The following is a 57671-nucleotide window of genomic DNA, read 5'->3' on the forward strand; positions in this document are numbered from 1 at the left end:
GATCTTGCTAAACCTCGTGTTTTAGATGTTATGTCGGCACTTAACCGCATGAGAAAATCACAGTTTAAAGCGAGCAACTAGCTTCTATTAAACATCAAAAAAGATGGCCTTCCGCCATCTTTTTTGTTTGCATTTAATAAGTTAACCATAGAAGGTAAGCTATCTAGTGCCTAAGGATATGCCAAGCTTCACACAGCACTCTAAACTTATCAGCATTGCCATTGTCTCTATCCGGGTGCCACTTAAGTGCGAGCTTACGCCAAGTTTTTCGAATTTGAGCTGACGTTGCATCCGGTTCTAGCTTAAACAACGATAGTGCTTTCGCTCTATCCATATCTTTACCATTCGTACTACCCACAAACTCTCTATAACGTGTCCAAAACTCATTGAGTAAGCGTTTCACTTCCCCCTCGTTAGCTTCGTAATTAATCCACTGCATATAATAGTCTCGAAGTGGATCATCTAAGTCTATCGAGCAATGTGATGCTACCGTTCCAGAGAGCAAAGCAATATCCATTGCCTTTACTTGTAGCCAGCTATCGGGGTATAGGGTCTCTTGCAATTGGTACAACGCATTCATAATCAGAAAGTTCTTTTTAAATAAGTCTTTCTCTGGTTGCTCATCAAGTACTGGAACAAATCCAAGATCAGTAATATGCGACGCCAAAGTATGTACTTTCCATCCTGATGGTTTTTTTTTCAAGACTTCTAGGATCGGCCACACCAGTGGATTTTCCATGTAACTTTGAAAGCATGCAGCAATGTCATGTTGTACAGTCATATTAAAAACAGGTGTAAGGGGCTTTCTTTAATTGAAAAACACTAACGTTAATTTGTCGAGTTATTCGCCAACTTTACTTTTCATGATATGAGCCCTGCGGCAAATATTTGATTAGTACAGCAGCCACACAACTATTTGCAACTCTTCGAATCAGCCGTCCACACTATTATTGATCCACTCTAAATATGGGTTGAGTCCATCGGTAAATGGGACTTGTACAATCTGAGGCACGTCATACTCATGTAATCGCGAAATTTCATTCTCTAAGCGTGAATAACACGATTTTCGCGTTTTTATAATAAGTAGTACTTCCTCACTAGAACAAAGCTCACCATCCCAAAGGTAGTGACTCTGTATCGGCATTGTCTGAATACACGCAGCCAGTTGAGACGAAAATAGCTGCTGAATAATTGAATTTGCACTCTCTAGGTTGGGTGTTGTGGTTAACACCATACAGTTAACTATATCCATACTTACTCCACATTTTTTAACAAGTAGTAACAAATCTATGAATTGCTTCTCAAAATAAGCATGAAAGCTAGCGAAGATATTTAACAAACTGAGATGTAGGCTAAGATGTTTGCATGCACCTTGCTCAAGGTGCTGCAAAGCTGCCGAGACCACTATATGAAAAAAAATAATAATATAATAGATGACCCTACGAGCTGCCCACTATGTGCCAGCGATGACTTTCTAATCTCAGAGGATAATGACACTCTCATTTGTGCCCAATGCGGCATTCACTTGCAACACGTTTCTCACATCCAGTCTGCAATCATGTCACCCTGCTCTTCTCTAAAGAACAAACTTATACATTCTGCAAGCTGTGCTGTTCATTAAGCCAAGATTGAATAAGAGAAAGCTCTGAAAACGTTTCTATTTGGGAAGTATGATATTTAGTATCACTAAGTAGGAACGTTTTAACGCCGGCATTTATCCCAGCTTCAATTCCTTTTTTCGTATCATCGACATAGATACACTCAGAAAGGGAATACCCCATGTTCATCGCAGCATAACAAATTAAATCAGGATCAGGTTTCCAGCTATTGGCATCAAAGGCAGAAAACATCTTTCCTTTGAAATAAGGTAACAAGTCCGTTAACTCTAACGAGTATTGGATTTTTTCTCGCGGCCCATTTGATACGACACAATACTCAATACTATTATCACTCAAATAGTTAAGTAATTCTTTAGCTCCGCTCATTGGTTTTAGATCGTGCTCGAACAAAAGTTTAAGTTCAGTTCGATATAAAGGCTCTAATGCGTCAAGTGAAATAGACACACCTACGTGATTGCATGCTGCTAATAGGATGTCAGCGAGCTTTCCACCTTCGAAATGTTTCAGTGCATCTTGCAACGGAAAGTTAATATTGAATCTAGCAAAGACGTTCACCAATGCTTGGCAACACAATCGTTCACTGTCTATCAAAGTGCCATCACAATCAAAAATAACGCATTTAATATCTTGAGCCATAAGTTACCCTTATTTACCAGATTCATCTCATCATAGTAAAAGTCTTCAGGCAAACAAGGATCTATATAACACAACGGCACTGTCATTCAGGCCAATAATGTAAAAGTACGGCTCAGTCACTCTTTTCAGATAGGTTACTTTACTTTAACTCAATATATACAACTTGATTCTTAGTTTTTTGGTCGGAAACAAGGTCTATAAGCTGTGAAGTAAACTCTCGTTTCGTTTTTTCACTATCAACAACTATCTGGCAAACAATATCGGATACCAGTATTGCCTCTTCTGATTTTGTTACAATGGCTGCTGCTGCTGGCTCACCATCGAGAAAAGCAATATATAAATCACATGGGGGAGATAAAATAATTTGAGTAAAGAACTCTAACACATCAGCTTTCTGCTTTTCATCTTTCCACTGCGAAGCTTGTAATAGTGAAAACATTACCGTTAGTCGATGAAAATCAACAAGGTAAACATCCTCAGGCTTAAAAATCACCTCAATTTCTTCATCGCTGCTTTGCCAAACCTCATAAGTTGATTGGCTATTCGAATGCTCGTACAAAGCTTTGCCGGCTAAGCTCTCTTTGGTTGGGTATTTGACATCCACATGATCAAATAACCATTGGTTCTTCATTTTAACGATCGGTAAAGAGCTTATAGACATGATTGTTTTCCATACTAAGGAGTGTGTTGAGGATAACGACACTCATCATCCTCCACAAGCGTTATTATTTAAATTAACTAATGAGGTAAATGGCTAATTTTTCTAACTATTAATTTGTCCCAATATATGATTAAACAGGTTTACGTTTATAGCTTGAGTCTTATACACTAGTTTTCCGTCTAAATTATATGAGCAAACACGGATGATAAAAAAATTTGCACTCGTTACAACGTTAGCAATAGCGATGACAGGCTGCGACAGTAGCGAGGTTGGCGATGTCAGCTTAGGTATGTTTACGCTTAAAGATATCAAAATATCGAATTTGGATGATGATAAAATTTCGGGTGTGACTTGTCATATCGCTTCCATCGAAGCAAATCTAAGTTTATCTGATCCTAGTGATAGTTCTATCTCGTGTCGCCAAACTGGCGAAATTACACCAGAGATGATCGCCGCTATCGATAAATCAAAATCAGGTGAAGTTGTTTTTAAAAAATCGAAAAGCATCTTCTTTAAAACCATGAAAGTTAGACGTATCTATGATGCTGAAAACCAAACCCTACTCTACTTGTCTTATACGACCAAAGAGACCGATGGCAGCTTCAAGCACAGCCTATCAACAGTGCCATTGTGGGGAACAAAAGCTTACGTAGAAACACAACTTACACCTTAGAAATTATTTTAATGTTCAAGCAGCGAGTATGAAAAGTACCGATTGAACACAAGACCACTTAATAAAGTCCCGAACGATTAATAAAATAGTCAAATAGAGGCAGACAGTAACCATGACTGCCTCTCATATATCTTGTAATTGAATGTAACGAAACTGTCATTATGTGATATAATTCAATAAAATCCCCAACTACTCTTTTCTCATGAAATTTCCCGGACAGCGTAAATCTAAGCATTATTTCCCAACACATGCTCGTGATCCTTTGGTCAATCAAATTCAACAAACACCTAAGCTGCATCGCCCAATCATTGTCGGTGTTGGCCAAACAATTGTTGATATTGAAGCAAGAGTTGATAACGAATTTTTAGAAAAATACGAACTTAGTAAAGGACATTCATTAGTCTTAGAAGAGAGTAAAGCCGATGCACTTTACCTAGAGTTAGTCGAAAAAGGTCTGATTACTCATCAGTATCCTGGTGATACGATTGGTAATACTCTGCATAACTATTCTGTATTAGCTGATAGTAAATCTGTTCTGCTAGGTGTTATGTCGAAAAACATCGAAGTTAGATCTTATGCGTACCGCTACCTTTGTCGTACCTCTTCTCGCATGAACCTAAACCACCTGCAAATGGTTGATGGCCCAATCGGCCGTTGCTACACCTTGATCACAGAAGATGGTGAACGAACCTTCGCCATTAACGAAGGACACATGAATAAGCTACGACCAGACAGTGTTCCTGAAGATGTGTTTGATAAAGCTTCAGCATTAATTGTCTCTTCATACCTCATGCGTGGTAAACCCGAAGATCCAATGCCTCAAGCTGTTGCGCGTTCAATTGAAATAGCAAAATCAAAAAACATTCCGGTCGTGTTAACGCTTGGCACGAAGTATGTTATTGAAGGCGCAGAAAAGTGGTGGCAAGAGTACATCAAAGAGAACATCACCATCATTGCGATGAATGAAGAAGAAGGCGAAGCTCTAACTGGAGAGAAAGACCCTCTTATTGCCGCTGACAAGGCCTTAGAGTGGGTTGACCTAGTACTATGTACCGCAGGCCCTGTTGGCCTTTACATGGCAGGCTACGTGGATGATTCAGCAAAACGTTTAACTGAATTACCCCTACTACCGGGTAATATTCCTGAGTTTAACGAATTTGAATTTAGCCGTTCAATGCGTAAATCAGATTGCTCTAACCCAGTTAAAATCTATTCTCATATTGGTCCGTATTTAGGTGGCCCATTAGAGATAAAGAACACTAATGGTGCGGGTGATGGTGCGCTTTCAGCTTTGCTGCATGACATGGCTGCAAACAGTTATCACGAATCAAACGTGCCTAACTCAGCAAAACATGACCACCCTTACCTAACTTACTCTTCATTGTCTCAGATTTGTAAGTACGCAAACCGAGTGAGCTATGAAGTATTAACTCAGCATTCACCTCGCCTTTCACGTGCGCTACCAGAACGAGAAGATAGCTTAGAAGAAACATACTGGGATCGTTAATCTCGTTTCATTTCTGTTCTAACTTGCCTTTTTGTTCTATTTTCTCAACGCGTTATACTTGCGCAGCCTAGTTCTTTTACAAAGTTCTGGCCTGAGTAAGTAATTCAGATAGCGCTTTTTGCGATTGTTCAATCAACTCTTGTAACTGACTCGCTTCTTCACGATAGGCTTGAAGTGGTTGTTGATGTTTTTCTATCTCCAAACAGACTTGATACAGCCTATTCAGACCTAAACTAGCGGCTGAACCTTTCAGTTTATGCACCGTTGCTTTTACATCAGGATCACTGCTCTCAATAACCGCTTTTTCTAAACTCGTTGTGGCTTCATCACAGCCTTTTTCAAACAGCGTTGTAATATGAGTAACGGTGTCCAAGCCTAAAACCTGAATATCGCCAAGCAATACCGTATTATCGATCAAATCCAGATCATCCATAAGCACTTCCGCATCCTCCGACTTAAGATTTTGTTGTGCCATTTTTTTCTGATCAAATGGCGATTCAACAGGGAGATTAAGGCGATCCACACCATCTAGGTGTTTTGTTAACGAAGCAAGCATCGTATTCAACTCGTCTCGGTTCAGTGGTTTAGGTAGGTAACCATCAAAACCAGCAGCCAAGTATTTCTCAACTTCTTCACTAAATACATGAGCCGAGACAGCAATCATTGGAATGTCACTGTTTTGAACTTTAAACTCAGCCAAAAGATCAAGCCCTGAGCAATCTGGTAAGTTTATATCTAGTAAAACGGTATCAAAGCCTGCCGTACGCTGCCCATTACTGGTTTGTTCACGAATGCCTTCGCCATGATTTGCATAAAATTGTTCTCTTGCTTCTTTGCCAGACTGGGCAACACTGACGCGATGACCTAGGCTTGTTAAAAACCCTTCAGCGACTAGGCAGTTCACTGGATTATCTTCGACCAACAGAACATCTAATGAGAGCGAGTGAAGATCCGAAGAATGCAGCGAAGTAGCCTTTGAGGTGGTGGTGTCATATAGAGAATTCAAAGGCTCAGCGCCATCATTACTTATTTTTTCCAATGGAATCATAAACTGAAAGCAGCTTCCTCTCCCTACATCAGAATCGACATTTAAGTTCCCTCCCATAGCTTCGACAATGCGCAGACTAATAGCCAAACCCAGACCAGTTCCTCCATGAGATGAATTCAGTTTGGAAGCCTGAGTAAATGCATCAAACAGAGTACTTTGCTCTTGTTTTGAAATACCAATACCAGAATCTGATACTTCAAATACAAGCTTAGCGCTTTGTGTATCTTCTGATTCAATATGAACGTAGATATCTATATGACCTGACTGCGTGAATTTAATCGCATTACCGACTAGGTTATTCAGCACTTGGCTTATTCGTGTTTTGTCCCCTAACCAAAGCTTATCTACATTGCTTTCGATGCAATGATTAAATTCGAGGCTTTTTTCTATGCTCCGTGCAAAAAACAGTTGATAGGTATCATCCACTAAGTGATGTAAATCAAACGGTGTTGGTCGAATTTCTAAGTGCCCTGCTTCAATTTTGGAGTAGTCGAGAATATCGTTAAGAATTGCCAGTAAGGTTTTACCACTTCGATTAATCACATCGACATAGTTATTTTGCTGTTTATTAAGTTGGGTATCTTGTAAAAGCTGTACCGTACCTAGCACCCCATTCATTGGCGTTCGGATCTCGTGGCTCATGGTTGCCAAAAATGCAGACTTAGCTCGATTGGCATGCTCTGCTGACTCTCTTGCTTCGGCGTGATTTGTAACTTCAACATTTAGCTTATCATTAGCTTCTTGAAGCTGCGAAGTTCGCTCGGTAACAACTTCTTCCAAATGCTCTTTATGCTCTTGTAGGGCACGCCTTGCAAGTGACTCTCTTTCGGCTACGGTTTTCAAAGACTGTGCGGTATCACGTGCTGTGACTATCGCTCTCCCCATCTCTGCCAGTTCATCATTTCCCTTAACTGAAACATCAACATTGAGCTCCCCTTTTGCTATCGACAACAGCGCATTCGAGTATTCATCTAAGCGCCGAACAACCTGAATATAGACCACTCGCCAAACAATAATGACCACAATAACAAAACCAATAATGGCCAAGAGGGTAAGCGTCCATTGCGCGGTGTTCAATGTTGCTTTTACGTTTTCAACCGCCCGTTGTGTTGACGCATTCGAATCATCAACTAATTGGTTAACCGTGGTATTCAGTGCAGCCATTTGCAGCATGTTCTCTTGCATTAAATTCTGAAGAGATCGCTGATTTTGATAGCGCTGATGGAGCCGCTCGAAAATGCCACTTTTGTCGTCTAGCCCTTGCAGTAATATTTCCATCTGTTTCGATCGCGTTGGATCTTCGACTGCTTTGGCTCGTCTAAGCATGATGGCCACATTTTTCGAAAATTCACTGCGTATCACTTCAATGCGTGAGATATCGGTTATCGTTTGTATCTCTTCAATCTGATTGAGTACTTTGTACGCCAGTAAATGAAACTCATGGAGCCGCTCTGAAAGGTCCAGATCCACTTCGACCAGATCATCTAGCGCGTGATAGACATTTTCGACCTGATTTTTATCCAGTAAGTCATAGATGTGGGTAACATTTGCGACAGCAACGGTACTGGTATTCAGTACCTGTGTGCGAGCCAATTGTTCAAGTTCTGTCGCTAGCTTACGCATTAGAATGACTTGTTTATCAATGGCGGACGCATACTGAAGCTTTTGCTCAACCACAATGCCAAGTTTTGCTAAGGTGTCGATGATTACCTGTACATCTTGTTCAAGTGTGTCAAGTAAGCGCGGCTCGAATGTATCAGAGCCAAGCTGCGTAATATGAAACAGTAACGTCTCCAACTGATTGAAAAGAATTTGACCCGCCTGCTTATGCTCTTGTTTAGATTGAGCACTAGAAAGCATTTGAACAGAAGTGATAATCCGAGCGCTTAGCTCTGATACCTTACGAGCTTCAATCATCGATGGAATACTTCGATTCACCACGTTGCGTTCTGTTTTGGCAACAAATGAGAAGCCAAAGACACCAACCAATGCTGATAGCAAAACAATCAGAGCCATCGCAGAAAAGGCAATGAGCAACTTGCGTCCAATACTCGCTTTAGCCAACAACATGATAAACTTCGCTTCTTAAGTTTTTAATAATCAGCTATATTTTGCAGTGTTTATGATGAAGATGCCAACGAATAACTTTATGCATGCACCACAGTTTTTAACTAACAGACCTATCGCGTTCCAAAATAGTGCTATGCAATATCGCTTGTGCCTTCTGCTGCCATTTATGCTATCGATTTGGGCGGCTACGTTTTCAGTCTCAGCAAATAACATCGAAGCTAACAATATCAAAGCTAATAGTATCGAAGCTAAAAACATCGAAGAAAGCAGCTTACCGGCTCGTGCCCACAATATTTGTGCAGTATACCCTCACCTAAAAGACTCTTACTGGCTCTCGGTTAATTACGGCATGGTTGAAGAAGCGACAAAACTTGGTGTTAATTTAAAAGTTTTTGAAGCTGGTGGTTACCCAAATCAAGTAAAGCAGAAACAGCAACTCAAAGCATGTGTTGAGTGGGGTGCTGATGCAATAATTTTGGGGACCGTTGCCCCAAACATCTATTATAACGACTTAAAACAGATCACCGACAACACGCCCATTTTCGCCACTGTAAACCACCTCTCGGTCAGTAAAAACAATCAAAATGTACTCAAAGGAACTGTTGGCGTTGATTGGTATTGGATGGGCTTTTTAACCGGGGAGTATCTTGCAAACAAACACCCTAGTAACTCCGGTTCGGTGAACGTTGCCCTACTCCCTGGCCCTTCCTCTAGTGGCGGAACGAAGCCTGTTATTAAAGGTTTTTATGACGCAATAAATGATAGCGACATTAAGATAATTAAAACGTCATGGGCAGACAATGACAAAGAGTTACAGCGTAACCTAGTGCAAGAGCTCATAGAGGGATACGACGTTGAATACATCGTTGGTAGTGCTGTAGCGATTGAAGCAGCTATAAGCGAAGTAAGAACTTTAAAGCAAACAACGCCAATAAAATTGATTTCAACCTACTTAAGTCATGGTGTTTACCGTGGCATTGTACGTAACCGAGTTGAGTTTGCACCAACTGATCAAATGGTGAAACAAGGTCGACTGTCACTTTTGCAGGCTTACCACTATTTATCGGGCCATGCCTACGAGCCTATTCAAGAGCCAAAAATTCAAATCATTACAAATTTTGATACCCAACAAGATATTATCAAAGATTCGCTTTCTCCATCTGGTTACAGGCCTACTTTTTCAGTCGGCAGTATTGATTAACAACTGAATTTTCATAATGATAGAGATAATAATTAATAAGGAACTCTCCATGGAAAAAACAACTCGCACCATGCCAGCGCATAAGAACGTTGCTTTGGTTGCTCATGACCACTACAAACCTGAACTATTGCGCTGGGTTCAAGAAAACAAAGAAAAACTACAAGGTCACTTTCTGTACGCCACAGGCACAACAGGTCACATGCTTAGCAAAGAGACAGGTCTAGCAATTAAGAGTTTGATCAGTGGCCCTATGGGTGGCGATCAACAATTAGGTGCGCTTATTTCGGAAGGTAAGATTGATATGATGATCTTCTTCTGGGACCCACTCAATGCTGTTCCACATGACCCAGATGTTAAAGCACTACTGCGAATCGCTAGCGTGTGGAATATTCCTGTTGCAACTAACCGTGCTACGGCAAATTTCATCATTGAATCTCCACTGCTTGAGAAAGAGATCGATATCGAGATTCCAGACTATGCCGCTTACCTAGCAAATAGAACTTAAAATAAGCTATGTATCAAGCGCGACAGCGTGGGTCAAACCTCCATGCTGTTTGAGCATCAAGCTGTCGAAGCATCTATACAGTAACGCTTCATACTCAAACAGAGATGAAGCGTTATTCAGTTCTAGCAGCAGATAAATCGTGTTGAGATTTTCTCGGTTAGCCTTTGCCTTGGCCTATTTCTTTTTGACCACTGGATAATCAGAGCCAGCAAGTTCCTGTACAAAGCTAGAACCATTTCCTGAATGACAAATCCACACTTTCTCTTTCGCTCTCGTCATTGCAACATAGAATAAACGTCTCTCTTCTGCATATGGAAAATCATCGTCTGATTGTGTTAGCGCACTGTTTAAATGTAAGGCTTTCACTTTCGCCGGAAATTGCCCTTCGTCTACAGAGAGAATGAAAACAAAATCAGCTTCCTTACCTTTACTGGCATGACAGGTCATAAACACCAGATCGAGCGAAGTGAACTGTTTTTTCCAATCCGCTAAAAGCTCAGGTTTGTGGTAATGATTTCTCCCTAGCAGTAATACCGATTTTTTACTTTTTGCGTTGTTATTTAACTGATCAAGTGTTTTCTCTATTCGGCTCATTGATGCAAGATACACCGACTTTTGTTTAATCTCTTTATGACTATTAAGTTCTTTATTCAGCTGAGTAGGATTTTGCTGAACAAATCGATTTGCAACCGCCCCTATCTGGTTATTAAAACGATAAGTTGTATCCAAATGGTGCACAGTCGAGTGTGGGAAACGGGCTTCAAAGCCTGTCGTCAAATCAACATCAGAACCTGCAAATTGATAAATAGATTGCCAGTCATCGCCCACAGCGAACAACACGCACGGACTTTCACTCCGAGTTTGGTTACACAGTGCTTCAACCAGTGCTAAGCGATCCGGCGAGATGTCTTGATACTCATCAATCATGATGTATCGCCAACTACCTTTAAATTTGTTCTTTTCAACATATTTAGTGGCACTACGAATCATCATATTGAAATCAATTTGCTTCTGCTCTTTAAGCATCTGCTGCCAAGCTTGATAACAAGGCCACACCAAGCCAAGCTCACTATTAAGGCGTGCGTATTCTCGGTGAGATATTAACTTTTCTTGAATCTGTTTTTTGGTTAACCCAGTAGAGGACAATTGTGTTAACTGCTTCTCTAGCCACGCGATCAACTTCGGATTTTCAACGTGGCTGCCTAATTCATCATCCCCAGCTAGATAAGCAATTGGCCACTTAGAAAGGTGTTTTTGCCAACGTTTGAAATTCGTTGGTGTCATCCAGTGCTTTTTCAACCAATCAATACACCACGCTTTACGAAGGTTATCGTCGATAGCAATTGGCGATAGCTCGACTCGTTGGTCTTCTACACTATTAATGATGTGTAGACCAAGCTGGTGGAATGTGTTCACTTTGACATCATCAGCAGGTAAACCAACTTTTTGAGAGAGCCTTTCATTCATCTCAGTTGCTGCTTCTTTGCCAAAGGCGAGGAGTAATAACTCTTCAGGCTGCGCCGCATGGCTTTGTAGCAAATAGGCAACTCGTGCAGTCAATACACTGGTTTTCCCTGATCCTGCCCCCGCGAGTATCAAGTTATGATCATCATTAATTAATACGGCCTGTTGCTGTGACAAATTGAGCGGCGACGACTCTAGTTGGTTAAACAGTACTTGCCAATTTAAACGCTCAGTTTCGAGCCACTGTTTGTTTCGTAATAACAACGACTCTTCAGCGTCAATCAGCCAAGGCTCTAAAGCCTTTACACGGCTAGGCATTCGTTGCGCCGCTTCTTCTAGCGTCATTTCTATATCTGAAAAATCATTTAACACTTGATTCGACCAAGTTGCTACTTGGGAGTGAGTCAAAAAAGCGGGAAGCTTGGTTAAATGAGTAAGAGTTTGCTCCCATTTAGGTAAATAGCAGTTCAATTGTTCACATTGAGTATTATGCCAGCGTTGATAGCTCGCAATAGCAAAACGAACGAACTCTCGACAACGCTCCCACGGTAATCCCTGTACCAACCAAGAACGCTGCTCACCCGCTTCTTCGTGAGCAAAGAATTGAATACTTCCCCAAAACAACCCACGCTTCAGCGTCACCGTACCGTTCCAAACATGAAAAGGAATGTGTTCTTCCGTCGACTGCGAAGACAAGATCAGAACTGCTGATTGAAGTTCAGCTTGATGATACTCAGTTTGAATTAAATACTGGGCGGTTTTGTTAGCGGTTAACTGCATTGAAAATAGGTCCACAATTGCTGTTGAATGAGTATATTACAGCCATTTAGCTATGTGATAAAATAATGTCAAATCTTGAGGGTTTATCGCTAGTATTTTATAAGTAGCTTCATTGAACGACCAATACTTTTAGTTAGATGTCATAAGGTTAGCGCCTTGTTATGAAAACCTGATACACTACATTTTTCTTCTGTAAGCTTGTTATCGTGCCATTTAGCAATCAAATCCGCCTTTATTGGGCAAATAAAACCTTCAACTATAGCGTATTGATTTTAGTCACTCTGCTTGGTGTTGTTGTACCAGCTTGGTATTACCAACTTAACTCGCTCATCATACCGCTTATTCTTGGTGTAATTGCAGCAGCGCTTGCAGAAAATGATAACTCCTTCACTGGTCGCCTTAAGTCTTCTCTATTAACGTTATGTTGCTTTGCTTTCGCTGCAACATCCATAGAGCTATTGTTTCTCCACCCTGCTATTTTTGCCATCGGCCTCGCTTTATCCACTTTTGGTTTCATCATGCTAGGTGCCATTGGCCCTAGGTATGCAAGTATTGCGTTTGGTTCGTTGCTCATTGCTATATATGCGATGCTAGGCGCACACAATAGTACTAACATTTGGTTCCAGCCGTTGCTGCTCATTACTGGTGCGGCGTGGTATTACTTTATGTCGATGGTTTGGCACATTGTTTGGCCAATGCAACCCGTACAACAAAATCTAGCCAATGTTTTTTTACAACTGGCAAACTACTTTGAGTCTAAAAGTAATCTGTTTCACCCCGTTTCGAATCTCATTCCTCAGCCCCACCGTATTGCAGAGGCAAAATTAAACGCGATAACCGTTACAGCACTAAATCAATGTAAGAGCTCCTTATTAACGCGTTCAAAACGTGGACGAGTCGACAGTCGCAACAGCAAATTTATGAATATTTACTTTCTCGCACAAGATATTCACGAACGGGTCAGCTCTAGTCATTATCGATACCAAGAACTTGCGCAAGACTTTCAACGCTCAGACGTTATGTTTCGTTTTAAGTATGTTCTTGAAGCGCAAGCTAAAGCTTGCCGAGAAATCGCTCAATCTATTCGCTTAGGAACGCCGTATCAGCACTCGTCAGAATCAATGACGGCAATTAATGAGTTGCAAGCCTCGTTGGCATTTCTCCAGCAGAGTGAACAACCCAAATGGCGGATCTCGCTTGCTCAATTAGGTTACCTTTTTAATAATCTAACAACTGTAGAAAAGCAATTGCATCACGTGGGCTCCCCTGAAGTTAACCCATTGGAAGAGGGTGACCTGTTTGACACCGATGCCCACACACTCAAAACCATGTGGCTTCGAATTAAAAGTAACTTCAATAAAGACTCTCTACTGTTTAAACATGCTGTTCGGCTCTCTATTGCACTAACGGTGGGTTACGGCATTATCCAACTGTTTGACTTAGATCGCGGCTACTGGATATTGCTCACCACACTATTTGTGTGCCAGCCAAACTATGCTGCAACAAAACAAAAACTAACTGCACGCGTTATTGGGACAATCGCAGGGTTGTTAATTGGTGCTCCATTGTTGATGCTTTTCCCATCTCAAGAGAGTCAATTGGCCTTAATCATAGTAACGGGTGTCATGTTTTTTGCTTTCCGTATGAACAATTACAGTTTCGCCACTGGATTTATAACGTTACTCGTTCTGTTTTGTTTTAATCAGTTAGGTGAAGGTTACGCTGTCTTACTGCCTCGTTTAACCGATACTTTGGTGGGTTGTACACTTGCCGTTGCCGCTGTCATGTTTATTTTCCCTGACTGGCAGTCAAAACGATTGCACAAGGTGATCGCTCATGCGGTTGAGTCTAATAATTTGTATTTGGGACAAATCATTGCTCAATACAGAGTAGGTAAAAAAGACACGCTAAATTATCGTGTTGCTCGTCGAGACGCTCACAATAATGATGCAAATTTGACTCATGCTATTAGTGCTATGTTGGCTGAGCCTGGTAAGTATCAAACCGCCATTGATGAAAGCTTTCGTTTCCTAACATTAAATCATGCGCTGCTTAGTTATATCTCAGCGCTAGGTGCTCATAGAACACGTATTGAAGATACGACAATTCACCAGTTGATTCTTGATACACACAATGTGGTTCACAAGCACCTTAATATGATTCAACAACAAATGTTAAACCAATGCGATAGCTGTGATACCGCATTAATTGATGAGTTAGATTTAACACGTCGCTTAAATGAATGGCGTGAAGATGATGAAAAGTCCGCACGCATGGTGTTACAACAACTTTATCTCATCTATCGTATGCTGCCAGAACTCCACTCTTTGGCCACAAAACTTGCTGTTAGAGGAAAAAATCCATGATTTTTTGCGATTATATTCCTTATCAAACAAACAGTTGACCAGAATAACACCATAGGCTTACATAACATTTACGTTATTCGGACAATTCAAGTATCGCTTCGCTTATTATTTGCTCTATCTTTTTCATAATTCAGTCAGGATGATTTTGAATTGAGTTGCCAAGGTAGTGGCAAGCAGCCCGTAATTAGGGGAGCCAACATGACACAACTACAATTTGAACAGTTGAAAAGCCAAATTCAACTACTCACTCCTCAGCAATTAAAAGCCCTACAAGGTGAAATCCATACTAATCTTAGCCCAACTCAGGCAGAGCTAATCACTGACGAAGAGCTTAATCTTATTTCTAGCCTGTTTGCATAATCATCTCACTACTCGCTTGACCGATTCACTATCCTCTAGATAAAAGCAATGCCATTCGTTAGCACAACTTGCAGAAATTGCAAATGGGTCTTAAGCTTTTAATAGCAGAGGGTGCCCTATGTCAGTATCGAGTATTCAGTCTGGATATCAAATCATCGATCAGTCAGCGAGAATGGCAGAAGAAGCTGCGCAAGAAATTCAGCTACAGCCACAACCGCCGATGGCCATCCCCTCTTCTGAAACTGACCTCGAGTTTAATAAAGTGAAATTTGACCCACCGGAAGAGACGTCATATTCAGATACAGAACCTCTTATAAAACTCAGCCAAGCTCAGCAGTACAACAAGATCGGTACAAATATGTTACAACGCGATCAAGATATGATTGGTACATTGCTTGATATTCATATTTAATTACCACTTTTTATCGTTAACCGTATATCAGACGTTGAGTTTATTCACTTTCGCAGTAGAATCTCATCAAAATAATAGATTCGACTTACTATGCCTAAATTAAATTTACATCGACGCGATTACGTCTCCATTCTCAGTGGAGATGCCGACTCTATTCAGTTAGAGCAAACATTTAGGCCTAACCTTACTAAATCCTCACTTCGCCTGACACCTAGCCCATATTTGACTGATAAAAATTTGGACAAACGTTGGCAGAAACTAGGTACGATGACGGAACAAGCACAAATTCTTGACCCATCAACGCTTAGCCAAAAATCGGCATATGAAAAAAACATCGAGCACTTTATTGGGACAGTCAAAGTCCCTGTTGGTATCGCAGGTCCTCTGAGAGTTAATGGACTTTTCGCTAAAAATGATTACTTAGTCCCACTCGCTACAACAGAAGCTGCGCTCGTTGCCTCTTATAATCGTGGTTCTCAGCTCATCACTGCCGCTGGTGGCGCAAGTGCCATGCTGTTAAACGAAGGTGTAACTCGAACGCCAGGCTTTGCGTTTTACAGCTTAAAAGAAGCGGGGGAATTTGTAGGTTGGATTGTCACCCAATACGATCGATTTAAAGATATTGCTCAAGCAACTACTTCTCATGGAAAACTCACAGACATCAACGTCAACATTGAAGGCAATCACGTTTATCTGGTGTTTGAATTTTTAACTGGCGATGCGTCTGGACAAAACATGGTAACCATTGCCACCAATGCAGTATTTGAATACATACTGTCGACAACTCCAGTAGATCCTGAATATGCCTTTCTTGATGGCAATCTGTCTGGTGATAAAAAGCCAAATGCTCACTCTCTTCGCAGTGTTCGCGGTAAAAAAGTCACCGCTGAAGTTCATTTATCGAAAGAGTTGATTGCTAAGTATTTACATACAACACCAGAAAAGATGATGCAATTTGGCCAGATGACAACCGTCGGTGGGGCATTAAGTGGCACCATTGGAATTAATGCGCATTATGCGAATGCATTGGCAGCGTTATACATCGCTTGTGGACAAGATGCAGCGTGTGTTGGTGAATCGGCTGTTGGCATGACAAGAATGGAAGTAAACAAGCATGGCGGACTGTATGCGAGCGTTACACTGCCAAACATTATGGTTGGTACTGTCGGTGGTGGAACTGGCCTTCCAAGTCAAAAAGCCTGTTTAGACATTCTCGGATTACACGGCAATGGTAAATCACAAGCTTTGGCTGAAGTCGCAGCTGTGCTTTGCTTAGCTGGAGAACTATCTATTGTAGGTGCATTTTGCGCAGGACACTTTTCAAAAGCTCACCATAAACTCGCCCGGTAGATAGGCACCTAACGAAAAGCTAACGCATTTATACTCTTTATCAATAGCGATACATAAGAAATATACAATCTGTTAGCTTCTTCTCGATTCTGAATCACATTTGAACAAATTTCCTCCACCTTCGATGAGGCGGTGTATAATTTAACTATTGAATTATCACTAATATTCTCATATGACGCCAAATTCAAACCCAATTGCCGACCTTTATCCCCTACTTGTGCCTGGGCTAAAGTTCTCTGCTTCAATCGAGTTTGGACCAAATGACAGCTTTTCCTTTCCAACTCACATAATTGGCCATAAGGCTGATGGTTACATTATTATAGATCTACCAACCAAGGCAAAAGAAGCGTTGTTAATGCGGAAAACTGACAATGTTACTATTATCGTTCGTGGCATTTGCAATACGAAACTTGGGCATGTCATCGCGTTTAAAAGTCGAATAATCAGTAAAATATCTCGCCCCGTTAGTATTATGTTCCTCAGGCTACCTAAGCATTTTATTTCAAAGCCAGCACGAACACATGAACGTTTTTCTTTCGATATTCCAGCCACTATCACTGAAAAAACGAAAACCTATCACGCTCATTTAATTGATATTTCCATATCAGGTTGCGCACTATTCATAGTTGGTGAAAACGAACTCACTCTAAGTAGCGTTATTGATGTTAAATCTGAAGTGACAGAGTTAATTAAAGAAAGCATTAAGTACAACATCGCCAATATTCAGAAACAAAAGGATGGGCATAAAATCGGCATTCGATTTAATCACTCTATCGAAATGGGTGAAGAAATTAAGAATAAAGTGTTGGAATTAGCAGTTCAATCATCATCTCTATAAACACTCATCTTTTAAATACTCAAACGCTTGATATAGCTCATTTTCTTTAATCGGCTTTATAATTATGTAGTTTGCGCCCGCACTCATAAAATCTTCTTTAGTCCCCAGATGCCCATCAGCGGTACAAGCAAAAATAGGGACTTGGCTGTTAAGCTCTTGTCTTATTATTCGAGTCGCGTCTACCCCATCCACCTTTGGAAGTTGATTATCCATAAGAATAAGGTCAAACGAGTGATGTTTGACTTTATCAATCGCCTCTTGCCCATCTTTCACCCAAGTAATATTCATTCCATATTTTTCACAAAAAGCGCGCGCAATAAATGCGTTGGTATGGTTGTCTTCAACTAAAAGAACATTGAGCGGTGAATCAAAAAGAGTCTCCGGTGAAATGACGATAGGAGCAAGTTCTTCTACTGTTCCACACTCTATGCATCGAACCGGCAAATCAACAGTAAATGAAGTCCCAACGCCGAACTCGCTCTTGATCTGGTATTCTCCACCAAGTAACTCCACTAGGTTTTTAATTATGGTTAAACCTAATCCACTGCCACCATATTCTCTAGCAGTTGACTCACTAGCCTGTACAAACGGCTCAAAGATTCGATCTATATACGACTCTTCAATACCTATACCAGTATCAGAGACTGCTATATGTAATACAGACTCACCGCCTCTATTACTATGAGTAAACGAAATCTTAACGAAGCCGCTGTGTGTGAATTTAACGGCATTGCTGGTCAAGTTAAACAAGATTTGAGTGAGTCTGACTTTGTCTGTTGAAATAACAGTATCTTGAGTAAAGTCGGTTTCCATAATAAATTCGACATCTTTCTCATGACATAAAGGCGAGAAAATTTTGTCGACGGCCTGATATGTCTCGATAGGGTTAAACTGAGATAGTTGTATTGAATACTTCCCTTGCTCTAGTTTCGAGAAGTCTAAGATGTCATTAAGAACGGCAAGAAGGTGCTCGCCACTATTGCAAAGTACATTCACATTTTCGAGCATCACAGAGTCAATAGAGGAGTCTCGAAGCAGTTGTGATACCCCTAAAATTCCATTCAATGGTGTTCTTAATTCATGACTCATTTTGGCTAAGAAGTCGGCTCGGACCCTAGCAAGTTCTTCCGCTTCAATACGAGCTAATTCACTCTGTTTTTCTGCTTCAATTAAACTTGTTATATCTTGGCTTTGAGCGATAACCTGTTGAACCTCATTATCAAATATTACTGGAGATAGATTCCAGCGAAAGACTTGATTTCCGATAGGAATATTAACGCCCGTTAGCGTTGCACCTTGAGCCGCCATTTTTATTTGAGGCCGAAGATTACCCAACAGCTGTTGATAGGTATCATCTTGCTCTTTGTAAATACTAAAGTATTTTTCTGCAGCCGGGTTAACCTTACTTACTCGCCCATCAATATTCCAAAATAAAATAGGCGACAGTGAAAAGTTAAACAAATCTTCAAACTGCTTCTCTTGCTCTGTTAATCGTTTAAATGCATCTTCGAGGGTGTGTCCAATTTGATCAAACTCTTTGATAGGGCTACCAGAAAACTTATTTACATTACGCAAGGCAACCGCTTCTGAAGTATATTGCGTTAACATATCTAGCTCAACTGACACTCGCTTATTTAGCCAGTACCATGTAATTCCGCCGAGTATGAGCATAAATAGTAATAATACTCCGCCCAAAAAATTGTAGTGCTGAATAAACTCCGCTGAAGACAGGTTTTTTTGTACAGTATAAATAACTATTGAGGTTGCACTTCCACTTACCTTTAGTGGCGTTTCAATCACAATATATTTACTAGAATTTGCTAACCCATCGAAATAGGTTAATACATCCTTTTCCTTATACGACGAATTTATATTACCAATGGTTGATGCTATGACATCTTCATCAATAACCATTAGTGCGTTATCTGAATTACTGTCTGATTTTAAGGCATCCATTAACGAATAGTTCTGATTGAGAACGACGCCTATGTGGTACATCGCCAGTACTTCCCCCGTTCTTGAGTCCACTATCGGGGTACGCCTGATAAGCAAAAACTTAGCACCCAATAACGAAGAGGTTTTTACTAAATGCCAATTATTGCTTCTAGTAAGGTCTTGGCTAAACTTGATGATTGAACTTTCTTCAATACCAAAAAATGTATAGCTTTCATCACCCCAGAATATTTCGTCGTCAGAAATAATGTAGCGAAAATCAGGTGTTAACTGCGGATTCAACTCATCAACATTTGCAAAAAACTGATCGAGTAGCTCGACATAGCCCGTTTTTAATGCATGAACTAACGTATCGTTTCTGCTGTAACTATCTTGCTGACTTCTTAATGAGGTGAGCTCTAAGTTAAAAAGAACCTGTACTAAACTGTTGGTTTGAAGCCTTGTCCTTTCAATTTCATTATCAACAGCTCTAGATGTGGCTTGGAAGTTTTGAAATAAAACAAATAGCGTCACCACAACCATTACGGTGAAAACCGTTCGTGTTATTAATGTGGCTAAGTTTATTGTTTTGTTAGCCAAAAACTGTTGATAGATCATTATTGGTCTGAATACCTGAAGGCGTAGCGCTTAAGCGCTTCAATTCTTTCACCGACATCTTTCGTTGTCACAAGCTCGAACTCTCCCGAATATAATAACGGAACCTCCCTCCCCTCTAAATCCAATTTAATCGATTCAGCCATTGCAATACCGGTATCGTCATTCATTCGCATTACGGTTACGTCTAAGTCTCCTGACTCTATCGCCTCGAGTTCTGCGCTTCCGCCACCCCAGCCATTTAAGATAATATCTTTACGATCACGGTCTCTTAGTGCCTCTGATGCACCCAAAGCAACGTCTGTTGAGCAGGCATAGATAAAGGAGATATCACTCTGATTTTCAATCGCTCGTAATGCCGCTTGATAACCCGACTCCCTGTTTGCTTTAGTATAAAATGAAGACGATAACGTATAATCCCCTTGATGATTCATACCCGCAATGAAAGTATCCCCTCTTGCGTCACTAATGTAGCCTTTTGAGTAGTAGAGCATTGAATAAGCGCTACCTTTTGGAACACTCTCCTTAAAATAATGTTCCAATATTTGTGCTCCCTTTGCGTGATCAAACCCGACATACATAAACGGCTGGCGATCATCCCACGCTCTTACTGGCGTGGTAATGTTCTGTAGAATTAATTTGGTATCAGTTGAGCCTAGAACATGTTCTATGAACTTTCGGTGCCGTGCGGTGTATAAGGTAAAAATCAGGTAATCCGACTTATTTTTAAGCGCTCTCATCAAGGACTGATTCTGCTGACGAGTATCGCTATTTATTCTGGTAGTCACCTGATTTAATTCATAATCGATGCCCAGTTTATTCATTCTTACTTCAAAGGCCTTAATATTCCTGACCCAATAGTCGGAGATCTGATCGCCAGGAGAGACGATTGAGATGGTAACCGGTCGATTCTGCTCAATGCTTAGTAGTCTGGGGTCATCACGCACAATCTGTGTAAACCGGTCGGTTAGATCGGATTGGTCAGGGTGAGCTTTTAAAAACTCATTATATCCCCAGTAGTCTGATAGCTCCTGCGTAGAGTGAGCATTAAGTACTGCTGAAGGTAAACAAAAAGAGATGATAATGAGTTTTAAGAAATACTTCATACGGGTATTTGTAAACATAGTTTCCATATCTGGACGGCTACTATAGGCGCTCCCGTCACGAAAGGTAAGAGCGCCAATGTAATTTATTTCATTTATTCTTTAATTAACAAGTTTATGTAACGAAATTAGAAGGTAAACGCCAGATTAGCAGACAGACCATATTGATTATCACCAGCATAATTACCAGCAAAATCAAGACTGACTAGATCACCAGGGCTAATACCTATACCGGCCGTTACTGAGTCATCAAGCGTATCTTCAAGATCCATTTGATAACCGGCACGAAGTTGTGCCCAGCCAAATGCATTCCCTTCAACACCAAAACGCAAGAATTGAGTATCATCATTCACATCACTAAAACGAGATTGTTCAGTTAAATCCCAGTCCATCGTGGCTATAAAATAATCCATTGTGTACGCACCTGATACCGTTACTTGAGTATCAAGTTTATATTTACTAGTTCCGTAATAAGTATCAATTTCTTGTGAGAATAGATCTTTTATCGCCATACCCGCTCGGAAATTTTGGTACAACCAAACCACACCCAAATCCATATTAAAAGCAGACTTTGATATTTCTGTTTGATCGTAATCATCAATATCAAAGTCCTCTACTTTAATCTCTTGGGCGTAAGTCGTCATATCTTGAAATTTCGGAGTCACTCCGAAAGAGACATCTTGACCCATAAAATTAAACCGTTTCGCAAGAGCCACACCAAATTCACTATAACCAAAGGCAAACAAATCGACTTCGGATGCATTGTAACGATTTGTCACTTGTACTGTTCCATTGCCAGCATCAGCTGCAATATCGGTTATAGCGATTAGTTCCACATAACCGCGTAAGAACACATTAATTGAGAGCAAGTTTAAAGGAATAGCAATCGCTGCGGTAGCCCCACCACTTCCAACCATTGGCTTGTCATCAGAAAGTTGATTCAAGTAATTATTAAGCTCAGTTGCTATAGTAGCATCAGAGTTTCCTGTGTCTTCATATCGTTTAATGGTATTTTGAAGATCGTCAACCGTATCTAAAGTATTATCCGTATCTCTAACATTTGCTCCTAAGCCTGGAAAAAGCACCCCAAATCTATCACCGTCACGATGGACAGCAACAAGTGCCGGGTTATGAAATGGTGCTAAAAGGTAATCGGCTGTACTAACACCCGTATTTCCCATGCCATTACTTCGAGCATCCGCAACCGATGTCGCCGAAAGAGCCTGTGTTGTAACAATAGATAAGCCGAACACCACTGATAGTTTTATTAGTTGTTTCATTTCCTTACCAACCTTTTTTATGTTCCCATAATAAGGTTAATACATGATTACAGTTTCCACAGAGTTTTTACATTCAGGCTATTTCAATGACTTGCTCTAAGGCGACTAAACCAGAAACCAAGGACTCTTTCTTAGATTTGGGTAATCGTTTAATACGATATTCAATTTGAGAGGCTTTACTGCGATTAATACCCGCTTTTTCATACCAAACTATGGCTAACGGGGACTTTCCTTTTAAAGCTTTCGCTCCTTTACCTTCACAGTGCTGTTGAAAGCGGCGGTCGACATCTGTAGTGATACCACAGTAAAGAGAGTTATTGGGAGCTCTAACTAAGTAAACGTACCAGTTAGAACTCTCCTTTTCATTTGAGCTTAGCTCACTACCTTGAGTCATTAACTTGTTAAGCTATCAATTAACTCTTTAAGTTCAGCCAATTCTAGCTTCTGGCTCGCCAATTCATTCTTCAGCTCAGAAACTTCTGTTTCCAATTGATCTATACGCGAGTTACCTGCCACAGGTATTGTTGGTGCTGCCGCAACTAACGCTTCAATATCGACTTCACCACTAAATAGATGCTGATAACGAGATTCACGTTTTCCGGCTTCCCTAGGTAGCTTAACAACTAAAGCGCCCGCTTCACGATGGCTCATTGCATCCAAAATGGCTTCTACTTCTTTTACATCCGTGAACTGGCACAAACGATTGGTTCTCGTTCTTAGCTCACCGGGTGTTTGAGCACCACGAAGAAGCAAGCAGCAGACTATGCCGCGTTCTTGGTCGGTAAACTTTAAGTCACCAAATTCTGTGTTACAAAAACGATGAATGTATTTCTTAGTTCTGCTATTAAAGGCACTTTCATCATTAACCAGTCGTTTAGATATTAACGCTTCTAGCGTGTCTTGTACTTCTGCATCACTTATCGCTAACACAGGGTCGCGATTACTTTTTTGGTTACAGGCGGTCGTTAAACTATTTAGCGTCAGTGGGTAGTAATCAGGCGTTGTGACTTCTTTCTCAATGAGACAGCCAATAATTCGCGCTTCGATTGGGCTTAGTTCTATCGTCATTTTTATTATCCTTTTCGCTATAACTCATGCTTACTTATCTAAACGCAGATAAGAAAGTCTACACCACTAATGTTCTGACATTAGCGGTACAATTCTCATATTGCCATTTTTATCAACCATAAAAATGCGTGAGCGATTTAGCTCTACTTCCGTCATTTCAAGCTTGTCGCGTTCAGATTGATAAGCACTACGCAGTTTATACGAAAGTGCTTGTGCATCCTCAACATCAGATTCGAAACGGTCGAGTTCTAATTTTGTTGGCTCTTCACCTGTATGAACTTGCAATTCAACTGGCACTATAATTTCTGAGCTGTTCATGTCGTTAATATTCTCTTCATAATTCACGTCATAATATAGCGACTCAGACCAATAAAACAATGCACTCTAGAGTGGTTGGTGAATAAATGGACAAGATCTTGTTCGTATTGATCTAAAGACTGTTATGTCTTTAAGTGTTGTGCTTTAATCGGGGCAGTTAACGTTAATTGTTGGGAAAAGGAACCTATGAGTAGTGTATTAGAAATCGTAAACCAAGCACGTCGTAAGAACAAATTAAAGCGTGAACTTTTAGACAACGAAAAAAAGGTTCGTGATAACCGTAAACGTGTCGATCTGCTAGAGAACTTACTAGATTACGTTCATTCAGGTATGAGCCACGATGAGATTGTCTCTATCGTTAAAAACATGAAAGCAGACTACGAAGATCGTGTTGATGATCACATCATCAAAAGTGCAGAAATTTCAAAAGCACGTCGTGATATCAGTCGCCGCATTCGCGATCTTACTGAAGAAGACAAGCAAACGAATCAAGCTAAAAAATAAGCTCTGTAAGAGTTGCCCTGCTTAAATATCAGGTAGGGTTTAATCTTTATTCGTTATAAACGATAAAAATCCGAGTCACTTCTGACTCGGATTTTTTTATACGGCTCAATAGGAAATGATTACAGCATTTCTTTGGCAATCAAATGCAACAAGAACGTTTCACGCTCAATGCTCATGCCTTTCTTCTCGCTTTCAGCCATGGTTTTTTCATTATGTGTGATCGCATCATGAATATTAAGCCACACGGCTTTCATACCATTTTTGATCTCATAATCTTCGTAATTCGTATCGCCAAGATTTCGGTCAATTTTACAGGTATAGCAGTACGAGATCATATGCATGACATCGGCATCATTTTTATACCAAGGGCGAAACTCTTCAACGATACCAAACGGTTTAATACTGTGAATATTCTGTGCACCCGTCTCTTCTTCGAGCTCACGCACCATACCTGCAATAACATCCTCACCTTCATCAAGACCACCACCGGGAATGGTGTAGTCATGATACCTTTCAGTGTAAAGAAGCAGTATATCCTCACCATCTATTACAATCGCTCTTGCCGCGTTACGCTTATAGATAGTTTGTTCATCCAAGTGCTCTATGCTCGGGTGAACCATGGTTGTAAGATGTCTCATGTGGAATGGTCTTAAAGTATAATTTGGTGAATGCTACCACACTGCATGGATGACTACGATTTTGAGCTTGCATATATCTACAGCAGTACAAAATAAAACGCCTTAATCAACAATAGATCAAGGCGTTAATAATATATATTTGACTACAATTAACCAACCGTCAGTAACGGGTACCCAAATAGCCACCCTACCGAATCTGCTATGAATACCGAACCAAGAATAACGAGTAAAGTTACAATTGCAGGTTTTCCCCAACGTTTCATAACCGATGATATCGATCCAAATACTAATTCTGTCTTATTCGGTGCAATTATACGGATGAGTAGCATAGTGAAGAATACTGTTACGAATGCAATATTGTAGACAAGTAAAGCAGCCATTGAAGCGACTAAATTTAAGTCAGCTCTGAGGATTTGTTCAATACCACCGAAGTATGGGATAGCCCCGGGAACACCAACTATTGTTAAAGTGATGCCTAATGTAAAAGCACTAATAGGCGTAAAGGCAGCCTCTAATTTATTGCTAGATTCTTCAGTTACCTCTATTTTTGGTAGTTTATATTGCTTCCAAGCATAGAGCAGTACGCAAATACCAACTAAAGTCTGAAATACAAGTTCTAATGTTTTTGGTTCATCCCACCATCGTGAAAAACTCGGGCCTATAACTTCGAATACATAATCGAACCCAAACAACAATAGTATTCCAGAGAAAAAATAGACTACGAATATACCAAGAATAAAACCTAGGGCCCCAGATATGTACTGTTTCCCACCAAGAATAGCAGCCATAGGAATAAGAGCTAGTGGTATCATTGATGTACTATCGAGCAAAGCTATAGTTATAAGAATAACAAACAAGCTAATCATTTACTAAAAACCTTCTAAAAACCATGCGGATTGAAGACCGCGTATAAATACAAGACAATCAACACTAACTTATTGGGGGCCAATTACAAGTATAGACCTCACCAATAAGTGTAAAAATCTTCTACTGATTTACATAACAAAGATTATAACTAAATGACTCACAAGCTATCGACTAACTCTATATTTCTAATTTTTTGATCAAGTATAAACAGCGTCTCAGTAGCTTGCATGTACTGAGGGTAAAGCTCAAACTGCTGACGCTTCTCTTCGGTCATTTGATACAACTCTTCTAGTAGCATTAACTTCCAATATAGAGGGCTAGTATGCAGCATAGCTAACAAAGGTTTAAACACAATTTTCTCGTATGCGCAGAACAGTTCTTCCAAAATAGCATCACGCGCACCTTCGCTAGTAATTGGTTCTAATAACCCAGCTTTAGCATTGTTATAGTGGCTATTACCCTCAAGAAGCGTCATGACTGCAGTAGTTTCTTTAGCCAGATCCCTCAAACCTAAATGAATCAAACCGATCCAATGTTCTTTACTAAGGTCTTGTTCACTTACATTTTCAAAATCTGAATTAATTTTCTCTTCAACAATCTTTTGACTTGTCATTAAAACAGTCCGTACCTTTTGAAAAGGCAGTTGGTACTCTTTACTCAGTTCAATGATCAAGCCATGAAACCCACCATTAGGCAGATGTAAATTGGTTTTGAAAATCGCTTTAGCATGTTCTTGTTGTGGCGTAAGTTCGCTCATTTAAACTGTGGTCCTTGATTTGGCTATCTATGCCTGTATTGGATCCATTTTAATGGATGTTATTGTCGGAATCCATAACGTATATGACATTATGAAATGAGGGATAACTGATCATGGTTTCAGTGTGTTATGCTCTTGTTACCTGCCGTAACCTTATATTTTCATGCACCCATCACAATTATTATTAGACATATCGACTCATGCATTACTGCATCTTGAATTTAAAAAGCTAGAACGTCACTTAAACATTGCTGAAAAAAACCAAGTACTGGTTCAATTTATAAAGCCAATAGTAAAGAGTGCCCGTTTTCGCACGGTGAAAAAAACAACAAAACAATGGCTGTTAGCTGGTCGTCAATTAAAAGCCGACTTCGAAGTCTTCTTAACTAGAGAGCACTCACAGCTTCTAGAAACATGTTCAACAGACTTGTATCAGTTTATCAGCTTAGTGATGAACATTGAGTCACAGCTCAAAACCAAGGTTCAATACTCTTTAGCGAAAGATATCGATTTAGATGCACGCTTTGGGCAGGTATTGGTTTGTGTTGTCGATGAAAGTCTTGATTCAAGCTTTGATGAAGATGGCCTAATGACCCAATCAACACAACTACTGTTCGTAGGTAATGCGGATTTTAAAGAGCAGTTTTCTAACGTTGTTGAACAAGATAGCCATTTTCAGGCGATTGTCGCTTATGAAGACGATTGTCACTTACGTATTGAATTAATGAGATTCTAATAAAAAGCCATGCTATTGATGCTTGGCTACAATTGTTTGGTCATTAAACTCAGCAATTGAGGCTTAGCTCTTAATTTTAATTGTTCATTCTTTTAATTAATGTTTAATTTAGTACTAGCTATCTTCAAAACTTGGAGTATAGTGCAGCCTTGGCTCTTACCTAAGAGTTGTTAATGTTACATTTAGTCCAAGTTCCCTCATAGACAGTTCTCGATATTCTCGTACAACATCTCTGCGTCAGCTTTACCTCAATCGTTCATTCAATAGCTTTTAATCAGACCAAATAAATTGCCCTTCACAAAATAGTCATATTTATATGCTAAATCTAAGGGTACAAATTAATTATTAAAAGGTACAACACTATGTCTCGCAGAACGAGCCGCCAAATCCATTGGTACAAATTAACAAACAAGAAAAACACGATTCAATCAAAAGGAAATAAATGTTCAAAATAGAAATAAACTTATACAACGAAGACCTATCTTGGGTCGCAGAGATACACCAGCTCAACAGCGATATTTTATTTCGCCATATACTGCCAAAGCTCAAGAACATCAGCAGCCCCATAAACTTCCAATTTGATGAAGTTTCACAAACCGGTAACGTCACATCGGTTTCAGGCGCCAGATTAGGAAATTTCACAATCCTATAAATCTGAATAAGCGACTTCTGCTGTAGTAAGAAAGAACGTATTAAGTAAAACCATTATCATAAAGTAAAAAAAGCCGCACAAATGAAAAATCATCTAGTCGCATGCATTTCAAGATTAACAATCGCACACTAGATTATATTTCCGCTGTCTATTTTCAATTCCTCTCAAAATAGCAGCCTGCGGCTCAATATCTCACCACTCCAGCCTCAATCGTCACATTTCCTCTTATTTAGTTCTAGCCATACCGCAATGACAACTCCCTAATTACACATCAAAAGTTCAAAGTTACTTTTAAGACATACTTAGCTAGTAAGACTGATTAAAAAGTTGAACAATGGCTATTCGATAAGAGACGGTAGTGATACCCTACTAAGTTATTGAATCAATTGAATGTAGAGTAGGAGTAATATGCAAACTAGTTTCAATGAACCGCACCAAGAAGCAGACGGTTCGGACAAAGTTGATATAGACTGCCTGCTCTATTTAAACCAAATTAACAAGGGACGATAGATGGAGCTGCTTGGATTAATCGGTATTCTCGTATTGTATATTTTATATAAAATGCAACAAAAGAAGTTTCGCGAACGGCTTGTTGAGCCCAAATATTGGCAAGAGCTTGTTAGTGAAGGCAACTTATCTAAAGAAAAACAACAAGCTCTTTGCAAACGCTACAACCTCCCACACCTTGATAATGAAAAAAGCATGACTAAACATGTCGATGATTAGAAAAGTACAAAAGCGATAATTAGCAATTTCTTGGACTGTTCGCCTTAGAAGAAAAACGAACTCTTAGAACTTTCCCTCTCTTCTTGTGTTTGAAAGCTCCTTTCATTGGAGCTTTATTTCAAATCAAAACAACCCATACACATTGTTCTTCCCATCTTGCTCTTTCCCTTTCAACTGATGATGCTTGGGCTTTCCGCCAAACAATAGAATGTAGAGTTGATTGTCTCGGTACGTTCCTACCACGTAGTGATCGTTCTGTATTACATACTCAACGACTTCAGCGTCTGCATCGGTGCAAAGATATTTAATGTCGACGAGTTTTATCCACTTCAGGCCAATAATGTTATCTGCCTCAATGAAGCCGCCAAACGGCGCCCAAAATTGATTACCGCGCTTTAATAGTGCTGCAATTTTACCATCGCTCTTTGTGCTTTCCCCTATTGGCCCACTACCATTTAATTTAATAATGCTGTAACCAGAGCTAACTTGAATAGATTGAAACATAGAAAAACCACAACAACTGTATAAAAACACAGTATAGCGTATTTTACTCACATTTTAGAACACAGCTTTAGTACAGAACGATAAACTAGGTAATTTGACAGAGAGGCTAATATTAAGTTTGACGATGGAAATGCGTGGTATTAGAACTATACTTACTGTGTTCCAAACAAAAAAAGAGCCACTTCAAAGCGGCTCTTACTATTTGTTTTTCTTATAAAAAGTTTACTTCTTAAAGTAAAGGTTACTCTTTACCGAAAACGTTGTTCTCTTGCTCTTGTACACGGATGAACGTTGTACGCTTCGTTAGCTCTTTAAGCTTTGCTGCGCCTACGTATGTACAAGTTGAACGTACGCCACCAAGGATGTCATTGATAGTGTCGTTCACGTCACCACGGTATGGTAACAGTACGGTTTTTCCTTCAGCTGCACGGTAGTTCGCTACGCCACCAGAGTGCTTAGACATAGCTGACTGAGAAGACATGCCGTAGAACTTCATGAATTTCTTACCGTCTTGCTCAACCACTTCACCGCCAGACTGTTCGTGACCTGCTAGCATGCCGCCAAGCATTACGAAATCAGCGCCGCCACCGAACGCTTTAGCAACGTCACCAGCACAAGCACAACCGCCGTCACCGATGATCATACCGCCAAGGCCGTGCGCTGCGTCAGCACACTCGATGATTGCTGAAAGTTGTGGGTAGCCGACACCTGTTTTAACACGTGTAGTACATACAGAGCCAGGGCCGATTCCAACTTTAACAATGTCAGCACCCGCTAGGATTAGCTCTTCACACATATCACCAGTAACAACGTTACCAGCTGAGATAGTCTTTGTTGGGAATTCAGCGCGTACACGCTCAACGTACTCAACTAGATGCTCTGAGTAACCGTTTGCGATATCAATACAAATAAACTCTAGATCTTCGCTTAATGCTAAGATCTCTTTTGTTTTTTCGAATTCACGGTCAGAAGTACCTGTAGATACAAATACTTTGTTTAGAGTCTCTTTATCCGCGCCTTTTACGAAGTCAGCCCACTGCTCAACAGTGTAGTGCTTGTGCATTGCCGTCATAACACCGTGCTTTGCAAGCTCGGTTGCCATTTCGAAACTACCAACTGAATCCATGTTAGCTGCAATAACAGGAGTACCAGACCATTGACGACCACTGTGCTTAAATGTAAAATCGCGGGTTAAATTTACTTGAGAACGACTTTTTAGTGTTGAACGCTTAGGGCGAAACAGTACATCTTTAAAGCCTAACTTAAGTTCTTGTTCGATACGCATTGTGTAAATTCCTTGATTTAGTAGTACATGTTCCAGTGGGCATCTAGCTCGTATGAATAACTACATCCATCATTAAGCATAGTGCGTTGGTAACTCGTTGGCAGACGGTTTACCTTTCTTCGGACACAAAAAAACCGGAGCGTTGGCAGACGCTCCGGTTTTCAGCATTATAGGTCGTGATTTTTTTCCTGCAAGTCTGATAAATTGATTTTTTTTGTGTTACCTTACGTAGGAAAGCACCTATAGAAAGCAAACGTTTACTCCCCCTACTTTCAATCAGTTAAAATTAGAAAAATATCAATAAGTTACCTCACCTCTCCGTTGCGCTCATTCGTTATTCATAAATTCCTATTTTATCCACGTTACACTCTCTTACTCAATTTCAGCCCATATCTCGATCTAAATCACTCTTTCGCTGAGTGAATTTTCATCACTTTTTAATTAATAAACGATGGACGATCGACGTTTACGCAAAAAAGTGGCCTTTTTTCGAAGCTATTTTTACTAAATGGTAAATGAAAGTTTTTGGATTGACGCTGGTTTGCTTTTGGATCAGTTATTGCAATAGAAAAATAAGGTCAAAAAAGCGGCAGTTAAATTGTGAAATAGTCAGGGAGATGGCAATGAAAACAGTGAGTATCTTGTTTATGCCGGTACTAATTAGTAATGCATTGCTCTTTTCACATGGCGTAACTGCCAACGAAAAAACACATCAACTGTTTGCAGATACAGGCTATGCAAACATTAAAGGCGAGCTAGGTAGTGAAAACGCATGGGTTACGAACGTAGGTTACAGCTATTTTCTGTCCCCTTTTGTGGGCTTAGATGTGGGGCATACTAATATCGTTTCCGACACCCCTCAATATTCCAATGAGCATTTAGATGTTATTGATCTCTCTTATCAAGGTTACTTTGTAGGTACACATATACAGCATCCAATCCAAAGTGTCGGTTTTGTCTACGCTAAAGGAGGGATGAGTTACACAACTCTTGAAGAGACTAACCTAACCAGTAACCCTAATACGCCTATCGAGACTTCGGGAACACACCCATACTATGGAATAGGCATTAAAATCAATACCTTCTTTCAGCCACACCTAGACATCAATGTTGAGTATATCCATCAAGAGTTAGAAGATGACTACTCTAACTCGGCATTTTTGGTTGGTGCGAGCTTCAAGCTTTAATCTTTAATCCGTTATAAAAAAGCGTAACCGTTAACAACAAACCGGTTACGCCTCAATGGTCAAAAATCAAACTACCCGCGTCAATTATTTATCGTTTTTTGCTTGAATCGAAACTAATGCTTCTGCTGTCGCGTCTTGAATAGATAAAAACATCGATTTAATTTCGCCTGTTGGCGTTCTCATGGGATTAAGAGTGACGTTCTGATACATGAATTCTGCTTGTTGCGTAATAGGTCGTACGTTTCGGCAATGAAAAAGATAAGGTCTCTGCTGCCAAGTAATAAAGCTGCGACAACCCAGGTCATAAACCGGCTTTGTTTTTAGTCGAAACCAATCTTGAGGGATTTCAGGGAACAACTCAAAGAGCGACTTACCCAGAACGTCATGCCCTTGCTTACCGCTATGGTGAGTCATAAACCCATTCCATACTTGAACGTTGTATTCACGATCGATAACGATCAACCCCATATCAACGTTCTGTACCATGTCCACCATCCAGTGGAATTGTTCAAATTCAGCAGGAAGATTTAACATTAAAAGTCCTCCATCAAGTAAGCAAGTTTGTTGTCTAAAAGTGGTAGGGATTCATCAACAAACATGAACAGTAAATCACAACGAATAGATGTGCCATCTATGTTGTAGCTAACTTCAAAGGTCATTGTTTTGGTAAACGACCCACTTGTCGAGTTGATGATGGAATCTATGGAAATATGCTGCCCTAGTAGTACTGGTGAGCTTTGGAAGAAACGGACTTCTGATTGCTCACCTAAACCATTTAAAAATGAACCGACTAAAATATTCGATACATCCATCAATAGCTCTAGCTCCTCTAGCTCTTCACTATCAGCGGGGATCTTCATCAACTTCTTTAGATCACAAACACTTGAGTCACTCAATAAAACTAAAGCTTCACCTGCAATACCTTCACCACTGAACCCTTGGCACACACCAGAGACTTGATCATTTTCAGCCAAGTCACGCAATGCCATATGAAGTTCACTGAGCTCAAGAATATTCACATTGGGTAGTGGTAGGTGAACAAACACATCAAAATGACGCGCCAACGCATCAGCAGCTCGCCCGATTGATACGTTCGCGACTTCCATGTAGATATCTCTACGGCGAAGGATCGGCAAATCAAGAGGAGCAGGCGTGATTATTTGAGGTTGTACACTTGGCGCAACAAGAGTTTTTAATACATCATTAAGCAGCTTCTTATCGATCGGCTTTTGAATAAATGCTTTCGCACCTAACGTATCGACACGTTCTTTTGCTTTCGGCTGAATATCACCAGACACGACGACAACGGGAATGTCGTAATCGCGTTTTTTAATTTCTTCCAGTGTTCCGAATCCATCTAACTCAGGCATGGTGAGATCTAGGAACATTAGCTTAAATTCTTGTTGTTCTAACTTCTCTAATGCATCAAGGCCATGTACTGCGAAAGTAATATCAGCGTTAAGTGATGCAGGGAGAGAACGAGCCATCTGTTTGCGTGCTAATGCAGAGTCATCACAGATGAGAACGGGGTAAGACATGCGTTCACCTATTATTATTTAACTATCCTTTAATTAGAGTGTAACAGATAGTTACCGCATCACTCTCCGAATAGACATTTTTCTCTCTTTTTATTGATTCTATTATAAATTAAGCTCGGTAATCGGATTGTTTTTGATACCGAAAAGCTCAAGACAAAAAAATACCCTCTAGTGAGGGTATTTTTAAAATTCATCGTGATTTTACTTAGATTCGTTCAATTTTTCTTAGATTCTATTTCGCCATTTGGATAAGCGACTTTCCAATTAACCATTCAATTTCGCGAGTGCTTTCTTCACCAAATTGCGTTTCAGTCATTTTGTATAAACGTGAAACCCCCTGCGATGCAAACTCATGAGCACGGTCAGCAGTAACAATATGATGGAATAGCAGACGAAGGATAGCCAAAAACTCTTTGTTACTTAATGCGTTGATCCAACTTTCTGAAAACAGTTTTAGATCACCACTTACATTTAAATGCTCAACAAAGATCTTGAAGATTCGACCATCCAATGCCGCAGTAAAGTCTGTTTTCTTTGGGAAGTGGTGACTAATCCCAGTACGAGATACGCCAGTCTGTTGGCTCAAGGTGGTGTATGACATTTTGTCATAGCCTAACCTTAACAGCTGGTCAACGACCGCATCCATAATTGTTTGAATCGTAATTTCAGTATCTTCTTTACTACGCTTTGGCATGGTTTAACTCTTCTCTTTATTAACTACTTTACTCGGCCTGAGTACAATTCAACCCAGTAATAACTATTTTCGCATCTATGACATGTTTTTGTATCTATGAAACGTTTATGTGCCTATAAACGCGTCACTCAACTAAGTAGCACATGTGCGTTGGCTAGAAACAGGCAATGATTGCTCATAGATACCTACCAAAAGAACAAGTTATTTATTACCAAGAAATCATTGAACAGAATGATGTTACATATCTAAGCAATAGACAACTCACGAGCAAAGATTCTCGCGTTCTTTTTCTATATCGTTACGTATAAATCCGACCTTGATCACACTTAATTCAGTATCGATGTTATCGATTAGCTTATGACCAAATCACGTTTGATAAATAAATCGTCGATACCTGTGCAGTATAACATTCTGTTACTGTCTTGCAGAACAGCGTGCTTTTTTGTGGATAGAGATCAAATTGATATGTAATATGTCGGCAGTTTACTTAGGAGTATATGTAATGAGCATCGATAAAATCGACAATGATGTATGTGAAGCTTGCGGTTCTGCTGGCGAAATTGGCTTCATGATTAAAGAAGGGGATGAAATTTCTGAAATTACGATTAGCTCCCCTGATTCGGCCGAGTTAAAGAGTGAATTAGATAAATACCTAACTCTTGCTAAAGAAGTATGTAAAAACGTCGAATTCGACCTGTCTGAGATTACTGAAGCTTCTACAGAAGTCACTGCACGTTTCAAGTTTGAAGTCAGTGCTGAAAAGCTGATTTTTGAACTGAAGACACGCTCTCTTAGACATTAGGTTTAAAGACATTAAGTTTAACTAATATCCATTGATTACAGAGAGTAGGAACCGTAAATCTCGTTACGCTTTCTACTCTTTTATTTTAGTCAGAGTGAAAATCACAGTTTTTTCTCAATATCATTGAATCCTTTCGACATCCTAACGATACTGACTACTTAACTCGCAATGCTTGGCCCTCCTCTGTATGAAAGCCACTTTTATTACTCTGCTACTGCTTTTTTCTTTTGCCGCCCTCAGCGAGCCATTGGATCACTATAAAATCCTTAATCACCTAGATAACTATGGCAACTTAGACCTACGTAATAAGCCTTACACTTCGTTACCCGATGGACTGATCGTGAAAGGAAACCTGAATATCTCTAAGACCTCTATCGCTAAGCTACCAAAAGGCATCGAAATTAATGGGAGCCTTGAAGCAACGAACTGCGAGTTAAAACAGATCCAACGAGGTACATCAATTAAGGGCTACGCGAATTTACTGGGATCCAAACTGACTCGCTGGCCAGGTGGAGTAAAAGTAGGCGGGTACATCAATCTCACGGATACAAAGGTTGCAACCTTGCCACCGAGAATGAAAGTAAAAGGAGATTTAAGCGTAATTAGAACGCCCTTAGAGCAGCTTCCTGAGGGCATAATTGTTGAAGGCAGTTTATTTATAGGTGGTTCAGGTATTACAACCTTCCCCGATACAATGACCGTTAACGGTAATATTTACCTCGGTGGAAACACCATCACTAAGTGGCCCTCTAACCTCACTCTTGGCGGCGCTGTTGCCCGCTAGAGACGAGCGTGATAAGCCGTTTAGATCTACCGGATAAAAAAAGAGATGCTAAGTGCATCTCTTTCTTATCTCTGCTTTCTAGCACAATACTAAATTAGTTCTGGTTATGAACTGGGTTCGCATAACTGTCTAGCAAGAACTTGTGCGCATCTAATGGAAGTTGCTCAAGCTTCTCTTGTAGACGTTCACGTGTGCCCTGCTCTACGTCTGACTCAATGTCAGCAGCTAATTGGTTAATTGGGAAAAGCTTGTAGTTCTCATGAATTTGGCGGTCAACTTCAGCGGCAAACTCATCAGGGGCTTCGTATGACTCAGCAATCACATCACCAAAAGCAACGTGAATTCGACCTTTGTCACCTACAATACCCTGAATAATGCTCTCGATGTCTTCAAACTCACCTTTGTTGTACTCGCCATGCGTTGCTTTTTCATAAAGCTCACGAGCTTTAGCAATATCACAAGGGTCATTCTCATAAGAGATAGAGACTGGCACGATTCTCAGTGACTTGGTGTAGTCAGCAAAGCTGATTTTCTGCTTGCGACCTTCTACATGGAACATTTTCAAAATCGCCGGATCGGTAAAGTCGTTACCATCTTTTGCTCGACCCTCTTTTTGCGCTATCCAAATCGAGTTACCAGAATCCAATGAGTGCTTAATATAGCCAGACAATGTGCCTAGCATCTTCATCATCTCACGTGGCCCTTTCGCCGACCGCTTCACAATAAAGCTTTTATTCAGACGCATAAGCTCTGTCGCACAAGGCTTTTTCAATAGGTTATCGCCAATCGCAATTCGTACTGTTTTGTGACCACTTTGGTAAAGACCGTAATTTACTAGCGCTGGATCCATTGCAATATCGCGGTGATTAGAGACAAACAGGTAAGAAGTGTCTTTGTCTAGTTTATCAAGACCACTGTATGTCACACCATTGGTGGTCGTTTTTAGTGTCTTTGCGAGATATTTTTTAACTTCAATTTGAATCGCTTCAATGCTGGTCAGTTTTTTCCACTTGAATTTCAAGTACGCTTTAACAAACGGACTCATTACCGCCATAAACCAAGAAGCATGATTTGAAAAACGATGGTGAAGAATCGCACCGATAAACTCCTCATCATTAATAAGGCGCTCAATTGCTGCTGGAATCTCATCGTCATTGTATGGACGAATATCTACATATGGATCAGTATTTAAAGTCATTATTTACTACGTAATCGAAAAAAGGAAAAAAGCTCGCCTATTCTACGCATAGTTCACAGGGTTATCAGCAATAGAGTTCTCATAACCACAAAGGTCTGACCAGATAAGTGTGATTGCCCTTCAGTTCTATTGGCATTTTTTGACAGAAAAGGTAACCTTGTCGCCCCAAAGCGGGTCGCAACATATCTAGTTGCCGCAGAGAATAAGGCGAAACTCATGAATTACGCAGTTCAACATCAAATTACCCAATACGATTTCTTAACCACAACACCTCGTAAAAAGGTCATTAAGAGCAGCCTAATCCGTGTTATTGATGGAATGATGCTTGTTCGTTTAGGTAAGAATGAATATGCGCTTCACAAGGGAGAATCTATTTGGATCCCTCTTGATTGCCTTTGTAGCATCACGTTCTTTCCTAGTAGCTTAATCCAAACTATCGATTTTTCTTCTCGTTTAGATTTAAACTTCCCTACGAGTTCTGGTCAACTTAAACCGCAAGAGTTGCTTATAGCACTTTTAAATCAACTCGTTGAGCTTCGTAACCAACCTGAAGATGAACAGTACACTCAGGCGATTCTTACTTTAATAAAACTTGAAGCGTTAAATCTAAAGCCAAACCTAAAGCTTGATCGATACAGCCAAGCGGTTTCATCTTGGAAGCCACTAGCAAACGCTAAACTGGATGCGCAAATTCAAATTGCCCTCCTCATCCGAGAAGCAAAAAAACGCAGCCTATCGGGCCAAAAAAAGCCGCTCATTGTCGAGCAGCTTTTTGCTGGAAATGAAAAAGAGTGTGATCAGGTAGCGACTCTCATTTTAGGTCACACGTTCTAATTTCGTCTTAATAAGTACAGACGCTCGACCCGAACAATAAAGTACTGAACCAAGGCTGCCCTATCAAAACGGTCAGCCTATGGATGTCCTACTTTAGCTACTGCCTGACCAGCATCATGCTGCTGTGTGCCGGAACAGAAAATGTAAGTTGACCACCTTTTGATTTTACATCAACACCACTTAGACAATCACACCACTCACCCATAGCGTTAACGTCAACCGTTGTTGCCTTTTCTGACTTATTCAACACAACAAGACCTACTTCCCCACGTTTAAAGATGAGTAAATCTTCACTAGCCTCTACCATTACCATCGGCAATGCCTGCATTGCATTGTAAAAACGAATTCGATTTATCATTCGCTCGTCGTGCCAAGCTTGCTGCCAACGTGGATCCCCTTCAACATCTCTGACACCACTTGTATCTAAGTCACTATAGATGAGAGGCGCACCACCATCTCGACCTAAAATATAGCTATACGCTAACCATTCATTCGCTTCACTCATCACCATATTCTCAAAGACTGCGTTGTTTGGAATATCATGAGTAATGGCAAATGTTATGGCACGCCGTTTAGATAACGCCTGACCGAAGCAATATGGATCAACTAAAGATTTCAAGCTCCCTTTTGGTTGTAGTGCATCAAATAACGTTTGAAACAGTGGGAAGTCATACGCCCCAAGACGCGTCTCTTTTAAGTAAGGCTGTAAAAACAGTTCGTACTCTTCTTTTGTTGCTCCGCCATCGGTAATAATTTCACCAAAGATATGAACATCCTGAGTGATCTCTTCACTCCATACTTGCTGCAGTTGCTTCAAAGTAATGTGTTTTGCTGCATCTATCCGAAAGCCTTTCACTCCTAGTTTTTTAAGAGCCAGCAAATACGACCTTTGCTGCTTAATAACATAATCACTGTCTCGGAGCGTAGGTAAGCCGGGATCCTTTGGCCCTCCGGTGATTCGACCGTTTTGAACCTCCCACTTATCTTTCCAGTCTTTAATACCGAACGCTTCGACAAAGTCTTCTTCAGTAAATAGAGGCATTGATAAGTCACCAAATAGGCGTAACGACTGATAGTACTCAGAATTCGACTGGTACTCCTTGACGTCATTAGCACTCGGATACTGCAAATCAGAGCGTACAGAGGATTCATTAGCCATGTGATTAAACACCACATCGACATAAACAAAGATGTTGAACTTGGCTAAACTCGCGATCATTGCAATGAAATCATGAGTATTCCCAAGTTGGTTGTCGATAACTCGATAGTCTTGAGGCTGATATCGTTGCCACCACTGTGTACCGTTTGGATGAGTTAGTGATTTCATAGGCGGAGAGACCAATACGGTTTTATAACCGGCACTTGCGATCTCTTCTGCACGTTTATCTACTAATGCATAGGGCCAATCAAATGCGTGTAAAATAACGTTGGCATAATTCACGTCTTCCATACGTATTTAATCCTTTAGTTATGAGTTCTACTTGCTATGTCGCCATTATATAAGCATTTTATCAAAATACATTCCCCCCGCCTTACTATCTACCCGTATGAGTCAAGGGGCGTAGTAGTTGCTAATTCAACGCTCAGGAAACTTATATTCCCCCTCATAGTTCACTCTTCCGTATGAGTTTCGCGCATAACATCGCAATCGCTGAAGCCACATCTATACTTAGTTGGTCACTTTTTAACGAGGAATAGAAGGAAAACATAATGGCGTTACGTGTCGATATTGTTTCAGATGTGGTCTGCCCGTGGTGTGTCATTGGCTATCTGCGCTTAGAGCGTGTCATTGATCAGCTAGCCCTAACACAACCTGTCGAAATACATTGGCATCCATTTGAGCTAAACCCCGCCATGAGTCAAGAAGGAATGGATTTGTATCAGCATACGTTTGAAAAATACGCCGCGACCAGCGATGCTAGTGAAAGTGCTCGCCAATCTATAACCCAGCTCGGCCAAGAGCTCGATTTTTTCTTCAATTTCACTACTGACATGAAAATTTATAACACTCGCAAAGCCCATCAGTTGCTGATGTGGTCAGCGCAATTTGGTTTGCAATACAGCCTAAAAATGGCGCTATTTAATGCCTACTTCACCCGGAAAATAGACATCAATTGCATTGATAGTTTATGCAACATAGCAAAATCAGTCGGTCTGAATGCCGACGTCGCAAGGCAAGTCATTAACGACAAAACTTGGCAAGATGCAGTAACAACAACTGAGCTTCAATGGGTCGAAGCGGGCATCAATGCTGTCCCTGCTTTTATTTTCAATCAGAGACAGGTACTCATTGGCGCTCAAACAGAATCGACACTAGCCGATATAATCAACGACATTCTATTGTGAACAGACTCTAATACAGTCAATACAACCATTAGCTATCATATTAATAATGAATAAACGTTGCTCTCACTAGCCTGCCATCATAAGCTCAGTTCAAATCAATAATAAATGGTAAAGTTATGAAGAGCTCATTTGTGTACCCTATTGGCGTACAAGGAAAACCTTGGGGTGACCAAGAACGTAAAGAATGGCGAGATCAGACGATCATCAAGCGTGAATACAACCTTGAAGTCGTTCCTAAGATTCAAGCATTAGCCGATAAGTACGATGTCGAGCAATACGGTTCTTTATCGTATGATCCCGAGCGTTACCCACTTTTCTGTATCAAAAGCCGCAATTGGGACGAAAGTAAGCCAACGGTACTTGTTACCGGTGGCGTTCATGGCTACGAAACCAGTGGCGTGCATGGCGCACTTAAGTTTGTCGAGACTCAGGCGGAATTTTACAGCAAGCATTTTAATATTGTTGTCGCTCCATGTGTAAGCCCTTGGGGTTACGAAGTTATTAATCGTTGGAATCCAAACGCAATTGACCCAAACCGTTCATTTTATAAAGACACACCTGCTGAAGAGTCTGCTAACTTGATGGCAATGGTTGAAAACCTAAACACAGACATTTTCATTCACGTAGATCTCCACGAAACAACTGACAGTGATGAAACAGAGTTTCGCCCTGCGTTAGCTGCTCGTGATGGAAAAGAGCTTATTGAAGGAATGATTCCTGACGGTTTCTACACCGTAGGTGATACTGAAAACCCACAAGAAGCCTTTCAAAAAGCAGTGATCGACTCAGTGAAGCAAGTCACTCATATTGCTCCTGCTGATAGCAATAACAAAATCATCGGCTCTGATGTTGTGCAACATGGCGTAATTAACTACCCACTAAAAGAGCTTTCGTTGTGTGGCGGCCTAAGCAATTGCCAATTTGGAACGACAACAGAAGTTTACCCAGACAGCCCTAAAGTTAACGATGAAGAGTGTAATCATGCTCAAGTTGCTGCGATTATCGGTGCGCTAGATTTTGGTATTGCTCATCTACAGTAATCGGTTTTTATATTGCTCAGGTGTCTGACCCGAGTATTTCTTAAACATTGAAATATACGGGCTCGCTTGGTTATAGCCTAATGTTAGGGCCACTTCTTTTACGGAGTGGCCTTTTCTTAATAGATCCATTGAATAGAGATATCTCACTCTCAGCCTCCACTCCGTAAAACTCATTCCAAGTTCCGTTTGGCAATGCCTTGCAAGAGTTCGCTCTGTCGTATGCACCCTTTCAGCCCACTGCCCAAGTGATGTAGTATCTGTTGGGTTCTCTTCCACAGACTCTAAAATTCTCGCAAGGTATTTATTACTCGTCGTCGGTAAGAAATGACGCTCAGTCTCTTCTGTCGCTAATTGATCCAACAAGACTTGAATAAGGCGCTTATCTTGCTCAGATTCAGCGACATTGATTTTTCGCTGACGAAAGTCATCAATAATGGCCGAAACAATGGAGGTCACTTTGATTAGGCTGGTATGGCTTGGGAAATCGGCTGTTAACTCATGGGCTACGTTTAAAGAGCAGTAATCAAGGGGCTTACGATTGAAACTGCAATGTTGTGCACCCGCTGGCACCCAGATAGCTAGGTGAGGAGGAGCAAGAAAACGAGTCCCTTCTGCTTCCATCTCTAAGATCCCACCACTGATCAATTGAACTTGGCCCCAAGGATGGCTATGAACACGCGTTTCAGTATTAGATAGAAACGCTTCAAAATTCATAAACACATCTGATGGTGCTCGCGCAATTGATAAGGATGGATGAAGTATTCGAGCTGGTTTTTTCAATCTTGTCTTCCTATCACGTCACATGTCTTTTCAAAGATACATGTTATTCTACCGACCTGTCAGACTTATTTCCACGGGCAATAATGCGATAGGGTTCACATGGTTTATCTACTTCCACTTTTTACGGTCATCATCTGGGGTGGCAACTCTATCGTCAACAAGATGGCTGCTACCGCCATAGAGCCTAGTGCAATGAGCTTCTATCGTTGGTTTTTTGCCATGTTAATTATGACTCCGTTCTGCTTGCCAACCGTTATACGTCAGTGGAAAGTCATTAAGCCTTATCTATCCAAGCTCGCTTTCTTATCAATGCTCGGAATGGTGCTTAACCAGTCGTTAGGCTATTACGCTGGCCTCACAACCACGGCTTCAAACATGTCATTAATCATCTCATTAGTGCCATTAATCTCAGTATTTATCAGCGTTCCGTTATTAGGTAAATCTATCTCCATGATCAGTGTGATTGGCGGAGTGATTTCACTGGCTGGGCTAACCTTTATGCTTGGTCACGGTGACATTGGCTTTTTCTTACACCAAGACATTACTCAAGGTGATGGGCTAATGGTATTAGCCGCAGTCATTTACGCAACCTACTGTGTGCTACTGAAACGTTGGAAAATGCCACTGGGCAACTGGACTCTAATTTATTGTCAGGGAGTATTTGCTGTATTAATGCTAGCCCCACTGTGGCTCACCAGTGATCAACTAATTCCTTCACAAGAGTCGTTACCCTTGATCGCATACGCCGCCATTCTAGCGTCAGTACTTGCGCCCTGGATGTGGGTGAAAGCCATCGACTCTATCGGTGCGGAATCAAGTGCGATGTTCATGAATCTAATGCCCGTTATTTCGGTAAGCTTAGCCACTTGGCTTTTAAACGAGTCGGTTCATAGCTACCACGTTATTGGCGGAATGATGGTGATTTCAGGGGTGATTTTGTCGCAAATAAAAAAACGTTCAGTGCCAACGAGTATCGAGTCACCTGTCGAAGCTACTGGTTTAAAAAGCTCTTAGGTTAATGAGAATAGATAGACTAATAACCTACGTAATTTGAATAACAAAAAGGGGCGGAGATTCTACAATCTCCGCCCCTTTTAATATTTTAAGTACAGCTGCTTTGATAAGTGATCTGTTAACCTGTAATTTCACAATTTGTTTGAGGGATACAAGAGCAAGCTATCGCTGCGTTTTCAATACCTTCAATTAGCTTTAAAGCAGGCACATCTTCATGGCTGACCTTACCTGCCACAACCGAAACCTTACATGCGCCACAAAACCCAACACGACACTTATTCATTAACGTAATACCAGCCGCTTCCGCTTGATCAAGGATCGATTGCTGATTGTTACCAACAAACGCTTTGCCATTAATAGTCAGTGTTAAGTTCTTCAATTCTGACGTCGCTTTCTTAACGTCAGACGCTGCTTGATTGGCCTCCGAGTCTAGATTACTTGTGTCCTCACCGTCTCTCTCAATATAATGATGACGATCTTGGTACTCTATAATTTCAACTTGGTCATCAGCGGTAATCACGCCCTCATTTCTAGCGACTAAGTTTTGACCAAAGAATACACCACCACTTTCGTCAGAACGGAAACTTATTAAGGTTTTCAACGGCTCTTTCGATGTTCGGAACTCACCTTTATTTGTATCAACCGTCGTTAAAATACAGCGCTCACACGGTTTAACAATGTCAAAAACAACCTCACCAATTCGGATTGTTTTCCAACTGTCTTCAGCAAACGGCTCCGTGCCAGATATAACAAGGTTGGTACGAAATTGCTCCATCACGTGCGATTCAGGGCTGCGTCTGTTGAGCTCTTCTAGTGAAGCTTCACTAATGAGCAGTAGTGGGTAACCATCAGCAAAGCTCACGTTGTGACCGATCTTCTCTCGAATTCGATTCGACTGTTCACCGCAATACAAAAGCTCGACGTTCTGACCAACGATATCACTGAACCAGTCATCCGCGGCATCCGTTGTCGTATAAGCAGTAAAGCTGTCTTTCCATACCGTTGCGGTCGTCTCTTGCTGCTTAAAGTCTGAGTAACTCAGTTTAAGTGGCTCTTTGCCCTTAGCCGTGAAGATAAAACCTTGAGGTAAAAGGCTAGCGCTCACTTTGACCATTTGAGGGAACTTTCTCGCAGTCACCATCGTGCCATCAGATGTCGCCAACATGAAACGACGATCAAAACTGAGCCCCTGAAATTCCACCCAAGAGCTAGATAAAGAAATTCCACCAACCGATTTTACTGGATATACATTTATTTGAGAGAGATGAGCAAGTGACATGGCTTACCTTAATTATGATAATTAGAGATCGTTATAACGAGCTAGAAAAATTATAACGAAAATACAACGCATCAAACAATGAATTTTACTGCCGAATATACCAGATTAATCGCCAAAACCTTAGAAAGAGCGTGAAATGAAAGTGGTTTTCCACTATCATCCTGTCGCCTAGACGGAAGCGTTTGCTTTATAAATTCTGTTTAGGCTCCAATCACATAACAACTCATTGGTGGGAGCTTTTCAATGACTACAATTACTATTACTCGTCCTGACGACTGGCACGTACATCTTCGCGATGGCGACGTTCTTACCGATACTGTTCGCGATATTAGCCGATACAACGGCCGCGCTCTAATCATGCCAAATACCGTCCCACCAGTTACTGATACTGAGCTTGCTATCGCATACCGCGATCGAATCATGGCTGCAAAGCCAAGCGAGCAATTTGAGCCTTTAATGGCGCTTTATCTTACTGACAACACAACACCAGATGAAATTCGCAAAGCAAAGGCTTCTGGCGCTGTTGTTGCTGCCAAGCTTTATCCGGCGGGCGCGACAACTAACTCTGACTCAGGTGTTACTTCAGCTAAGAACATTTACCCAGTTTTTGAAGCGATGGAAGAAGTCGGTATGCTTCTTTTAATTCACGGCGAAGTAACAACACACGATGTAGATATCTTCGACCGTGAGAAAGAGTTCTTAGATACGGTTCTTGCTCCTATCGTTAACGACTTCCCGAACCTTAAAATCGTTCTAGAGCATATTACAACGGCTGATGCTGCATCATTCGTTCAAAATGCTGGTGACAACGTTGCGGCTACTATTACTGCGCACCACCTTCTTTATAACCGCAACCACATGTTAGTTGGCGGCATTAAACCACACTTTTACTGCTTACCAATCTTGAAGCGTAATACACATCAACAAGCATTGATTGAAGCAGCAACAAGCGGAAGCAAAAAATTCTTCATCGGTACGGACTCTGCGCCGCACACGAAAGAGAATAAAGAGAATGCTTGTGGTTGTGCAGGTTCTTACACCGCCCACGCAGCGGTAGAGCTTTATGCTGAGGTATTTGACCTTGAAGGTAAGATTGAAAATCTAGAAGCATTTGTAAGCCACAACGGCCCAGACTTTTACGGACAACCACGTAACAGCGATACTGTGACTTTGGTTAAAGAGTCTTGGTTAGTTGATGCAAGCATGCCTTTTGGTCAAGATAAAGTAGTACCAATCCGCGCTGGCGAAAATATCGAATGGACAATTAAGTAAGGCTTTCCAAAAGCTAAAACTTGAGTAAATTTAATAAATACACCGCTGATCTTTAACGTTAAAGATCAGCGGTTTTTATTTATTAGATACCGTTTCTTTATTTATAAATATTAGCAGTATCCCGCCAAGAATCATCGCACTTGTTAGCATCACCATTAACGACAAGGCTTCGTCCAATAGCAACATACCTAATACAAGCGCAATTATCGGCACCGATAGTTGAGCAACAGATGCCTGTAAAACGGTTAACTTAGTTAAAGCAAAATACCAAAGCACATACCCCATTCCAGACGCAAACACACCAGAAAGCATCGCCCACATCGCGCCGTTAACTGAAATACTATTTGCTTGTAATAACCACGGGCTAAGAAATAAAGCCAACAGTGCCGCGCCAATAAAACTTTGCGTCATCCCGATACGAGGTGATGCTGCTGTTTTACGCTTTCCGAGTAGCGTAAACACCGCCCAGGAGATGCCGGCCAATATCATCATTATTGCGGATATCAAATCAGGCGTACTTGCAGAGGGCAACATTAACAAAACAAACCCAGAAACGGACAATGTAAGCCCTGTCCATTCATATCGATTTAACGCATTCCCCTGCCAAATATGAAAGCCAATCATCGTTAACTGCACCGCGCCAAATAGTAATAGAGCCCCAGTTCCAGCCGTCAATTCGATATACGCAAAAGAAAAACCAACGGCATATAAAAATAGCGTCAATGCACCGCAAAGTAACATGACAAAACTGTTTCGACTCGTAGGCATCAAAGCCTTTAGTTTGGGTGTATCGCTACGTACGATAAAATGGATAAGGATTAACGTCGCCATACCCGAGATAATTCTTAAAATAGTAAAAGAACCGGGGTCAATGGTGTTCTGCGCCAAAGCTACACGACACAACAGTGAGTTTGCCGCGAACGCAACCATAGTAATAAATGTAACGAGGTAAATAGGCAACTGGCTCTCCCTAGCGTTGAGTGCTCAAACCTAATCGATTTGAATTATCAGGCATCTAATTAATCTTACTACATCGTACTCGACTCAACCCAATAGCAATAAAAAACCCGCAAAAGCGGGCTATTCGGATTGGCACTATTCCATTCTCTACACTTGAGAACTAGTGAACTGGCGCATCACTCTTCGCGTAGAACCAACACTAAAAACACCAATTCCTTAAAAAACAGCGACTTAATGTAAATGACCGCCTATTTAAGCCCTAAAATCATAGCAAAAACTACGATAAAAGCCGACTATATACGTCGAATGCCGCCATTTTTGTCGCCACTATTCGTAGCTTAGATGCTTCACGTGCTTAGCCAAAACAAACTCTTGGTTTTTGTATTTTAGAGTAGGAAACGGCATCGCTAAGTAACATTCATAATTACAGCTGGTACATATGTGGGGCCACTGAGCGGGATTAGCATCGATCACGGGTCTTTGAGTATCAACCCTGTACACTCCGTTGTTGCACTCGGCACATTCAAATTCGACTAATTCAGCTTGTATCGTTCTGGTCTTTATCACTTGAAGATTCTTTGAAGTTTTTCGGACAATGAAGTAATACAAAGTTTCCAAACCCTTTTGAGGTCGATGTTAAATTTGTATAAACGGTATGCCGCCATTCTACTTTTTATATGGATGTTCTGAAACATGAATAGTTGCTGGGTTACCTCTTCATTAGAACTGCACTTGAAGACTCTTCTGCTTAGTTGATATCTTTCCTGAACTATTGGGTTCGCCATAAACATCACTCCATTTCGTCACTTCTTCCTTGATGTATCAGTTATATCAGTCTTTCAATTTTGAAAAAGTACGTTGCCTCTAGTTTTTGCTTCAACGCTTTATACCGTAAGGGTTTTACGCAGTTAAACGTGATCATTAATTATTGCATTAGATCCTTATTAAACATAACCAAATCTATTACACCCCTTAATTATCAACATCTTACAATAAACAACGCAATCTTTCGAGATCGTTTAGAGTGGTTATTCTTTCAAAACAGATCATTGAATGAAATTTTATTTGGCTGTTTTAAGGGCTGTTTCTTGGGTTTTAAGCGTGTACGAAAGCCCTTGTAGGCTAAGGCTTGGCGATAGGATTGGACATATTGAGCGGCCCACTGAATTGCGCAGATTCAAAAGTGCGAAAAAAGCGTTCAAAATACATCGCAGGCGGGTGTAGAGGTGCACGGAATTGGCGGGGGAATAAAAAAATTGGCTTGGTAATTGTCTTAACGTGATAAGCGTGGTGATTCACTAATTCACACTTACATGTTTTTCAAGTAAACGTTACTATATGGCCCCATTAATAAATAAGTACCAACTCACTATATGTTGACATATCGAAAAGAATTAGATGGATTGCGGGCCTTAGCTGTCGTTGCTGTCATATTTTATCACGCGAATCTCGAAGCCTTTGGTTTTCAGCTCTTCAAGGGGGGCTTCTTTGGTGTTGATGTATTCTTAGTACTATCAGGTTATTTAATTACGGGGATCATCCGAAATAATATGGCTCAAGGTACATTTACTTTTTCTGATTTTTATTGGAGAAGAGCTAAACGAATAGTACCTGCGCTTCTAGTAATGCTTACAGTGACGTCTACGGTCGCTTATTTTATCTTATTGCCAGATGATTTAATTACATATGCTAACTCTTTACGTTCAGCTCTATATTTTGGATCAAATCATTTCTTCTTTGGAGAAGACTCATATGCTGCAACTTCTAGTATCTATAGGCCGTTACTACACACTTGGAGCCTTGGTATTGAGTGGCAATTTTATTTAATATTTCCAGTTATAGTTTGGTTTATTAACAGGGTTTTTCATAAGTACTTATTCGGAGTCCTTATATGTTTAATGTTACTTTCGTTACAGTACGCCAGTTATATTGTCAAAGTTAACCCCGACGCTGCTTTTTATTTACTCCCAGCTCGAGTTTGGGAGCTCATTATTGGTGGGCTAGCCACCTTCTATAATCGAGATGGCATAAGACAAGCCAAAGAAGGTAGTATTGAAAGTTTCATTTATAGACTATTACCTCTTTTAGGTCTGTTCATGATCATTCATAGCATACTTTTCATCGGCCATGAGTCTCAACACCCTTCATTTATCACTCTGGTTCCTGTGCTAGGTACATGCTTATTCATCATGTTTTCTCATAAAGGTGAAGTATCTTCAGACTTCTTGTCTATAAAACCCATTGTAAGTATAGGATTAATTTCTTACTCCCTTTACTTGTGGCATCAGCCCGTTTTCGTTTTCTTCCGCTTACTAAAGCACGACTATTTTCGCCACGAGCAGTTCTTATTACTTGTAATAATCTCAACAATTCTAGCTACATTAACATATAGATTTGTTGAATCACGCTATCGAACACGTAATCTTGGTATTATAAAGACTGGCTGGTTAGTAGCGCTATTATTCGGGTGCTATACGTTTTCTTATGCCGTAATAATCGAAAAAGGTTTTCCTCAACGCTTGGGTAATCTAGTAACGCTGTTCGAAAACTTAGAGAATAAAACATATGAATTTCAAGGAAAGAGATGCCATGGTCAATTTTTTGAAAACCGGTGTAAACTCGTTGGTAGTACCGATCGTAATATTATATTAATTGGAAATAGCCACGGAGGTGACATCGGACGCAATGTACTACAACTGTCTAAATTAAATGGTTGGAGTTACTCTCAAGTAACCACTGGCGGTTGCCCAGCAATCAATACTGTAAAGGTTAGAAATAAGCAGGGTATTGTTAATAAAGCATGTGTCAATGAGTCAAATAAGATAGCCCACTATTTAGAGGATAATAACTCTCCAAGGTATACTATCATCTATTATGCTCGGTTACCCTCTGGTCTTAATAACAAGCAGTTTACCGAAGATGACCCAAATGCATTGATAGGTTCAATAAATGACTTGTCAGTAAAAGAAAATATCACTAATAAATTAAATCTATGGCACGACTTAGGACATGAAATCATCATCGTGTACTCAAATCCACACTTTTACGTGGATGTACCTAAACACATAGCAAAATTGCTCTCTCGTTACCCCGCCCTAATTCGAGAGGAAGCTTATCAGGATTTAACTGTCACTATACCTTTTACTAAATATCAAGAAGTAACAAAAGACGACTTTTCAATTTACGACAATGTTCGTGGTAACAATATAAGCAGAGTATATCCTCATGAAGTATTCTGTAATTCCAAAGTATGTTTTGCAAATGATGAAGACCGCATTTATTTCGGCGACAGCAATCACCTTTCAACTCATGGCGCAGATTTACTCATGGAGAAAATATCTGTAAAACTCTTCCGGGAATAATGATACTAAGTTAGTTAGCTATCGGGTCCAACCGCCCCTTTAACTGGGCACTACTTGTCCCATGCCCTGCTATAGCACTCGCCTGATTCGGCACTTTTGTCGAATCAGGCCCAGCTACTACCCCGCCATGTGAATGGCTCGCCAATGTATCGGCCAGTTCTTTCACTACCTGCATCAATTCCGAGAGCAATATCAGCACGTTTTCTTCTTTTGAACCCACCCATGTTTTTGGCGCTTGAAGCCATTGATGTTCTGCAGCAATACTTCTTCGCACTTTGCCAATACTCTCAATGAGATCACCTGCAGTCGCGGTGTGCATGTTACCCAATGAACCTAGCTCGATGTTATCGCCTGCTAATAGTTCGATTGCGCCCAATGCTTCAATGAGCTTTTTGCCTATGATGTGCTCTTTGCTGTGCTGCTGAGCATTTAGCTCTTGGCTGCCAAAGTCTATCACTTGGTGAATGGCTTGCTCATGTTTACGGTAGGCTTTGGTTTTCTGCTGTTGGTCGGTTTGTTCTGTTGTGTTTCCTGCAGGGTCAACGCGCTTACTCACTTCCTCACGTTGCTGCTGTAATTGTTCACCTGGTTCTATTGTTGGTAGGGAAAATTTTCTGCCGTAAATGGCGCGAATGATGGGTAAATCATTACGGCCATAGGCAAAAGCAATTTCAACAATACTGCCTTCAAGTGGGTAACCCAACATTCCCGCTTCATGCCCCACCATGGTGATCGGCAATGGAATGGATTTATACAGCGGCACTTTGGTGTCCACTTGCATGTTCTCGTTTAGCAGTTGAACATCTGCCGCATAGCGAGGACGAAACGGGTCATTGATTTGACCAGCGGTTGATTCACCACGAACGGCTTTGATTTGCCCAAAGCGTGGAAGATGATGCCCGGCTGCCAATTCTGGAAACTCATTCACCATTTCTTTTTTCTGTGGGGTTTGCTCTGTTTGGCTTGCTTCCCATGTGGCTGACATCTCATCACCAATGAGGTCAAGGCGCTTCACTCGATTGCCATTCACAATTGCGGCAGGCCGAAGCACTGGGAACGGGGCGAAGCTAATCGTATTGCCCACTTGTTTGGTTGTGAGGTGTTCGGGTATTTGCACGTTCTTATTATGGAAGCGGCTATGCTCAAACGCGCCAATATAGATGGATTGGTCAGTATTTTGAAACCAGATGAAATCGGTAATATTGAACGCTTTGCCAATTTGCTTCAGGCATTGATAGCCCGTTCCTTGACTTGTGAAGTTTGGAATACGTTTGTCGATGTAGTTGGCATTGGTCGGAAGATTGAAGGTTAAACCCACTAAGTCAGAAAGAACGGCAATGACTTCGCGCATGGTGGCGTGTTCAACAGCAACAGGCCAACGCTTTGAAAGAATACAGCTGTGCTCTTTTACCAATATTTTATGGCTACCGTTTGCGCTTGGGTAGACCTTTTCAACGTACCCTTCAAACCATAGCTGAGTGTTTTCTTCATAGCCGATGTCAAAGCGAACATCATCAAACTGTTCTGGTGCCGTGTCACTTTGATAGGTGAAATGGGCGCTACTGCCAAGGGAATGATGCAAACTGACTTTGTTATCTGCCAACTTGGCTTCTTGCCCTGCAACGAATAAACGTTTGTTCAACTTCATTGCAGCACCTCTTCAGCATCTTTCAGTGCTTGTTTATGGGCGGTGTTTTCGCTTTGTTGCGGCTGACTCTGTTGGTTCTCTCGAATCTGTTTTTGCTCTGCGGCTGAACTGTATTCACGCAAAGAAAAGCTGATCACCCAAGCAAGTAGTGAATCATGCTCATTTGATTTTAAGCTGCCTGAAAATTTAACTTCGCGTACTTTATACAGGCGCGTGTCACGGTTACCAATGCGGAACACTTTACGGTTGCCGTTATCGTCTTTTTGGCTCGACATGTCAGACAATGTGCTTAACCACTCTTCATCACGAAATGCCAAAATACCCGACACATTAATTTTCACGCCCTTATCACCTTGCTCTGAAGAGTCGGTGGATGACGCTTGGCCGCTCATGTCTTTCGATTTGAACTCTTTGGTGCAGCCCACTTTTAGGTTTTTGAGTGGGATAATTTCCCCGTCTAAACTTAACATTTAGCCCCCTACGTTGAGCAGCTGTTCAAAAAAGGTCAGAGGATCATGACTAAGCATCAAACTCATAATGGTGTGTTGATGGTTGTTTGGCATGGCGGTGTTTCGTAATTGGCTGGCAATGCTTTCTGGCGTTCCGGTGTACTTTTGCGCCCACACACTGCCTTGCAGGTTTTTCAGTGCATTGATGTCAGCTTTTAGCCTGTCCATGGTGGCAGCTCGTTTACTGGCTAAGGCGGAAAGTTTACCGATCACATTAGTGGCATCACTGGCCAATGATTCAAGGTTGGCGATTTGCCCCGCTTGATGGTGTTCATAGTCGTGCAGTGGCATCGCGTTCACGGTTGCCATGGGTTTAAATCGTGGCTGAATGATAGGCGAAGGCACGTGCATTTTGTCTCGTTCGTGCGTAGTCAGTGCTTTGGCTTGTCTGGCGGTTTGCATCCAATCAGGCAGGGTAAACACTTGGCTAATAGTATTTAGGCTTGAAGCAAAGGAGTTCTTGTTTGTATCGCTTAACATCACCACGATACAAATTAACGGTTTATTAAGAATGACGTCTTTGTTTGGCCTATGGTGATCTAATTGGTCTCGAAGCTTTAGCGCCAATAGATTGCGAGCGTTATCAGGCGTTAGGTAATGCCCACTTTCCACACGTTGCCCCACTTCATATTGATAAGGCGTGGCAGAAATCACCGTGCCTTGTTCAATCAAAGCTTGAAGATCATCACGTAGACTAAGCAATGCCACGGCTTCAACACTTAAAGGGTGACGCCCGTAATTGGCATCACTTTCAAGTGGTGTTAACCGGCTTACTGCATTATTCATTTCAGTGCCTATTTGGTCGGTGACCGTTTCGGAACTGGTTTGAATGGTTTGAGCAGAGCTAGGCCACGTGATTGGGGTCATTAGACATTACCTAAAAAAGTGATATCCCAAACGATATTTTCAAGCTTTTCGCGGTTCTCTGGTGTGTCTTCAACTATCGCATTGACCTGCGCTTTCAAATCCCAAAGGTGTTCTTTTCGAACTTCAATGTGATCTGTCATATCCGTTCGAAGTTGCGAAAATTGAGCAGGCGTGTGTAGTACGCGAACGGGTTCAGCATCATCATTGGCATAGGTGGTGATGTTATGATCACTGCCGCCTTGGGTGTATCCGCTTAAGTTCAGTTGGTCTACGATTCGGCAGCGGTACTGCAAAGCCGTGCCCGTTGCTAATGATGTAAAGCGTTGCTCTGTAATGGCTAGGTCACAGGCAGTTTTTAGTTCGGTTTGTTTTTGGGATTTTACCAAATCTAAAACTGGCGATAATTCAGTATACGTACCATCTTCGTTAGCAATCCATTCACTGTGCGGTGGCGGTCCTTGCATTTCAATCAATCCATCTGGATGATAGCCTTTTCTGTTTGTTCTGTATTCACTGATTCCAAAGTCGCCTTTTGCATAATGTTTTTGCATTATATTTCTCCATAAACACCGTAAAAACCACCATTAAACAAACCAGATTGAGCCACTTCAACGTCTAAACTGGTTTCTGTAACGTTATTAACAGCAACGAGTAGAATATCAGTAGCTGAGCCTTGCACCGTATATGTTAATAGCGTTGCACTTCGTTCTTTCAACAGGCTTTCAGTAGAAACACGAACACCAGATAGACCTCTCAGTCCTGCTCCTCCTGAAGTGACCTTAGCAAAGAGAGTGATGAACCTAAATTTTCTCAAGTTTTCATAGTTAACCGTTGCTCCGTCGGGCCATGTATCTTCCAATTCAGCCAATATATGTGTGTACAATTTAGTACTTTCATCATCCCCTACACTTGGCCAAATCCCTTCAATTTCACATGAACCGGGGAACATGTGTGGGCCTGCTTCTAGCAAATCCACATCAATGTTCGTATTACCCGTTTCAACAGCTAGTGAAACGCCCGTTTTGTCTTGGCTATTGTCGAGTCGCTTCACGCCAAAGTAATCATCAGGGAATTCACCATCAATGGTTCTGCGGTAAGTGCCCGTTCCTGATAGCTCTTTACCTACCTTGGTAATTTTACATTCTGTCACAGCCAACCAACCCGCTGCAATTTCCTGCCCTGCAGGATAGGTGTATTCGGTATCGCTTGGCACTGGGTGGTTGTCTTCCCCTGCTACATTTGCATTTTGGTTACCAACGACACGGCTTTGAACTTGTGTTTCACTTGCGCGAACCACAAAACTGCGCCAATCAACCACATCACCTGAGTTATCAAGCCCAGCTAATCGCGCCACATAATGCTGAAAACCGTTCTCGTCGATGTAATCAGTGAGCGGGGTTGGTGAAACCTTAATTTCAACGATATTCACCCACTTTGATGTTGGGCTGCCATCACGGTGAACATCCACATAAATGCCGTTTGGGTAAACGTTGGTAGAAACAAGCAGCTCATCAGCTAATACCGCTCGAAGGCCGCCAATGTAAACCACCCCTGCTGATACCAAATAACGAGTTGGGTCAGGTTGTCGCGTTACGTCATAACCATCTACGTATGCGGTGTGCCCGTAGTTATCCAAGCAAGCCAAGCGGTGGTCTTCATCCATTCCCATTAAACGGGCTGAATAGTCAATCTGCCAAGTGGCGACCTCAATGGTGATATTGGCAATCTCTGCTGCGCCCAAGTATTGGTGCATCAACGATTTGGTCACCGCTTGCCCTTCTAACTTGGTTTGGTCAACCGTGTGAACCACCATGCCACAAGAAAGTGGTGTGGTTTTGTCGTGCATATAAATGGCGTTGAAGGTGAACTCTGCCACATCATTGGCGATCACAACGGAATGCACCAAGGCGTTTGGGCCTAGTTTCCCAACCTGATCCATATCTTGTTGAAACACCCATAACGCTGGGTCTGGTAAACCTTGGTTTCGGTCAATCGGCAGACCGGGGTCTAAGTCTGGAATATAGGCAAAAATCATCTCGTTCATGTCGGTCGGCTGACCCACAGCGATTTGATTTCGCATGTACGTTTCAAATTCTAGTGGAATGGCGGTTTGGGTCATTTGTCTAGTGCTCCCATTGCTGCTGAATAGATTTGTTGGCTGTGCATAATCGGCTGGGCTTTGGTTTCCACTTCCCCTTTCAGGTTGGGCTCGCCTGCTTCATACATGGCAAATACATGACCAAACTGACCATGGTTAGTAAATAGTTGACCGGGGTAACTCACTTCAAATCGGTAGCGTCGGCACGTTCGCCCGTATTGTTCAATTAAGGTTTGAACCAATTGGGCATCACTGGCCATATCGCTGTCGGTCAGTTCGATGGTGCAAACGTCCCATTGAACGGGGTCTTCACGTTCCTTGAAATCGATAATGCCCACATCGAGGCGTTCGAAGATACGAATGAACCCTGCCACGCTGCCTGCGTCTTTCGCATTAATGGCGGCATATTTCACGCGCTTGCGGTAAAGCTCAATCGGCTCTTTTTCGAATCGAATAATGTCTCTATCCCACGCCAATACGTTGAGCAGTTTCACGCTACACGTTAGGGCATCGGCTTGGTTTAATGGGTAAAGCATCCACTGGTAAGCACGTTCAAAGAAGGCTTGAACGCCAATGGTTAGAAAGTACGGTTCTTTCTTCTCGTCGGGAATGGTTTCACCGTCTTGCCACCAAGGCAGCACAATCTTGAGCATTTTGGGAATGTTCACATTCATGCTTGCACCTCGGTCACGGTTAAACTTTCAAGGCGTGGTTGCTCTAGTGCTGAAATGATGTCTTCTTGAATCTTCCCATCCACGGTGAATTTCATCGATTCAACGGCATCCATAGCGGTATGAATTTCACTGCCGAGCTTTGAAAGAGAAAAACGGCTTTGCGGCTTAGTTCGCGTCATGGTTGGGTAAGCGGCTGACTCTCTGAACACGGCACGAATGCGGTTTTCTACTTCCAGTAGCGCATCGGTTCTCACGCTCTCTTCTTCCACTTTGGAAAGAACCACTTCAGCCAACACGGTCACGTTCTTGTCAGCAATGGCTTTACAGGTCAGCACATCGCCATGGCCGTGGTGACCATCGTCCATAATGTATTTATTCAGATCATCAAGGATACGTTGAGGCGTTTGCCCTACTTCCATCAAAATGAACGCGTCTGCGGTGCCCGGTGTAATGTGCCCCGTGTTTTGGAAATAGACGTTATCACTGCGAATTCCTGCCACATTGGAAATAATGGTTCGATACACATCGTCAATATGCCAATCGCCTGAACTGGTGAAGGCGTTTTGAAGCCTTAGCGCCAGTTCGTCGTCTTGTTCTTCATCGGCACCCAACTGGGTAATGTAGTTCGGTTGGTTCACTGCAGATTCAATGCCGCTGATTTCAACGGGGATCACACTGTAATACCCTGCGGCAAGGTTGAACGCTTGCCCTTCAAATTCGGCTTCACACAACACATCACCTGTTAACTGCCCTGCGGCAATCACGGTTTCTTCCAGTGCAAACAGGCGATACACCACGCCATCAATCTCTGGGCTTTGAATGATTGAGCCTGCATCAATGGTGGTTTCATCGTCTGCGTTTACTTTGGTTAGGGTGATGTCACCTTGCATTTTGACTGCGGCTTTGGGTTCCACATCTAATTCCCACGCTTTAAGCTCTAAACCCCAGCGGGCTGCGGTCGCCACATAAGCGTTTGGCAGAACATGAAGCGCCAACACGGTATTGATGAGGTAAAGAACGGGCGCAACCACGGCTGATTTTACCCAACGCCAGAATGGGCTCATGTCTGAGTCATTTGAAATGTCACTGCCAGCGGCTTCAACATCTTCTTCAAGTTGCTTGGTTAAGGCCTCTTCTGTGGTGGGAATGCCTTCTTGATTTAGAATGTCGACAAAATCAACTTGTGGGCGTTGGCTCATTCGGTCACCTCAATGTCTAAGTTTTCATCGTAGCCATAGGCTTCGGCAGTCAGTTGAATGCGAAGTGTGTCGTCGCTGTAGCCATCAAGTTCTTGCGCATACGCGGTGCCCGGCACGACTCGATAATCTTCTTCGGCTTTTTTTTCTACTTGAACCAGAACGTCAGCGCGTAGGGTTGGGTTACGTTCGCCCACCAGTTCACGCGCAAGCCCTGATTCCATAATTCGGTGTTTAATGTCTTGAGCAATGCTATACAGATCACTGGCAGGTTCAGGTTGTTGGCCTGCGTCCATATTCCAAGCGCCTTCAATCACTTTGATGTCAATGTGCTTCTTTTTTGTTATCGAGCTATCCGGCATTGAGTTCTCTCCACTCTTCCAATTGGTCAGGGGTCATGGCTTGCTCAGTGGTGATATTCACTTCACCAATGTGCGTTTGGCTACCTGCTGACGTTGGGCTTGTGGCCGTTAGGTTCTGCACCATTTGTGGCGGCAGCTGGGCATTACTTTGCATGTTGGTCGGCGCTAAATACTCATCAGCGTTTGGTATTGGTTTGCGCTCTACGCTTTGGGCCACGGTGGCGGCTTCTAACTCTGGCGAACCAGAAGAGGATAAATCGATATCGATGCCCGGTATCATGTTCAGTTTGTCGATCACCCAATCAATGGTGTCTGACAAGAACTTGAATACCGCGGTATCACCGAACGCGGCTTTTAGGTCGTCCCACCAGTACACAGCGGCTGCAATCCCTGCCCCTAAAGCTAAGAAGAACCAACCAATCGGGGTAGCTAGCAACGCAGTGCCTAACAAATAGATACCGTTGACTAGCCCTAATGAAGCAAATCGAGTAGCAATCAAAACCGCTTTCAACACACCCAAAGTAACGCTGAAACCTCCGCTCATCATCTGCCCAATACCCATGGCGAGTGATAAACCTGAAACCACACCACCCAGTGCCAAGGCACCAATAGCGGCATAGCCAAGCAGTTCTGTTAACCAAGGGAATTCTTCGGTCCAACCTGATAGCCAAGCGATGCCATCGGCCAGTGAACCAACCACCGCATTAATGGAAGGCAGAATGGCCCCAAACACAGCAGCGCGAACGGCAAAC

General features: G+C 41.5%; 56 protein-coding genes (2 of these 56 cut by a window edge). 22 read left to right on the forward strand and 34 right to left on the reverse strand.

Annotated elements, in window-relative coordinates; genetic code table 11:
* Positions 1 to 81, forward strand: partial view of a P-loop domain-containing protein gene (locus tag L4D20_RS05055; RefSeq protein WP_428800761.1) — the 3' end only. It extends 1575 nt beyond the left edge of the window; only the last 81 of its 1656 coding nucleotides appear in the window; the start codon falls outside the window, past its left edge; the stop codon is at positions 79 to 81.
* A gap of 82 nt (positions 82 to 163) precedes the next feature.
* Here L4D20_RS05055 and L4D20_RS05060 read toward each other — a convergent pair whose 3' ends face one another.
* The 4 genes from L4D20_RS05060 to L4D20_RS05075 all read right to left on the reverse strand — a co-directional run bounded on the left by L4D20_RS05060 (position 164) and on the right by L4D20_RS05075 (position 2916).
* Complete coding sequence (locus tag L4D20_RS05060; RefSeq protein WP_428800453.1) at positions 164 to 781, reverse strand: DNA-J related domain-containing protein; 618 nt, start codon at positions 779 to 781, stop codon at positions 164 to 166.
* Between the two features lie 150 nt (positions 782 to 931).
* Positions 932 to 1252 carry a divalent-cation tolerance protein CutA gene (gene cutA / locus L4D20_RS05065; RefSeq protein ID WP_428800454.1) on the reverse strand — a complete coding sequence of 107 codons (321 nt, stop codon included), beginning with the start codon at positions 1250 to 1252 and terminating at the stop codon, positions 932 to 934.
* Positions 1253 to 1589: 337 nt separating this feature from the next.
* Positions 1590 to 2255 carry an HAD-IA family hydrolase gene (locus L4D20_RS05070; RefSeq protein ID WP_428800455.1) on the reverse strand — a complete coding sequence of 222 codons (666 nt, stop codon included), beginning with the start codon at positions 2253 to 2255 and terminating at the stop codon, positions 1590 to 1592.
* Positions 2256 to 2394: 139 nt separating this feature from the next.
* Positions 2395 to 2916: a flavodoxin gene (locus tag L4D20_RS05075; RefSeq protein WP_428800456.1), complete on the reverse strand. Its 522-nt coding sequence runs from the start codon at positions 2914 to 2916 to the stop codon at positions 2395 to 2397.
* Between the two features lie 202 nt (positions 2917 to 3118).
* Between L4D20_RS05075 and L4D20_RS05080 the strand changes: the two genes are divergently transcribed.
* Positions 3119 to 3589: a CreA family protein gene (locus tag L4D20_RS05080; protein WP_428800457.1), complete on the forward strand. Its 471-nt coding sequence runs from the start codon at positions 3119 to 3121 to the stop codon at positions 3587 to 3589.
* Between the two features lie 202 nt (positions 3590 to 3791).
* Positions 3792 to 5096 (forward strand): inosine/guanosine kinase, encoded by a 1305-nt coding sequence (locus L4D20_RS05085; RefSeq protein ID WP_428800458.1) that lies wholly within the window; start codon positions 3792 to 3794, stop codon positions 5094 to 5096.
* A 76-nt stretch (positions 5097 to 5172) separates the two neighbouring features.
* Here L4D20_RS05085 and torS read toward each other — a convergent pair whose 3' ends face one another.
* Positions 5173 to 8214, reverse strand: coding sequence for a TMAO reductase system sensor histidine kinase/response regulator TorS (gene torS / locus L4D20_RS05090; RefSeq protein WP_428800459.1), 3042 nt, complete (start codon positions 8212 to 8214; stop codon positions 5173 to 5175).
* A 166-nt stretch (positions 8215 to 8380) separates the two neighbouring features.
* On the opposite strand from torS, the gene torT reads away from it, so the two are divergent.
* Together torT and L4D20_RS05100 are read left to right on the forward strand one after the other, a co-directional pair.
* On the forward strand, positions 8381 to 9415 hold the full coding sequence (gene torT, locus L4D20_RS05095; RefSeq protein WP_428800762.1) for a TMAO reductase system periplasmic protein TorT: 1035 nt from the start codon (positions 8381 to 8383) through the stop codon (positions 9413 to 9415).
* A 49-nt stretch (positions 9416 to 9464) separates the two neighbouring features.
* Positions 9465 to 9920, forward strand: a complete 456-nt coding sequence (locus L4D20_RS05100; RefSeq protein ID WP_428800460.1) for a methylglyoxal synthase — start codon at positions 9465 to 9467, stop codon at positions 9918 to 9920.
* Positions 9921 to 10094: 174 nt separating this feature from the next.
* Here L4D20_RS05100 and helD read toward each other — a convergent pair whose 3' ends face one another.
* Positions 10095 to 12164, reverse strand: a complete 2070-nt coding sequence (gene helD, locus L4D20_RS05105; protein ID WP_428800461.1) for a DNA helicase IV — start codon at positions 12162 to 12164, stop codon at positions 10095 to 10097.
* Between the two features lie 206 nt (positions 12165 to 12370).
* On the opposite strand from helD, the gene yccS reads away from it, so the two are divergent.
* The 5 genes from yccS to L4D20_RS05130 all read left to right on the forward strand — a co-directional run bounded on the left by yccS (position 12371) and on the right by L4D20_RS05130 (position 17490).
* On the forward strand, positions 12371 to 14530 hold the full coding sequence (yccS, locus tag L4D20_RS05110) for a YccS family putative transporter (protein ID WP_428800462.1): 2160 nt from the start codon (positions 12371 to 12373) through the stop codon (positions 14528 to 14530).
* A 198-nt stretch (positions 14531 to 14728) separates the two neighbouring features.
* Positions 14729 to 14890: a hypothetical protein gene (locus L4D20_RS05115; protein ID WP_428800463.1), complete on the forward strand. Its 162-nt coding sequence runs from the start codon at positions 14729 to 14731 to the stop codon at positions 14888 to 14890.
* A gap of 118 nt (positions 14891 to 15008) precedes the next feature.
* Positions 15009 to 15302, forward strand: a complete 294-nt coding sequence (locus L4D20_RS05120) for a hypothetical protein (RefSeq protein ID WP_428800464.1) — start codon at positions 15009 to 15011, stop codon at positions 15300 to 15302.
* Between the two features lie 90 nt (positions 15303 to 15392).
* Complete coding sequence (locus L4D20_RS05125; protein ID WP_428800465.1) at positions 15393 to 16652, forward strand: hydroxymethylglutaryl-CoA reductase; 1260 nt, start codon at positions 15393 to 15395, stop codon at positions 16650 to 16652.
* A 172-nt stretch (positions 16653 to 16824) separates the two neighbouring features.
* Positions 16825 to 17490 carry a PilZ domain-containing protein gene (locus tag L4D20_RS05130; protein ID WP_428800466.1) on the forward strand — a complete coding sequence of 222 codons (666 nt, stop codon included), beginning with the start codon at positions 16825 to 16827 and terminating at the stop codon, positions 17488 to 17490.
* Here the strand turns inward: L4D20_RS05130 and luxQ are convergent.
* From luxQ to L4D20_RS05160, 6 genes are all read right to left on the reverse strand, one after another.
* Positions 17485 to 20040 carry a quorum-sensing autoinducer 2 sensor kinase/phosphatase LuxQ gene (gene luxQ, locus L4D20_RS05135; RefSeq protein WP_428800467.1) on the reverse strand — a complete coding sequence of 852 codons (2556 nt, stop codon included), beginning with the start codon at positions 20038 to 20040 and terminating at the stop codon, positions 17485 to 17487. The genes L4D20_RS05130 and luxQ overlap by 6 nt on opposite strands.
* A complete protein-coding gene (locus tag L4D20_RS05140) occupies positions 20040 to 21143 on the reverse strand; it encodes a substrate-binding domain-containing protein (protein ID WP_428800763.1) in 1104 nt (367 codons plus the stop codon). Before L4D20_RS05140 ends, luxQ begins: the two co-directional genes overlap by 1 nt.
* A 125-nt stretch (positions 21144 to 21268) precedes the next feature.
* A complete protein-coding gene (locus L4D20_RS05145; protein WP_428800468.1) occupies positions 21269 to 22420 on the reverse strand; it encodes a conjugal transfer protein TraF in 1152 nt (383 codons plus the stop codon).
* 73 nt (positions 22421 to 22493) lie between these two features.
* On the reverse strand, positions 22494 to 22814 hold the full coding sequence (locus L4D20_RS05150; protein WP_428800469.1) for a GIY-YIG nuclease family protein: 321 nt from the start codon (positions 22812 to 22814) through the stop codon (positions 22494 to 22496).
* Complete coding sequence (locus L4D20_RS05155) at positions 22814 to 23488, reverse strand: YceH family protein (protein ID WP_428800470.1); 675 nt, start codon at positions 23486 to 23488, stop codon at positions 22814 to 22816. The genes L4D20_RS05150 and L4D20_RS05155 overlap by 1 nt, the downstream gene beginning before the upstream one ends.
* 66 nt (positions 23489 to 23554) lie before the next feature.
* Complete coding sequence (locus L4D20_RS05160) at positions 23555 to 23806, reverse strand: hypothetical protein (RefSeq protein ID WP_428800471.1); 252 nt, start codon at positions 23804 to 23806, stop codon at positions 23555 to 23557.
* A gap of 186 nt (positions 23807 to 23992) precedes the next feature.
* Between L4D20_RS05160 and L4D20_RS05165 the strand changes: the two genes are divergently transcribed.
* The gene (locus tag L4D20_RS05165; protein WP_428800472.1) at positions 23993 to 24310 is read left to right on the forward strand and encodes a DUF496 family protein; all 318 of its coding nucleotides are present in this window, start codon (positions 23993 to 23995) and stop codon (positions 24308 to 24310) included.
* Positions 24311 to 24429: 119 nt separating this feature from the next.
* Here the strand turns inward: L4D20_RS05165 and L4D20_RS05170 are convergent, their stop codons facing one another.
* From L4D20_RS05170 to L4D20_RS05180, 3 genes are all read right to left on the reverse strand, one after another.
* Complete coding sequence (locus L4D20_RS05170) at positions 24430 to 24948, reverse strand: NUDIX hydrolase (RefSeq protein ID WP_428800473.1); 519 nt, start codon at positions 24946 to 24948, stop codon at positions 24430 to 24432.
* A 149-nt stretch (positions 24949 to 25097) separates the two neighbouring features.
* The gene (locus tag L4D20_RS05175) at positions 25098 to 25814 is read right to left on the reverse strand and encodes a GAP family protein (protein WP_428800474.1); all 717 of its coding nucleotides are present in this window, start codon (positions 25812 to 25814) and stop codon (positions 25098 to 25100) included.
* A gap of 158 nt (positions 25815 to 25972) precedes the next feature.
* Positions 25973 to 26572: a hypothetical protein gene (locus L4D20_RS05180; RefSeq protein WP_428800475.1), complete on the reverse strand. Its 600-nt coding sequence runs from the start codon at positions 26570 to 26572 to the stop codon at positions 25973 to 25975.
* A gap of 163 nt (positions 26573 to 26735) precedes the next feature.
* Here L4D20_RS05180 and L4D20_RS05185 point away from each other — a divergent pair, with 163 nt between their 5' ends.
* Together L4D20_RS05185 and L4D20_RS05190 are read left to right on the forward strand one after the other, a co-directional pair.
* Positions 26736 to 27308 carry a DUF2913 family protein gene (locus L4D20_RS05185; protein WP_428800476.1) on the forward strand — a complete coding sequence of 191 codons (573 nt, stop codon included), beginning with the start codon at positions 26736 to 26738 and terminating at the stop codon, positions 27306 to 27308.
* A 1162-nt stretch (positions 27309 to 28470) separates the two neighbouring features.
* A complete protein-coding gene (locus tag L4D20_RS05190; RefSeq protein ID WP_428800477.1) occupies positions 28471 to 28686 on the forward strand; it encodes a hypothetical protein in 216 nt (71 codons plus the stop codon).
* 123 nt (positions 28687 to 28809) lie between these two features.
* Here the strand turns inward: L4D20_RS05190 and L4D20_RS05195 are convergent, their stop codons facing one another.
* Positions 28810 to 29190 (reverse strand): hypothetical protein, encoded by a 381-nt coding sequence (locus tag L4D20_RS05195; RefSeq protein ID WP_428800478.1) that lies wholly within the window; start codon positions 29188 to 29190, stop codon positions 28810 to 28812.
* Positions 29191 to 29431: 241 nt separating this feature from the next.
* Positions 29432 to 30475, reverse strand: coding sequence for a GMP reductase (locus L4D20_RS05200; RefSeq protein ID WP_428800479.1), 1044 nt, complete (start codon positions 30473 to 30475; stop codon positions 29432 to 29434).
* 623 nt (positions 30476 to 31098) lie between these two features.
* Here L4D20_RS05200 and L4D20_RS05205 point away from each other — a divergent pair.
* On the forward strand, positions 31099 to 31662 hold the full coding sequence (locus tag L4D20_RS05205) for an outer membrane beta-barrel protein (RefSeq protein WP_428800480.1): 564 nt from the start codon (positions 31099 to 31101) through the stop codon (positions 31660 to 31662).
* Between the two features lie 84 nt (positions 31663 to 31746).
* Here L4D20_RS05205 and L4D20_RS05210 read toward each other — a convergent pair whose 3' ends face one another.
* The 3 genes from L4D20_RS05210 to L4D20_RS05220 form a co-directional block, all read right to left on the reverse strand.
* A complete protein-coding gene (locus tag L4D20_RS05210) occupies positions 31747 to 32196 on the reverse strand; it encodes a PAS domain-containing protein (protein ID WP_428800481.1) in 450 nt (149 codons plus the stop codon).
* Positions 32196 to 33200: a response regulator gene (locus L4D20_RS05215; RefSeq protein ID WP_428800482.1), complete on the reverse strand. Its 1005-nt coding sequence runs from the start codon at positions 33198 to 33200 to the stop codon at positions 32196 to 32198. The genes L4D20_RS05210 and L4D20_RS05215 overlap by 1 nt, the downstream gene beginning before the upstream one ends.
* A 232-nt stretch (positions 33201 to 33432) precedes the next feature.
* Positions 33433 to 33894 (reverse strand): TetR/AcrR family transcriptional regulator, encoded by a 462-nt coding sequence (locus tag L4D20_RS05220; RefSeq protein ID WP_428800483.1) that lies wholly within the window; start codon positions 33892 to 33894, stop codon positions 33433 to 33435.
* Between the two features lie 502 nt (positions 33895 to 34396).
* Here L4D20_RS05220 and L4D20_RS05225 point away from each other — a divergent pair.
* Positions 34397 to 34696 (forward strand): DUF406 family protein, encoded by a 300-nt coding sequence (locus tag L4D20_RS05225; protein WP_428800484.1) that lies wholly within the window; start codon positions 34397 to 34399, stop codon positions 34694 to 34696.
* Between the two features lie 187 nt (positions 34697 to 34883).
* On the forward strand, positions 34884 to 35480 hold the full coding sequence (locus L4D20_RS05230; protein ID WP_428800485.1) for a hypothetical protein: 597 nt from the start codon (positions 34884 to 34886) through the stop codon (positions 35478 to 35480).
* A 94-nt stretch (positions 35481 to 35574) separates the two neighbouring features.
* Here the strand turns inward: L4D20_RS05230 and L4D20_RS05235 are convergent, their stop codons facing one another.
* Entirely contained in the window at positions 35575 to 36678 is a 1104-nt protein-coding gene (locus tag L4D20_RS05235; protein ID WP_428800486.1) for a 1-acyl-sn-glycerol-3-phosphate acyltransferase, read from the reverse strand.
* A gap of 216 nt (positions 36679 to 36894) precedes the next feature.
* Between L4D20_RS05235 and L4D20_RS05240 the strand changes: the two genes are divergently transcribed.
* Positions 36895 to 37512, forward strand: a complete 618-nt coding sequence (locus L4D20_RS05240) for a cupin domain-containing protein (protein WP_428800487.1) — start codon at positions 36895 to 36897, stop codon at positions 37510 to 37512.
* 97 nt (positions 37513 to 37609) lie between these two features.
* Here the strand turns inward: L4D20_RS05240 and L4D20_RS05245 are convergent, their stop codons facing one another.
* A complete protein-coding gene (locus L4D20_RS05245; RefSeq protein ID WP_428800488.1) occupies positions 37610 to 38962 on the reverse strand; it encodes an alpha-amylase family glycosyl hydrolase in 1353 nt (450 codons plus the stop codon).
* Positions 38963 to 39222: 260 nt separating this feature from the next.
* Between L4D20_RS05245 and L4D20_RS05250 the strand changes: the two genes are divergently transcribed.
* Positions 39223 to 39858 (forward strand): DsbA family oxidoreductase, encoded by a 636-nt coding sequence (locus tag L4D20_RS05250; protein WP_428800489.1) that lies wholly within the window; start codon positions 39223 to 39225, stop codon positions 39856 to 39858.
* 116 nt (positions 39859 to 39974) lie between these two features.
* On the forward strand, positions 39975 to 40898 hold the full coding sequence (locus tag L4D20_RS05255; protein WP_428800490.1) for a M14 family metallopeptidase: 924 nt from the start codon (positions 39975 to 39977) through the stop codon (positions 40896 to 40898).
* On the opposite strand, the gene L4D20_RS05260 is transcribed toward L4D20_RS05255, so the two are convergent.
* Positions 40890 to 41678 carry an AraC family transcriptional regulator gene (locus tag L4D20_RS05260; RefSeq protein ID WP_428800491.1) on the reverse strand — a complete coding sequence of 263 codons (789 nt, stop codon included), beginning with the start codon at positions 41676 to 41678 and terminating at the stop codon, positions 40890 to 40892. The two genes, L4D20_RS05255 and L4D20_RS05260, sit on opposite strands and share 9 nt — an antisense overlap.
* A 99-nt stretch (positions 41679 to 41777) precedes the next feature.
* Between L4D20_RS05260 and L4D20_RS05265 the strand changes: the two genes are divergently transcribed.
* Positions 41778 to 42692 (forward strand): DMT family transporter, encoded by a 915-nt coding sequence (locus L4D20_RS05265; protein WP_428800492.1) that lies wholly within the window; start codon positions 41778 to 41780, stop codon positions 42690 to 42692.
* Between the two features lie 118 nt (positions 42693 to 42810).
* On the opposite strand, the gene L4D20_RS05270 is transcribed toward L4D20_RS05265, so the two are convergent.
* Complete coding sequence (locus tag L4D20_RS05270; protein ID WP_428800493.1) at positions 42811 to 43971, reverse strand: YcbX family protein; 1161 nt, start codon at positions 43969 to 43971, stop codon at positions 42811 to 42813.
* Positions 43972 to 44214: 243 nt separating this feature from the next.
* Between L4D20_RS05270 and pyrC the strand changes: the two genes are divergently transcribed.
* A complete protein-coding gene (gene pyrC / locus L4D20_RS05275; protein ID WP_428800494.1) occupies positions 44215 to 45243 on the forward strand; it encodes a dihydroorotase in 1029 nt (342 codons plus the stop codon).
* 75 nt (positions 45244 to 45318) lie between these two features.
* Here pyrC and L4D20_RS05280 read toward each other — a convergent pair whose 3' ends face one another.
* The gene (locus L4D20_RS05280) at positions 45319 to 46173 is read right to left on the reverse strand and encodes a DMT family transporter (protein ID WP_428800764.1); all 855 of its coding nucleotides are present in this window, start codon (positions 46171 to 46173) and stop codon (positions 45319 to 45321) included.
* Between the two features lie 1403 nt (positions 46174 to 47576).
* Here L4D20_RS05280 and L4D20_RS05285 point away from each other — a divergent pair.
* On the forward strand, positions 47577 to 49565 hold the full coding sequence (locus L4D20_RS05285; protein ID WP_428800495.1) for an acyltransferase family protein: 1989 nt from the start codon (positions 47577 to 47579) through the stop codon (positions 49563 to 49565).
* Positions 49566 to 49575: 10 nt separating this feature from the next.
* On the opposite strand, the gene L4D20_RS05290 is transcribed toward L4D20_RS05285, so the two are convergent.
* The 9 genes in view from L4D20_RS05290 to L4D20_RS05330 are tightly spaced (each overlapping or abutting the next) and all read right to left on the reverse strand, a layout consistent with a single transcriptional unit that may run on beyond the window.
* Complete coding sequence (locus L4D20_RS05290; RefSeq protein ID WP_428800496.1) at positions 49576 to 51213, reverse strand: hypothetical protein; 1638 nt, start codon at positions 51211 to 51213, stop codon at positions 49576 to 49578.
* Positions 51210 to 51683 (reverse strand): baseplate complex protein, encoded by a 474-nt coding sequence (locus L4D20_RS05295; RefSeq protein WP_428800497.1) that lies wholly within the window; start codon positions 51681 to 51683, stop codon positions 51210 to 51212. The genes L4D20_RS05290 and L4D20_RS05295 overlap by 4 nt, the downstream gene beginning before the upstream one ends.
* Positions 51684 to 52589: a hypothetical protein gene (locus tag L4D20_RS05300; RefSeq protein ID WP_428800498.1), complete on the reverse strand. Its 906-nt coding sequence runs from the start codon at positions 52587 to 52589 to the stop codon at positions 51684 to 51686.
* On the reverse strand, positions 52589 to 53140 hold the full coding sequence (locus L4D20_RS05305; RefSeq protein WP_428800499.1) for a DUF4376 domain-containing protein: 552 nt from the start codon (positions 53138 to 53140) through the stop codon (positions 52589 to 52591). The genes L4D20_RS05300 and L4D20_RS05305 overlap by 1 nt, the downstream gene beginning before the upstream one ends.
* The gene (locus L4D20_RS05310) at positions 53140 to 54708 is read right to left on the reverse strand and encodes a phage tail-collar fiber domain-containing protein (protein WP_428800500.1); all 1569 of its coding nucleotides are present in this window, start codon (positions 54706 to 54708) and stop codon (positions 53140 to 53142) included. Before L4D20_RS05310 ends, L4D20_RS05305 begins: the two co-directional genes overlap by 1 nt.
* Positions 54705 to 55361: a phage tail protein gene (locus tag L4D20_RS05315; RefSeq protein ID WP_428800501.1), complete on the reverse strand. Its 657-nt coding sequence runs from the start codon at positions 55359 to 55361 to the stop codon at positions 54705 to 54707. Before L4D20_RS05315 ends, L4D20_RS05310 begins: the two co-directional genes overlap by 4 nt.
* Positions 55358 to 56560: a baseplate J/gp47 family protein gene (locus L4D20_RS05320; RefSeq protein ID WP_428800502.1), complete on the reverse strand. Its 1203-nt coding sequence runs from the start codon at positions 56558 to 56560 to the stop codon at positions 55358 to 55360. The genes L4D20_RS05315 and L4D20_RS05320 overlap by 4 nt, the downstream gene beginning before the upstream one ends.
* The gene (locus L4D20_RS05325; protein ID WP_428800503.1) at positions 56557 to 56919 is read right to left on the reverse strand and encodes a DUF2590 family protein; all 363 of its coding nucleotides are present in this window, start codon (positions 56917 to 56919) and stop codon (positions 56557 to 56559) included. The genes L4D20_RS05320 and L4D20_RS05325 overlap by 4 nt, the downstream gene beginning before the upstream one ends.
* On the reverse strand, positions 56909 to 57671 hold the 3' portion of the coding sequence (locus L4D20_RS05330) for a phage tail tape measure protein (RefSeq protein ID WP_428800504.1). Its footprint extends 1007 nt past the window's final position; the window shows 763 of its 1770 coding nt (coding positions 1008-1770); its start codon lies beyond the right edge, outside the window; it ends in the stop codon at positions 56909 to 56911. Before L4D20_RS05330 ends, L4D20_RS05325 begins: the two co-directional genes overlap by 11 nt.

Source organism: Vibrio kyushuensis (assembly GCF_050337325.1).
GTDB classification, from domain to species: domain Bacteria; phylum Pseudomonadota; class Gammaproteobacteria; order Enterobacterales; family Vibrionaceae; genus Vibrio; species Vibrio kyushuensis.

Excerpts from the sequence above, each read along its gene's own strand:
- L4D20_RS05325 (WP_428800503.1), bottom strand. The coding sequence starts at position 56,919 with ATGCCGGATAGCTCGATAACAAAAAAGAAGCACATTGACATCAAAGTG.
- helD (WP_428800461.1), bottom strand. The coding sequence starts at position 12,164 with ATGCAGTTAACCGCTAACAAAACCGCCCAGTATTTAATTCAAACTGAG.
- L4D20_RS05265 (WP_428800492.1), top strand. The coding sequence starts at position 41,778 with ATGGTTTATCTACTTCCACTTTTTACGGTCATCATCTGGGGTGGCAAC.
- L4D20_RS05175 (WP_428800474.1), bottom strand. The coding sequence starts at position 25,814 with ATGATTAGCTTGTTTGTTATTCTTATAACTATAGCTTTGCTCGATAGT.
- torT (WP_428800762.1), top strand. The coding sequence starts at position 8,381 with ATGCTATCGATTTGGGCGGCTACGTTTTCAGTCTCAGCAAATAACATC.
- L4D20_RS05270 (WP_428800493.1), bottom strand. The coding sequence starts at position 43,971 with ATGTCACTTGCTCATCTCTCTCAAATAAATGTATATCCAGTAAAATCG.
- L4D20_RS05140 (WP_428800763.1), bottom strand. The coding sequence starts at position 21,143 with ATGAAGTATTTCTTAAAACTCATTATCATCTCTTTTTGTTTACCTTCA.
- L4D20_RS05075 (WP_428800456.1), bottom strand. The coding sequence starts at position 2,916 with ATGTCTATAAGCTCTTTACCGATCGTTAAAATGAAGAACCAATGGTTA.
- L4D20_RS05255 (WP_428800490.1), top strand. The coding sequence starts at position 39,975 with ATGAAGAGCTCATTTGTGTACCCTATTGGCGTACAAGGAAAACCTTGG.
- L4D20_RS05230 (WP_428800485.1), top strand. The coding sequence starts at position 34,884 with ATGAAAGCCACTTTTATTACTCTGCTACTGCTTTTTTCTTTTGCCGCC.
- L4D20_RS05300 (WP_428800498.1), bottom strand. The coding sequence starts at position 52,589 with ATGACCCCAATCACGTGGCCTAGCTCTGCTCAAACCATTCAAACCAGT.
- L4D20_RS05120 (WP_428800464.1), top strand. The coding sequence starts at position 15,009 with ATGTCAGTATCGAGTATTCAGTCTGGATATCAAATCATCGATCAGTCA.
- L4D20_RS05245 (WP_428800488.1), bottom strand. The coding sequence starts at position 38,962 with ATGGAAGACGTGAATTATGCCAACGTTATTTTACACGCATTTGATTGG.
- L4D20_RS05225 (WP_428800484.1), top strand. The coding sequence starts at position 34,397 with ATGAGCATCGATAAAATCGACAATGATGTATGTGAAGCTTGCGGTTCT.
- L4D20_RS05305 (WP_428800499.1), bottom strand. The coding sequence starts at position 53,140 with ATGCAAAAACATTATGCAAAAGGCGACTTTGGAATCAGTGAATACAGA.
- L4D20_RS05290 (WP_428800496.1), bottom strand. The coding sequence starts at position 51,213 with ATGAAGTTGAACAAACGTTTATTCGTTGCAGGGCAAGAAGCCAAGTTG.
- L4D20_RS05160 (WP_428800471.1), bottom strand. The coding sequence starts at position 23,806 with ATGAACAGCTCAGAAATTATAGTGCCAGTTGAATTGCAAGTTCATACA.
- L4D20_RS05315 (WP_428800501.1), bottom strand. The coding sequence starts at position 55,361 with ATGAATGTGAACATTCCCAAAATGCTCAAGATTGTGCTGCCTTGGTGG.
- pyrC (WP_428800494.1), top strand. The coding sequence starts at position 44,215 with ATGACTACAATTACTATTACTCGTCCTGACGACTGGCACGTACATCTT.
- L4D20_RS05080 (WP_428800457.1), top strand. The coding sequence starts at position 3,119 with ATGATAAAAAAATTTGCACTCGTTACAACGTTAGCAATAGCGATGACA.
- L4D20_RS05320 (WP_428800502.1), bottom strand. The coding sequence starts at position 56,560 with ATGAGCCAACGCCCACAAGTTGATTTTGTCGACATTCTAAATCAAGAA.
- torS (WP_428800459.1), bottom strand. The coding sequence starts at position 8,214 with ATGTTGTTGGCTAAAGCGAGTATTGGACGCAAGTTGCTCATTGCCTTT.
- L4D20_RS05190 (WP_428800477.1), top strand. The coding sequence starts at position 28,471 with ATGGAGCTGCTTGGATTAATCGGTATTCTCGTATTGTATATTTTATAT.
- L4D20_RS05280 (WP_428800764.1), bottom strand. The coding sequence starts at position 46,173 with ATGGTTGCGTTCGCGGCAAACTCACTGTTGTGTCGTGTAGCTTTGGCG.
- L4D20_RS05125 (WP_428800465.1), top strand. The coding sequence starts at position 15,393 with ATGCCTAAATTAAATTTACATCGACGCGATTACGTCTCCATTCTCAGT.
- L4D20_RS05250 (WP_428800489.1), top strand. The coding sequence starts at position 39,223 with ATGGCGTTACGTGTCGATATTGTTTCAGATGTGGTCTGCCCGTGGTGT.
- L4D20_RS05295 (WP_428800497.1), bottom strand. The coding sequence starts at position 51,683 with ATGTTAAGTTTAGACGGGGAAATTATCCCACTCAAAAACCTAAAAGTG.
- L4D20_RS05195 (WP_428800478.1), bottom strand. The coding sequence starts at position 29,190 with ATGTTTCAATCTATTCAAGTTAGCTCTGGTTACAGCATTATTAAATTA.
- L4D20_RS05100 (WP_428800460.1), top strand. The coding sequence starts at position 9,465 with ATGGAAAAAACAACTCGCACCATGCCAGCGCATAAGAACGTTGCTTTG.
- L4D20_RS05170 (WP_428800473.1), bottom strand. The coding sequence starts at position 24,948 with ATGAGACATCTTACAACCATGGTTCACCCGAGCATAGAGCACTTGGAT.
- luxQ (WP_428800467.1), bottom strand. The coding sequence starts at position 20,040 with ATGATCTATCAACAGTTTTTGGCTAACAAAACAATAAACTTAGCCACA.
- L4D20_RS05130 (WP_428800466.1), top strand. The coding sequence starts at position 16,825 with ATGACGCCAAATTCAAACCCAATTGCCGACCTTTATCCCCTACTTGTG.
- cutA (WP_428800454.1), bottom strand. The coding sequence starts at position 1,252 with ATGGATATAGTTAACTGTATGGTGTTAACCACAACACCCAACCTAGAG.
- L4D20_RS05285 (WP_428800495.1), top strand. The coding sequence starts at position 47,577 with ATGTTGACATATCGAAAAGAATTAGATGGATTGCGGGCCTTAGCTGTC.
- L4D20_RS05180 (WP_428800475.1), bottom strand. The coding sequence starts at position 26,572 with ATGAGCGAACTTACGCCACAACAAGAACATGCTAAAGCGATTTTCAAA.
- L4D20_RS05215 (WP_428800482.1), bottom strand. The coding sequence starts at position 33,200 with ATGTCTTACCCCGTTCTCATCTGTGATGACTCTGCATTAGCACGCAAA.
- L4D20_RS05220 (WP_428800483.1), bottom strand. The coding sequence starts at position 33,894 with ATGCCAAAGCGTAGTAAAGAAGATACTGAAATTACGATTCAAACAATT.
- L4D20_RS05165 (WP_428800472.1), top strand. The coding sequence starts at position 23,993 with ATGAGTAGTGTATTAGAAATCGTAAACCAAGCACGTCGTAAGAACAAA.
- L4D20_RS05155 (WP_428800470.1), bottom strand. The coding sequence starts at position 23,488 with ATGACGATAGAACTAAGCCCAATCGAAGCGCGAATTATTGGCTGTCTC.
- L4D20_RS05310 (WP_428800500.1), bottom strand. The coding sequence starts at position 54,708 with ATGACCCAAACCGCCATTCCACTAGAATTTGAAACGTACATGCGAAAT.
- L4D20_RS05150 (WP_428800469.1), bottom strand. The coding sequence starts at position 22,814 with ATGACTCAAGGTAGTGAGCTAAGCTCAAATGAAAAGGAGAGTTCTAAC.
- L4D20_RS05235 (WP_428800486.1), bottom strand. The coding sequence starts at position 36,678 with ATGACTTTAAATACTGATCCATATGTAGATATTCGTCCATACAATGAC.
- L4D20_RS05060 (WP_428800453.1), bottom strand. The coding sequence starts at position 781 with ATGACTGTACAACATGACATTGCTGCATGCTTTCAAAGTTACATGGAA.
- L4D20_RS05115 (WP_428800463.1), top strand. The coding sequence starts at position 14,729 with ATGACACAACTACAATTTGAACAGTTGAAAAGCCAAATTCAACTACTC.
- L4D20_RS05205 (WP_428800480.1), top strand. The coding sequence starts at position 31,099 with ATGAAAACAGTGAGTATCTTGTTTATGCCGGTACTAATTAGTAATGCA.
- L4D20_RS05085 (WP_428800458.1), top strand. The coding sequence starts at position 3,792 with ATGAAATTTCCCGGACAGCGTAAATCTAAGCATTATTTCCCAACACAT.
- L4D20_RS05185 (WP_428800476.1), top strand. The coding sequence starts at position 26,736 with ATGCACCCATCACAATTATTATTAGACATATCGACTCATGCATTACTG.
- L4D20_RS05240 (WP_428800487.1), top strand. The coding sequence starts at position 36,895 with ATGAATTACGCAGTTCAACATCAAATTACCCAATACGATTTCTTAACC.
- L4D20_RS05145 (WP_428800468.1), bottom strand. The coding sequence starts at position 22,420 with ATGAAACAACTAATAAAACTATCAGTGGTGTTCGGCTTATCTATTGTT.
- L4D20_RS05070 (WP_428800455.1), bottom strand. The coding sequence starts at position 2,255 with ATGGCTCAAGATATTAAATGCGTTATTTTTGATTGTGATGGCACTTTG.
- L4D20_RS05200 (WP_428800479.1), bottom strand. The coding sequence starts at position 30,475 with ATGCGTATCGAACAAGAACTTAAGTTAGGCTTTAAAGATGTACTGTTT.
- L4D20_RS05210 (WP_428800481.1), bottom strand. The coding sequence starts at position 32,196 with ATGTTAAATCTTCCTGCTGAATTTGAACAATTCCACTGGATGGTGGAC.